Origin of the sequence: Pseudomonas sp. NKUCC02_KPG (genome assembly GCF_019345465.1) — a bacterium.
Lineage (GTDB): Bacteria > Pseudomonadota > Gammaproteobacteria > Pseudomonadales > Pseudomonadaceae > Aquipseudomonas.
The window spans coordinates 518,536-567,393 of the sequence record NZ_JAHKRC010000001.1 but is presented as its reverse complement, the minus strand read 5'-3'; the positions used below and the strand labels follow the sequence as shown (position 1 = coordinate 567,393).

The 48,858-nt window shown below is 57.5% G+C and carries 52 protein-coding genes and 4 tRNA genes (1 of these 56 only partly in view); 35 read left to right on the top strand and 21 right to left on the bottom strand.

All coding sequences use genetic code 11. From position 1 onward, the window contains the following. The first annotated feature begins 228 nt into the window (after nucleotides 1-228). Nucleotides 229-546, top strand: a complete 318-nt coding sequence (locus KO536_RS02680) for a hypothetical protein (RefSeq protein WP_019824029.1) — start codon at nucleotides 229-231, stop codon at nucleotides 544-546. A gap of 10 nt (nucleotides 547-556) precedes the next feature. Here the strand turns inward: KO536_RS02680 and KO536_RS02675 are convergent, their stop codons facing one another. Continuing rightward, nucleotides 557-2,389, bottom strand: a complete 1,833-nt coding sequence (locus KO536_RS02675; protein WP_133078598.1) for a hypothetical protein — start codon at nucleotides 2,387-2,389, stop codon at nucleotides 557-559. 142 nt (nucleotides 2,390-2,531) lie between these two features. On the opposite strand from KO536_RS02675, the gene KO536_RS02670 reads away from it, so the two are divergent. Together KO536_RS02670 and KO536_RS02665 are read left to right on the top strand one after the other, a co-directional pair. After that, the gene (locus KO536_RS02670; RefSeq protein WP_019824027.1) at nucleotides 2,532-3,020 is read left to right on the top strand and encodes a TIGR00645 family protein; all 489 of its coding nucleotides are present in this window, start codon (nucleotides 2,532-2,534) and stop codon (nucleotides 3,018-3,020) included. A 143-nt stretch (nucleotides 3,021-3,163) separates the two neighbouring features. Continuing rightward, the gene (locus KO536_RS02665) at nucleotides 3,164-3,781 is read left to right on the top strand and encodes an FKBP-type peptidyl-prolyl cis-trans isomerase (protein ID WP_019824026.1); all 618 of its coding nucleotides are present in this window, start codon (nucleotides 3,164-3,166) and stop codon (nucleotides 3,779-3,781) included. 62 nt (nucleotides 3,782-3,843) lie between these two features. On the opposite strand, the gene KO536_RS02660 is transcribed toward KO536_RS02665, so the two are convergent. The 3 genes from KO536_RS02660 to KO536_RS02650 all read right to left on the bottom strand — a co-directional run bounded on the left by KO536_RS02660 (nucleotide 3,844) and on the right by KO536_RS02650 (nucleotide 5,743). Then, the gene (locus KO536_RS02660) at nucleotides 3,844-4,116 is read right to left on the bottom strand and encodes a hypothetical protein (protein WP_133078597.1); all 273 of its coding nucleotides are present in this window, start codon (nucleotides 4,114-4,116) and stop codon (nucleotides 3,844-3,846) included. Between the two features lie 195 nt (nucleotides 4,117-4,311). After that, entirely contained in the window at nucleotides 4,312-4,653 is a 342-nt protein-coding gene (locus tag KO536_RS02655) for a zinc ribbon domain-containing protein YjdM (RefSeq protein ID WP_016779415.1), read from the bottom strand. Nucleotides 4,654-4,774: 121 nt separating this feature from the next. Beyond that, nucleotides 4,775-5,743, bottom strand: a complete 969-nt coding sequence (locus KO536_RS02650; protein ID WP_133078596.1) for a polyprenyl synthetase family protein — start codon at nucleotides 5,741-5,743, stop codon at nucleotides 4,775-4,777. Between the two features lie 241 nt (nucleotides 5,744-5,984). Between KO536_RS02650 and rplU the strand changes: the two genes are divergently transcribed. From rplU to KO536_RS02625, 5 genes are all read left to right on the top strand, one after another. After that, nucleotides 5,985-6,299, top strand: a complete 315-nt coding sequence (rplU, locus tag KO536_RS02645; protein ID WP_003443915.1) for a 50S ribosomal protein L21 — start codon at nucleotides 5,985-5,987, stop codon at nucleotides 6,297-6,299. Between the two features lie 34 nt (nucleotides 6,300-6,333). Next, nucleotides 6,334-6,609, top strand: a complete 276-nt coding sequence (gene rpmA / locus KO536_RS02640; RefSeq protein WP_003443913.1) for a 50S ribosomal protein L27 — start codon at nucleotides 6,334-6,336, stop codon at nucleotides 6,607-6,609. Nucleotides 6,610-6,806: 197 nt separating this feature from the next. Next, a complete protein-coding gene (cgtA, locus tag KO536_RS02635; protein WP_219260987.1) occupies nucleotides 6,807-8,033 on the top strand; it encodes an Obg family GTPase CgtA in 1,227 nt (408 codons plus the stop codon). A 123-nt stretch (nucleotides 8,034-8,156) separates the two neighbouring features. Continuing rightward, a complete protein-coding gene (proB, locus tag KO536_RS02630; RefSeq protein WP_219261011.1) occupies nucleotides 8,157-9,275 on the top strand; it encodes a glutamate 5-kinase in 1,119 nt (372 codons plus the stop codon). Between the two features lie 14 nt (nucleotides 9,276-9,289). Beyond that, entirely contained in the window at nucleotides 9,290-9,751 is a 462-nt protein-coding gene (locus tag KO536_RS02625) for a CreA family protein (protein WP_133078595.1), read from the top strand. A 195-nt stretch (nucleotides 9,752-9,946) separates the two neighbouring features. On the opposite strand, the gene rpsT is transcribed toward KO536_RS02625, so the two are convergent. After that, nucleotides 9,947-10,225, bottom strand: coding sequence for a 30S ribosomal protein S20 (rpsT, locus tag KO536_RS02620; protein WP_003443902.1), 279 nt, complete (start codon nucleotides 10,223-10,225; stop codon nucleotides 9,947-9,949). Between the two features lie 250 nt (nucleotides 10,226-10,475). On the opposite strand from rpsT, the gene murJ reads away from it, so the two are divergent. The 6 genes from murJ to ispH all read left to right on the top strand — a co-directional run bounded on the left by murJ (nucleotide 10,476) and on the right by ispH (nucleotide 17,865). Then, nucleotides 10,476-12,014 carry a murein biosynthesis integral membrane protein MurJ gene (murJ, locus tag KO536_RS02615; RefSeq protein WP_219260985.1) on the top strand — a complete coding sequence of 513 codons (1,539 nt, stop codon included), beginning with the start codon at nucleotides 10,476-10,478 and terminating at the stop codon, nucleotides 12,012-12,014. Nucleotides 12,015-12,132: 118 nt separating this feature from the next. Then, complete coding sequence (gene ribF, locus KO536_RS02610) at nucleotides 12,133-13,083, top strand: bifunctional riboflavin kinase/FAD synthetase (protein ID WP_219260983.1); 951 nt, start codon at nucleotides 12,133-12,135, stop codon at nucleotides 13,081-13,083. Then, the gene (gene ileS / locus KO536_RS02605; RefSeq protein ID WP_219260981.1) at nucleotides 13,080-15,911 is read left to right on the top strand and encodes an isoleucine--tRNA ligase; all 2,832 of its coding nucleotides are present in this window, start codon (nucleotides 13,080-13,082) and stop codon (nucleotides 15,909-15,911) included. Before ribF ends, ileS begins: the two co-directional genes overlap by 4 nt. Then, the gene (lspA, locus tag KO536_RS02600; protein WP_133078591.1) at nucleotides 15,904-16,422 is read left to right on the top strand and encodes a signal peptidase II; all 519 of its coding nucleotides are present in this window, start codon (nucleotides 15,904-15,906) and stop codon (nucleotides 16,420-16,422) included. Before ileS ends, lspA begins: the two co-directional genes overlap by 8 nt. After that, complete coding sequence (gene fkpB, locus KO536_RS02595) at nucleotides 16,415-16,852, top strand: FKBP-type peptidyl-prolyl cis-trans isomerase (protein ID WP_133078590.1); 438 nt, start codon at nucleotides 16,415-16,417, stop codon at nucleotides 16,850-16,852. Before lspA ends, fkpB begins: the two co-directional genes overlap by 8 nt. Before the next feature lie 65 nt (nucleotides 16,853-16,917). Then, nucleotides 16,918-17,865 carry a 4-hydroxy-3-methylbut-2-enyl diphosphate reductase gene (ispH, locus tag KO536_RS02590; protein WP_219260979.1) on the top strand — a complete coding sequence of 316 codons (948 nt, stop codon included), beginning with the start codon at nucleotides 16,918-16,920 and terminating at the stop codon, nucleotides 17,863-17,865. Here ispH and KO536_RS02585 read toward each other — a convergent pair. Further along, a complete protein-coding gene (locus KO536_RS02585) occupies nucleotides 17,766-18,383 on the bottom strand; it encodes a GspH/FimT family protein (RefSeq protein ID WP_374105683.1) in 618 nt (205 codons plus the stop codon). The genes ispH and KO536_RS02585 overlap by 100 nt on opposite strands. A 242-nt stretch (nucleotides 18,384-18,625) precedes the next feature. Here KO536_RS02585 and pilV point away from each other — a divergent pair, with 242 nt between their 5' ends. From pilV to thiO, 5 genes are read left to right on the top strand one after another with little or no spacing between them, the layout of a single operon-like run. Further along, the gene (pilV, locus tag KO536_RS02580; RefSeq protein ID WP_219260977.1) at nucleotides 18,626-18,898 is read left to right on the top strand and encodes a type IV pilus modification protein PilV; all 273 of its coding nucleotides are present in this window, start codon (nucleotides 18,626-18,628) and stop codon (nucleotides 18,896-18,898) included. Continuing rightward, nucleotides 18,895-19,593 (top strand): PilW family protein, encoded by a 699-nt coding sequence (locus KO536_RS02575; protein ID WP_219260976.1) that lies wholly within the window; start codon nucleotides 18,895-18,897, stop codon nucleotides 19,591-19,593. The genes pilV and KO536_RS02575 overlap by 4 nt, the downstream gene beginning before the upstream one ends. Next, the gene (locus tag KO536_RS02570) at nucleotides 19,590-20,108 is read left to right on the top strand and encodes a PilX N-terminal domain-containing pilus assembly protein (RefSeq protein ID WP_374105682.1); all 519 of its coding nucleotides are present in this window, start codon (nucleotides 19,590-19,592) and stop codon (nucleotides 20,106-20,108) included. Before KO536_RS02575 ends, KO536_RS02570 begins: the two co-directional genes overlap by 4 nt. Nucleotides 20,109-20,118: 10 nt before the next feature. Continuing rightward, nucleotides 20,119-20,520, top strand: coding sequence for a type IV pilin protein (locus tag KO536_RS02565; RefSeq protein ID WP_133078585.1), 402 nt, complete (start codon nucleotides 20,119-20,121; stop codon nucleotides 20,518-20,520). A 33-nt stretch (nucleotides 20,521-20,553) separates the two neighbouring features. After that, nucleotides 20,554-21,654, top strand: a complete 1,101-nt coding sequence (gene thiO / locus KO536_RS02560) for a glycine oxidase ThiO (protein WP_219260975.1) — start codon at nucleotides 20,554-20,556, stop codon at nucleotides 21,652-21,654. Nucleotides 21,655-21,810: 156 nt separating this feature from the next. Here the strand turns inward: thiO and KO536_RS02555 are convergent, their stop codons facing one another. Together KO536_RS02555 and KO536_RS02550 are read right to left on the bottom strand one after the other, a co-directional pair. Next, complete coding sequence (locus tag KO536_RS02555; RefSeq protein ID WP_219260972.1) at nucleotides 21,811-22,041, bottom strand: PP0621 family protein; 231 nt, start codon at nucleotides 22,039-22,041, stop codon at nucleotides 21,811-21,813. Nucleotides 22,042-22,159: 118 nt separating this feature from the next. After that, complete coding sequence (locus KO536_RS02550; protein WP_133078582.1) at nucleotides 22,160-23,173, bottom strand: outer membrane protein assembly factor BamD; 1,014 nt, start codon at nucleotides 23,171-23,173, stop codon at nucleotides 22,160-22,162. A gap of 148 nt (nucleotides 23,174-23,321) precedes the next feature. Between KO536_RS02550 and rluD the strand changes: the two genes are divergently transcribed. The 7 genes from rluD to KO536_RS02515 all read left to right on the top strand — a co-directional run bounded on the left by rluD (nucleotide 23,322) and on the right by KO536_RS02515 (nucleotide 28,424). Further along, nucleotides 23,322-24,284, top strand: a complete 963-nt coding sequence (gene rluD, locus KO536_RS02545) for a 23S rRNA pseudouridine(1911/1915/1917) synthase RluD (protein WP_019823983.1) — start codon at nucleotides 23,322-23,324, stop codon at nucleotides 24,282-24,284. Further along, a complete protein-coding gene (gene pgeF, locus KO536_RS02540) occupies nucleotides 24,281-25,012 on the top strand; it encodes a peptidoglycan editing factor PgeF (protein ID WP_219260970.1) in 732 nt (243 codons plus the stop codon). Before rluD ends, pgeF begins: the two co-directional genes overlap by 4 nt. A gap of 124 nt (nucleotides 25,013-25,136) precedes the next feature. Further along, nucleotides 25,137-27,704 (top strand): ATP-dependent chaperone ClpB, encoded by a 2,568-nt coding sequence (gene clpB / locus KO536_RS02535; RefSeq protein ID WP_133078580.1) that lies wholly within the window; start codon nucleotides 25,137-25,139, stop codon nucleotides 27,702-27,704. Between the two features lie 307 nt (nucleotides 27,705-28,011). Further along, nucleotides 28,012-28,087: transfer RNA gene (locus KO536_RS02530), tRNA-Asn, on the top strand. Nucleotides 28,088-28,096: 9 nt separating this feature from the next. Next, nucleotides 28,097-28,173 (top strand) — tRNA-Pro (locus KO536_RS02525). 5 nt (nucleotides 28,174-28,178) lie between these two features. Further along, nucleotides 28,179-28,254 (top strand) — tRNA-Lys (locus KO536_RS02520). Nucleotides 28,255-28,347: 93 nt separating this feature from the next. Further along, nucleotides 28,348-28,424: transfer RNA gene (locus KO536_RS02515), tRNA-Pro, on the top strand. Nucleotides 28,425-28,538: 114 nt separating this feature from the next. Here KO536_RS02515 and KO536_RS02510 read toward each other — a convergent pair. Next, nucleotides 28,539-30,119, bottom strand: a complete 1,581-nt coding sequence (locus tag KO536_RS02510; RefSeq protein ID WP_219260969.1) for an amino acid permease — start codon at nucleotides 30,117-30,119, stop codon at nucleotides 28,539-28,541. A 24-nt stretch (nucleotides 30,120-30,143) separates the two neighbouring features. Next, complete coding sequence (glsA, locus tag KO536_RS02505) at nucleotides 30,144-31,088, bottom strand: glutaminase A (protein ID WP_219260967.1); 945 nt, start codon at nucleotides 31,086-31,088, stop codon at nucleotides 30,144-30,146. Between the two features lie 171 nt (nucleotides 31,089-31,259). On the opposite strand from glsA, the gene KO536_RS02500 reads away from it, so the two are divergent. Continuing rightward, nucleotides 31,260-32,657, top strand: coding sequence for a glutamate decarboxylase (locus KO536_RS02500; protein ID WP_133078577.1), 1,398 nt, complete (start codon nucleotides 31,260-31,262; stop codon nucleotides 32,655-32,657). A gap of 22 nt (nucleotides 32,658-32,679) precedes the next feature. On the opposite strand, the gene KO536_RS02495 is transcribed toward KO536_RS02500, so the two are convergent. The 4 genes from KO536_RS02495 to KO536_RS02480 form a co-directional block, all read right to left on the bottom strand. Then, nucleotides 32,680-33,981, bottom strand: a complete 1,302-nt coding sequence (locus KO536_RS02495; protein ID WP_133078576.1) for an NAD(P)/FAD-dependent oxidoreductase — start codon at nucleotides 33,979-33,981, stop codon at nucleotides 32,680-32,682. A 66-nt stretch (nucleotides 33,982-34,047) separates the two neighbouring features. After that, the gene (locus KO536_RS02490; RefSeq protein ID WP_133078575.1) at nucleotides 34,048-34,221 is read right to left on the bottom strand and encodes a DUF3094 family protein; all 174 of its coding nucleotides are present in this window, start codon (nucleotides 34,219-34,221) and stop codon (nucleotides 34,048-34,050) included. 54 nt (nucleotides 34,222-34,275) lie between these two features. Next, the gene (locus KO536_RS02485; RefSeq protein WP_219260965.1) at nucleotides 34,276-34,803 is read right to left on the bottom strand and encodes an MOSC domain-containing protein; all 528 of its coding nucleotides are present in this window, start codon (nucleotides 34,801-34,803) and stop codon (nucleotides 34,276-34,278) included. After that, nucleotides 34,800-35,429 (bottom strand): DUF1780 domain-containing protein, encoded by a 630-nt coding sequence (locus KO536_RS02480; RefSeq protein ID WP_133078573.1) that lies wholly within the window; start codon nucleotides 35,427-35,429, stop codon nucleotides 34,800-34,802. Before KO536_RS02480 ends, KO536_RS02485 begins: the two co-directional genes overlap by 4 nt. 109 nt (nucleotides 35,430-35,538) lie before the next feature. Here KO536_RS02480 and KO536_RS02475 point away from each other — a divergent pair, with 109 nt between their 5' ends. After that, entirely contained in the window at nucleotides 35,539-36,225 is a 687-nt protein-coding gene (locus KO536_RS02475) for an energy-coupling factor ABC transporter permease (protein ID WP_133078572.1), read from the top strand. A 103-nt stretch (nucleotides 36,226-36,328) separates the two neighbouring features. Here KO536_RS02475 and yacG read toward each other — a convergent pair whose 3' ends face one another. Genes yacG through KO536_RS02455 form a run of 4 tightly spaced genes read right to left on the bottom strand, consistent with a single transcriptional unit; the run spans nucleotide 36,329 to nucleotide 39,234 of the window. After that, entirely contained in the window at nucleotides 36,329-36,532 is a 204-nt protein-coding gene (gene yacG, locus KO536_RS02470; RefSeq protein ID WP_016779444.1) for a DNA gyrase inhibitor YacG, read from the bottom strand. Then, a complete protein-coding gene (coaE, locus tag KO536_RS02465) occupies nucleotides 36,529-37,149 on the bottom strand; it encodes a dephospho-CoA kinase (RefSeq protein WP_133078571.1) in 621 nt (206 codons plus the stop codon). Before coaE ends, yacG begins: the two co-directional genes overlap by 4 nt. 4 nt (nucleotides 37,150-37,153) lie before the next feature. Next, nucleotides 37,154-38,020 (bottom strand): A24 family peptidase, encoded by an 867-nt coding sequence (locus KO536_RS02460; RefSeq protein ID WP_219261009.1) that lies wholly within the window; start codon nucleotides 38,018-38,020, stop codon nucleotides 37,154-37,156. Further along, nucleotides 38,017-39,234 carry a type II secretion system F family protein gene (locus KO536_RS02455; RefSeq protein WP_219260963.1) on the bottom strand — a complete coding sequence of 406 codons (1,218 nt, stop codon included), beginning with the start codon at nucleotides 39,232-39,234 and terminating at the stop codon, nucleotides 38,017-38,019. The genes KO536_RS02460 and KO536_RS02455 overlap by 4 nt, the downstream gene beginning before the upstream one ends. A gap of 212 nt (nucleotides 39,235-39,446) precedes the next feature. Between KO536_RS02455 and KO536_RS02450 the strand changes: the two genes are divergently transcribed. From KO536_RS02450 to KO536_RS02440, 3 genes are all read left to right on the top strand, one after another. Then, nucleotides 39,447-39,854 carry a prepilin-type N-terminal cleavage/methylation domain-containing protein gene (locus tag KO536_RS02450; RefSeq protein ID WP_133078568.1) on the top strand — a complete coding sequence of 136 codons (408 nt, stop codon included), beginning with the start codon at nucleotides 39,447-39,449 and terminating at the stop codon, nucleotides 39,852-39,854. Between the two features lie 177 nt (nucleotides 39,855-40,031). After that, a complete protein-coding gene (locus KO536_RS02445; protein ID WP_219260962.1) occupies nucleotides 40,032-41,522 on the top strand; it encodes a DNA-3-methyladenine glycosylase 2 in 1,491 nt (496 codons plus the stop codon). A gap of 2 nt (nucleotides 41,523-41,524) precedes the next feature. Continuing rightward, nucleotides 41,525-42,022, top strand: a complete 498-nt coding sequence (locus KO536_RS02440) for a methylated-DNA--[protein]-cysteine S-methyltransferase (RefSeq protein WP_219260961.1) — start codon at nucleotides 41,525-41,527, stop codon at nucleotides 42,020-42,022. A 33-nt stretch (nucleotides 42,023-42,055) separates the two neighbouring features. Here the strand turns inward: KO536_RS02440 and nadC are convergent, their stop codons facing one another. Further along, nucleotides 42,056-42,904 (bottom strand): carboxylating nicotinate-nucleotide diphosphorylase, encoded by an 849-nt coding sequence (nadC, locus tag KO536_RS02435; RefSeq protein WP_133078565.1) that lies wholly within the window; start codon nucleotides 42,902-42,904, stop codon nucleotides 42,056-42,058. 400 nt (nucleotides 42,905-43,304) lie between these two features. Here nadC and KO536_RS02430 point away from each other — a divergent pair, with 400 nt between their 5' ends. The 3 genes from KO536_RS02430 to ampE all read left to right on the top strand — a co-directional run bounded on the left by KO536_RS02430 (nucleotide 43,305) and on the right by ampE (nucleotide 46,224). Continuing rightward, nucleotides 43,305-44,744, top strand: coding sequence for a DUF1631 family protein (locus tag KO536_RS02430; RefSeq protein WP_374105681.1), 1,440 nt, complete (start codon nucleotides 43,305-43,307; stop codon nucleotides 44,742-44,744). An 83-nt stretch (nucleotides 44,745-44,827) separates the two neighbouring features. Further along, a complete protein-coding gene (ampD, locus tag KO536_RS02425; RefSeq protein WP_133078563.1) occupies nucleotides 44,828-45,391 on the top strand; it encodes a 1,6-anhydro-N-acetylmuramyl-L-alanine amidase AmpD in 564 nt (187 codons plus the stop codon). Next, nucleotides 45,388-46,224 (top strand): regulatory signaling modulator protein AmpE, encoded by an 837-nt coding sequence (ampE, locus tag KO536_RS02420; protein ID WP_133078562.1) that lies wholly within the window; start codon nucleotides 45,388-45,390, stop codon nucleotides 46,222-46,224. Before ampD ends, ampE begins: the two co-directional genes overlap by 4 nt. 162 nt (nucleotides 46,225-46,386) lie before the next feature. Here the strand turns inward: ampE and KO536_RS02415 are convergent, their stop codons facing one another. Together KO536_RS02415 and cra are read right to left on the bottom strand one after the other, a co-directional pair. Beyond that, on the bottom strand, nucleotides 46,387-47,181 hold the full coding sequence (locus KO536_RS02415; RefSeq protein WP_133078561.1) for a TatD family hydrolase: 795 nt from the start codon (nucleotides 47,179-47,181) through the stop codon (nucleotides 46,387-46,389). Between the two features lie 2 nt (nucleotides 47,182-47,183). Further along, nucleotides 47,184-48,179, bottom strand: a complete 996-nt coding sequence (gene cra / locus KO536_RS02410; RefSeq protein WP_219260957.1) for a catabolite repressor/activator — start codon at nucleotides 48,177-48,179, stop codon at nucleotides 47,184-47,186. Between the two features lie 337 nt (nucleotides 48,180-48,516). Here cra and ptsP point away from each other — a divergent pair, with 337 nt between their 5' ends. Continuing rightward, a protein-coding gene (gene ptsP, locus KO536_RS02405; RefSeq protein ID WP_219260956.1) for a phosphoenolpyruvate--protein phosphotransferase crosses the window boundary here: on the top strand, nucleotides 48,517-48,858 show its beginning. It continues 2,520 nt past the right edge of the window; only the first 342 of its 2,862 coding nucleotides appear in the window; it begins with the start codon at nucleotides 48,517-48,519; its stop codon lies beyond the right edge, outside the window.

Genomic DNA, 48,858 nt, shown 5'->3' with positions numbered 1-48,858 from the left:
CCCCCCCCCAGAGGGGCGGGGGGGGGGGGGCGCGCGCCCCCCCCACCCCCCCCCCCCCCCCCCCCCGCTCCCACAAATCACCGATACCAATCGAATAAGCCGTTGGTCATTGGCGACTTTTCTTATGCGCTTTTTCTTCTATTCTCAGGGCATGGACTCCACTGTCGTCACCGGACGATGCAGCCCGTAGTGTGCGGCTGAAGACAGGATCTATCGAGGGTCGCCGCCATGTCGCGCAACCTTTGCCTTACTCGCCAATGCTTGGGCCTGGTGACTCGTATTGAATGCAGCATTCGACCGCTGGCAGGCAATAACGGGATGTGGACGCTTCTCTTTGCTGCAGGTCTGGCAGGTGAGCAGCCCTCTACAATCAAGGCGCAAGGCCCGTTCCCAGGGCCTTTCGTGGCCGAAACCATTCTTGAATCAATCGTTGAAAGCCTGACGCTGCACGGTTATCGGCTCGCGGACGATCCGCAGATCTGGTGCCTGCATGTGCAGGCCCAGTTGCGTCAGATCAATGGCGGGCGCTGCAGCGCGTCCCACTAAAACGGCGGTTTTATTGGGGTGTGCTGGCTGGCGCAGCTTTGTCGAGTTTGACTTCAAACCCATATTCGACAGGGTTCAGGGCTGTGCGTGCATAGCTTTCAAGTTGAGTCGGCTGACCATAAAAGTAATGCACGTCGAACACTGGCGGGCCATCTGGCTCGGCGCTATGGCTGACAGCTAACACTTCCTTCAGGTAGTTACCCGTGCCGTCTTTTGCATAAAAGCGCCAGGCTTCTTCCGGGAACAATTTTTGATCAACGATCAGGGTATTGCCTTTGAGCTCAAGGCCTTTGGGCAGGTGGGCGACATCCAGTACCTGCTTGTCTATGTCCGCGATAAACAGCGGGATTGAGCCAACCGCATAGGCCGGTGTTTCGGGGAACAGGTTCAGGTCGTAGGTGATGACACCCGCGTTGGGGTCCACATCAAAGGCTTCGATGGGCAGTTCGAGCGGCTCGCTGCGGTTGCCATTTTCATCTTCGGCAAAGAAGGTCACGGGTGCGTCGGATTTTTGCGGGAGCGCCCCGAGCATTTCGTCGTTGAAGGTGGCCGGGTGGCTGAACTCAAGGGTTGCCGCGCTGGCATCGTCCACTGACTGGCTGATCACCACGCTCTTTTCCAGTTGCTCCGGGTCAAGGGTGGCGTTCTTGAGGTAGTTGGCGGCCTGGTCGTCATACACCACAACGTTGATCGGGAGCGCCTGAATCTCTTTGCCCACCACGTTTTTGTCGAGCTTGAGCACTGGCAGGTCGAGGGATTTGCGGGTGACATTGGCCGTGGAGAAATCGAGCACGTTGATATCGACACTCTCTACCGTGCCGTTGAAGTACACCTTGCTGTAGTGGTGAGGGTGCTTTTGCTCAAAGGCTTGTTGCTCGTTATCCAGTTGCTGCTCAAAAGCCTCGCTCCAGGCGGTTTGCTTGAGCATTTCGGCCAGTTGCTGCTGATAAAAGGCCAGTTGTTCGGCGTTTTCGTTAATCGAACCCGAGCGCGACAGAAACTGTCCGGAGTGGTCGCGGGCCTGGATGATCAGCGGGTTGAGCGGGGTATCTCGTACCTGTTCTGCCAGCGGGGCGCTGTTGACGATATCCACTTCGGCATAGTTTTGACCCAGCGTCAGCAGGGTCACGCTGATTGTGCCGTCGGTACGGGTTTTGCCCACATCCTTGGCATTCAGGTTGAAGTTGACCACCTTGCCTGGCGCGATCACTTCCACTTTGCCATGCAGGATCAGGGGTTGAGGCTGTCGAGTGTTCTCGACCTCAAGCCCGTCAATGTAGGGGTAAGTGACGGTCAGGTCGTCCGGGTTGCTCAGGTTGGCGCTGGAGGGGCTTAGCTGGATGCCTGGATCGGTTTCAGACCACTCGGGAGCAAAGGGCACCACCTGCTTGTTGCTCAGGGTCACGGACTGCCATTCCAGCGCGTGGGGGAACGGGAATTCGGACGCGCTATTGAGCGGGAACGGGAAGACGGGTTCCAGGTCCGTCAAGTAATCGGAGCTGGAGTTTTTACGCAGCACAAACAGACCGTTGATATAGGTATCGCTTAACGCCTGGCTGCTGGGGTAGTGCTTGAGCAGTGCAAGGTCGTCCGTGGCGTATTCGGTCTCGATGGGTTTGTCTTGAAGCTTGAGGCGCGCACGCTCCAGCAACAGCAAAGAACCGCCCAGGTCGGCGATTGCATCTTTGAGCTGTTGATCCTTGATGGTGTCCAGGCTCTGTTCAAACGCAGCACTGCGTTCTTCCAGAGTGGCCTGCTGGTGTTCGTCGTCAGGCGAGCAGCCGGCAATGGCGAGCACAGCCATCGAAAACCCAAAACAGGCCAAGGGAAATCGCAGATCCATGGTTCGGTTTTCCTGTCCGTAAACAATGCTTGAGAGGAGGACACTAGCAGAAAATGTTTTTACAGGCTGTTTCGAAGCCTTTAACTATGCGGTTTTCTCACTGATATACTCGCGCCCATTTTTTTAATTCCTGTGAGATTCAATGGAACGCTTTATCGAAAACGCAATGTACGCCTCGCGCTGGATTCTGGCGCCTATTTACTTCGGGCTCTCGCTGGGTCTGTTGGCTTTGGCGTTGAAGTTCTTTCAGGAAGTGTTTCACGTAATCCCCAACGTGTTCGCGTTAAGTGAGTCGGATTTGATCCTGGTCATTTTGTCGCTGATCGACATGGCGCTGGTGGGCGGCCTGTTGGTGATGGTGATGATTTCCGGCTACGAGAACTTCGTCTCGCAACTGGATATCGACGACCACAAGGAGAAACTCAGCTGGCTGGGCACCATGGACTCAACCTCGCTGAAGATGAAAGTGGCAGCGTCGATCGTGGCGATCTCCTCGATTCACCTGCTGCGAGTGTTCATGGATGCGCGCAATATCGAGACCGAGTACCTGATGTGGTACGTGATCATTCATATGACCTTTGTGGTATCGGCCTTTGCGATGGGCTATCTGGATAAATTGACCAAACACTGACCCCAAGCCTGTGTGCGCACACGAACCCGGGCTGCGAAGGCTTTGGGGGCTGTGGTAGTCTGCTGGCCCTTTTTTGGTTCCGGGTGTTCGGGGGCTGCGGTTAACGTGGCATTTTCCGGGCACCCCCACAGCGGAGCAGTGTTATGTCCGAAGTAAATCTGTCGACCGACGAAACTCGTGTTAGCTATGGCATTGGCCGTCAGCTGGGCGACCAACTGCGCGACAACCCGCCACCGGGCATCAGCCTGGATGCAATCCTGGCTGGCCTGACTGACGCTTTCGCGGGCAAGGAAAGCCGTGTAGGTCAGGAAGAAATGTCGGCCAGCTTCAAAGTGATCCGCGAGATCATGCAAGCTGAAGCGGCTGCCAAGGCAGAAGCTGCTGCAGGCGAAGGCAAGGCATTTCTGGCTGAAAACGCCAAGAAAGACGGCATCACCACCCTGGCTTCCGGCTTGCAATTTGAAGTTGTGACTGCAGGTGAAGGCGCCAAGCCATCCCGTGAAGACACTGTACGTGTTCACTACCACGGCACCCTGATCGACGGCACTGTGTTTGACAGCTCCTACGATCGTGGTCAGCCAGCTGAGTTTCCGGTTGGCGGCGTGATTGCCGGTTGGACTGAAGCCCTGCAACTGATGAACGCCGGCAGCAAATGGCGCATCTACGTGCCGAGCGAACTGGCTTACGGCGCCCAAGGCGTTGGCAGCATTGCTCCGCACAGCGTGCTGGTATTCGACGTTGAGCTGCTGGACGTTCTGTAAGAACCCGGTGCTTTAACGTTGGCTGCGGGTTTGCTGGCAAACCCGCAGCTGCACCGGCCACGTCATATGTGTATTTTGGCGTGGTGCTGATGAGTGTCAGTCGTGCCGCAAGGGCGCAATGCCCGGGCGTAGCAAAATAGAAACAAATTGCGCACCAGCTCCTTGAGCACTACCGGTTCGCTTGAGTTGAGCCCGCTGAAATCCAGGTCGCCCTGGTCCTGCAGTTCGTTCAGCGCTTCTTCTTCCAGTACCGCACAGACTTCCCCGGTTTCCCGATGCAGGATTCGCAGATAGGGGTGTGGACGGTCCAGCCAGGCATCAATTAAATAAGTCATGGTCGTCATCTCCTTGATGAATACCAATGAGAATAATTCTTATTCAATTAATAGCAAGTGCCTATTGGCGGATTTATCGTCTTTGTGCGTTAGAGCTGCTGCGGATCAAGGTTGCTGGCTTTTTGATATTGCGCGGGAGTGTTGCGAGGGAAGTTGCACCTTCCTGCGCTAAACGCAGGAAGGAAAGCAACTGGATCAGACTTTACGCACGAACTCGGATTTGAGTTTCATGGGGCCGATACCGTCGATCTTGCAATCGATATCGTGGTCGCCATCGCACAGGCGAATGTTTTTGACCTTGGTGCCCACTTTGACCACCAGGGACGTGCCCTTGATTTTCAGGTCCTTGATGACGGTGATGGTGTCGCCGTCGGTCAGTACAGTGCCTGCGGAGTCCTTGTAGACTTTTTCATCGCTGGCTTCTTCCGCTACGCCATTGGCAGACCACTCATGGGCGCATTCCGGGCAGATCAGCTGGGCGCCGTCTTCGTAGGTGTATTCGGAATTGCATTTTGGGCAGGGCGGCAACGTGCTCACTAAAGCTCCTTAAGAGTCAGGATGGCTAAAAGGCGCGCATTATATAGGGTTTTAGTGCGGGGCGGGGAATGGCGGGGCAGATTGACCGTGTGGGAGCGAGCAAGCCCGCTCCCACAGGCAGTCAGTGCGTGCGCGCTACTGCAAATTCGCTCAGCTCAACCAGTGCGTCGCGGTATTCGCTAGGCGGCAGGGCTTGAAGGCAAACAATTGCGCGGGCTACGTAGTCACGAGCCAGTTGAGCGGTGTACTCCAGCGAGCCGGAGGCCTCAACGGCGGCACGAATGCTCTCCAGATCTTCAATGCCACCTTTCTGGATGGCCTTGCGCACCAGGGCTGCCTGTTCAGGTGTGCCTTCGCGCATGGTGTAGATCAGTGGCAGTGTCGGCTTGCCTTCGGCCAGATCGTCACCGACGTTCTTGCCCAGGGTTTCGGCGTCGCCGCGGTAGTCGAGCAGGTCATCCACCAACTGGAACGCTACGCCCAGGTGATCGCCAAAGGTTCGCAACGCTTCGCTTTGTTCTGGCGTGGCACCGGCCAGTGCTGCGGCACTGTGGGTCGAAGCCTCGAAGAGCATCGCGGTTTTGCCGCGAATGACTTCCATATAGGTTTCTTCAGTGGTGCTGGCATCGCGCACTTTGGACAACTGCAACACTTCGCCTTCGGCAATGATGCGGGTGGCTTGCGACAGGATTTTCATCACTGGCATCGAGCCCAGCTCAACCATCATTTCGAAGGAGCGCGAATAGAGGAAGTCGCCAACCAGAACGCTGGGCGCGTTGCCCCACGTTGCATTGGCTGTTTTGCGTCCACGGCGCATGCCCGACATGTCCACCACGTCGTCGTGCAGCAGGGTGGCGGTGTGCAGGAACTCGATGGTCGCGGCCAGCAGGCGCATATCGTCGCCTTCGCGGCCAAGGGCCTTGCCGCACAGCAGCACTAATAAAGGACGCAGGCGTTTGCCGCCGGCTGAAGTAATGTAGTCGCCGATTTTTGAGACCAGCGGTACGCGTGAAGTCAGCTGCTTCTTGATGATGCCATCGACGGCGCTAAAATCGTCCGCCACCGCGCGGTAGAAAGCTTGGGGTTGCATCAGCGACAGGTGCTCCAGAAGGGTTGCGCGGCATGCTAGGTCGGGGGGCTGGGCCTGTCAAGGCGCGATAGACGGCCCCTTGCAACCCCGGCATGGCTTGCGTACAATCGCGCACCCTGAACTTCCTGGGCAGCACCTGCCTTACGCAATTGCACTTGGGCCGTTCCAGCCCCATGCAGCCATGCCAGCCAATACCTTTACCTATAAAGCGCTGGGTGAGCAGGATTATCGGAGAAATACCATGTCGTACGCAGTAATCGTTACTGGTGGCAAGCAATACAAAGTAGCTCCAGGTGAATACCTGAAGATCGAAAAACTGGAAATCGCTACCGGCGAATCCGTAACTTTTGATCGCGTTCTGTTGGTCGCCAATGGCGATGACGTGAACATCGGCGCTCCAGTTGTTCCTGGCGCCACTGTTGTTGCTGAAGTGATCTCCCAAGGTCGTCACGATAAAATCCGCATCATCAAGTTCCGTCGTCGTAAGCACCACATGAAGCGTATGGGCCACCGCCAGTGGTACACCGAGATCAAAATCACCGGTATTCAGGCTTAATTTCAGCCTAATTCCTCACTAGGAGAATTGACTCATGGCACACAAAAAAGCTGGTGGTAGTACCCGTAACGGTCGCGACTCAGAAGCCAAACGCCTTGGCGTGAAGATGTATGGCGGCCAGGCTATCATTCCGGGCAACATCATCGTGCGTCAGCGCGGCACCCAATTCCACGCTGGCTACGGCGTTGGTATGGGCAAAGATCACACCCTGTTCGCGAAAGTGGAAGGCGTGATCAAGTTCCAGGTTAAAGGCGCCTTCGGTCGTCGCTATGTAAGCATCGTTCCGAAGACTGCAGTCGTCGCGGCGTAATAGCTTGGTAGCTGGAAGAGCCCTGTCTTGCGACGGGGCTTTTTCGTTTGTGGGGTGAGTCTCTTGCAAAGCTGTTTGTATGGGCTGCTGGCGCTGGATTTTACGGTCGTTGATTGAGGTCGCTGCGCTCATTTTTGCAAGAGTCTTATGTCTTGGTTTTTATCGGCTCGTCCTGATGACGAGAGGCGTGTTTTGTTATGAAGTTTGTTGATGAAGTATCGATCAAAGTAAAAGCAGGCGACGGTGGTAACGGTTGCATGAGTTTCCGTCGTGAGAAATTCATCGAAAACGGTGGTCCGAACGGTGGTGATGGTGGTGACGGCGGCTCGATCTACATGATCGCCGACGAAAACCTCAACACCCTGGTTGATTACCGCTACACCCGTCACTTCGATGCCCAGCGCGGCTCGAACGGCGGCAGTGCAGATTGCACAGGTCGTAAGGGTGAAGATCTGGAGTTGCGTGTTCCGGTCGGCACCACGGTGATCGATGCGGGCACTCAGGAAATCATCGGCGACCTGACCAAGGCCGGCCAGCGTTTGCTGGTGGTTCATGGTGGTTGGCACGGTCTGGGCAACACCCGTTTCAAATCCAGTACCAATCGGGCTCCACGCCAGACCACTCCGGGTAAGCCGGGTGAGCAGCGTGACCTGAAACTGGAGCTGAAAGTGCTGGCTGACGTTGGCCTGCTGGGCTTGCCGAATGCCGGTAAAAGTACATTTATCCGTTCGGTGTCTGCGGCCAAGCCAAAGGTAGCGGATTATCCGTTTACCACGTTGGTGCCAAACCTGGGTGTAGTCAGCGTGGATCGCTGGAAGAGCTTTGTGATTGCCGATATTCCCGGCTTGATCGAAGGTGCTTCTGATGGTGCGGGCCTGGGGATTCGCTTCCTCAAGCACTTGGCGCGTACCCGTCTGTTGCTGCACCTCGTCGACATGGCGCCGGTTGAAGGCAGTGAAAGCGCTGCTGATACCGCAGAAGTCATCGTCAACGAGCTGACCAAGTTCAGCCCGTCTCTGGCTGAGCGTGATCGTTGGTTGGTCTTGAACAAGTGCGATTCGTTGCCGCAAGACGAGCATGATGCGCGTGTTAAAGAAGTGGTCGATCGTCTGGAATGGATGGGTCCGGTTTACGTGATTTCGGCCATCGCCAAAATCGGTACCGACAAGCTGTGCCACGACATCATGCGTTATTTGGAAGATCGTGCTGACCGTCTGGCCAATGACCCGGCCTACAAGGAAGAGTTGGCTGAGCTTGATCGGCGCATCGAAGATGAGGCGCGTGCGCAGTTGCAAGCGTTGGATGACAAGCGTGCCCTGCGCCGCAGCGGCGTGAAGAGCGTCCACGACATCGGCGACGATGACTGGGATGAAGAAGACGTTGAAGACGATGATGGTCCTGAAATCATTTACGTCCGCGACTGATTCGTTGCAGTAAACTACAGCGCCGCTCAATGAGCGGCGTTTTAGCATCTACGAGTTGGTAATCAAAAATAATTCCATGGGTAGCGCTCGGTCGCGCTGCTCTCAGGCATAGGTTGGATGATGATGCGGAGCAAGGTGACGGGTGCGCAGCGCTGGGTGGTCAAGATCGGCAGCGCGTTGCTGACAGCGGATGGCAAAGGCCTGGATCGCGTAGCGATGGGGGTTTGGGTCGAGCAGATGGTGGCGTTGCACGAGGCTGGCGTTGAGCTGGTGCTGGTGTCTTCGGGTGCGGTTGCGGCCGGTATGAGTCGATTGGGCTGGACGGTGCGACCGAGTGCCATGCACGAACTGCAGGCGGCTGCGGCCATTGGTCAGATGGGTCTGGTGCAGGCCTGGGAGTCGAGCTTTGCCGAGCACTCCCGGCATACCGCACAAATCTTGCTGACCCATGACGATCTGTCTGATCGCAAGCGTTACCTCAACGCCCGCAGTACCTTGCGTGCGCTGGTGGAGTTGGGCGTGATCCCGGTCATCAATGAAAATGACACGGTGGTCACGGACGAAATCCGCTTTGGCGACAACGATACGCTGGCGGCGCTGGTGGCCAATCTGGTCGAGGCGGACCTGTTGGTGATTCTGACCGATCGCGACGGCATGTTTGATGCCGATCCGCGCAATAACCCTGATGCAAAAATGATTTACGAGGCCCGTGCCGATGACCCTGCGCTGGATGCAGTGGCGGGCGGTACGGGTGGTGCGCTGGGTCGTGGCGGCATGCAGACAAAGTTGCGTGCAGCGCGTCTGGCGGCCCGTTCGGGTGCGCATACCATCATCGTGGGTGGGCGTCTGGAGCGTGTGCTGGATCGTCTGAAGGCTGGCGAACGCCTGGGTACGTTGCTGTCTCCTGAGCGTGGCCTGCTGGCAGCGCGCAAGCAGTGGCTGGCCGGGCACTTGCAGACCCGCGGCACGCTGGTGCTGGATGAGGGGGCTGTCGCGGCCTTGTCCAAGGGCAATAAAAGCTTGTTGCCGGTAGGGGTCAAGGCGGTTCAGGGCGGTTTCCGTCGTGGAGAAATGGTGGTGTGTGTGGCGCCGGACGGGCGAGAAATTGCCCGTGGCCTGGCTAACTACAGCGCTGCGGAAGCGCAAAAAATTATTGGGCAGTCATCGGATGCGATTGTCGGCTTGCTGGGTTATATGGCGGAGCCAGAGCTGGTTCATCGCGATAACCTGATCCTGGTTTGAATGTGAGGTGTGGCATGCGCTTGATTGGCGGTTTGTTGGGGTTGATGTTGGCGATGCCATTGCTGGCGTCGGCTGAAGAAATTGGCACGGTGTCGACGGTATTCAAATTTGTCGGGCCGAACGATCGCATTGTGGTCGAGGCGTTCGATGATCCGAAGGTCGATGGCGTGACCTGCTACTTGTCTCGTGCCAAGACGGGTGGCATGAAAGGCGGGCTGGGGTTGGCTGAGGATCGCGCCGAAGCTTCGATTGCGTGCCGTCAGACCGGTCCGATCAGCTTCAAGGGTGAGCTCAAGGATGGTGAAGAGGTGTTCAAGGAGCGCACTTCGCTGGTGTTCAAGACCATGCAGGTGGTGCGTTTCCTCGACAAGAAGCGCAATACGCTGGTGTATCTGGTGTACAGCGATCGCCTGATCGAAGGCAGCCCGCAGAACGCGGTGACGGCGATTCCTATCTTGCCGTGGGCGCACGAGTAACGGGTCTCAATTAAAAAAGCTGCGGTTATCGCAGCTTTTTTTTGCCCATTTTTTACTGTGTTGGTGCTTTGACGCTTTGACGCTTTGACGCTTTGACGTTTTTGTAGTTGCTGACGAGCGTTGTGTTCAGAAGGGGGGCAAATCACAGGCAATAAAAAACCGACCCTGAGGTCGGTTTTTTAAAAAGCTTATCGCTTAAGCGGCGGTCGCAAGGTTCAAAGCCTTGACGTGGCCATTCAGGCGGCTCTTATGGCGAGCAGCTTTGTTCTTGTGGATGATACCTTTATCGGCCATACGGTCGATAACAGGAACAGCCAGAACATAAGCAGCTTGCGCTTTAGCAGCGTCTTTTGCGTCGATGGCCTTAACTACATTCTTGATGTAGGTACGAACCATGGAACGCAGGCTGGCGTTGTGGCTGCGACGCTTCTCAGCCTGTTTTGCACGTTTTTTGGCGGAAGGTGTGTTGGCCACCGTCGAGCTCCTCGAAAGACTTTTGGGAAATAACAAACAAAATAGGCCGCGAATCATGCCGATGACGAGAACTCTTGTCAAGGGCGTTTGATGCGATCCGCTGAGTGGTGGATCGAGGCAGACGGGATATTTATTTCCGGCGCTTGACCTGTAAACTCGCGAGCTTGGCTCTGTGCTGTTGCGGCGCGCAGTATCGCATAAGTGGGCGCTTTGTTCGCCTGCTCTTTCTCTATAGGCAAAAACTCTTTCAATGAACCTGCTCAAGTCGTTGGCTGCCGTCAGCTCAATCACCATGATTTCCAGGGTTCTGGGCTTCATTCGCGACACGATCATTGCGCGTGCCTTTGGTGCCGGGATGGCCACGGATGCGTTCTTTATTGCCTTCAAACTGCCTAATTTGCTGCGCAGGATTTTCGCTGAGGGTGCTTTTTCCCAGGCTTTTGTGCCGATTCTGGCGGAATACAAGAGCCAGAAAGGCGAGGAGGCGGCCCGTACATTTGTCGCGTATGTCGCCGGGCTTTTAACCCTGGCACTGGCCATTGTTACCGTACTGGGCATGGTCGCTGCTCCCTGGGTCATCTGGGCAACCGCCCCGGGCTTTGCCACGACCCCGGAAAAATTCGAGCTGACCAGTGACATGCTGCGGGTCACGTTCCCTTATATATTGCTGATCTCGCTGTCATCGCTGGCGGGGGCGATCCTCAATACCTGGAACCGATTTGCAGTGCCGGCCTTCGTGCCGACCCTGCTCAACGTCAGCATGATCATTTTTGCGCTGTTCCTGACGCCGTATTTCGATCCGCCGATTATGGCGCTGGGTTGGGCGGTGCTGGTCGGCGGCCTGGCCCAGCTGCTGTTCCAGCTGCCCCATCTGAAGAAAATCGGCATGCTGGTGCTGCCGCGCCTCAACCTGCGTGACACCGGCGTCTGGCGGGTGATGAAGCACATGGTGCCGGCCATTATCGGTGTCTCGGTCAGCCAGATTTCGCTGATCATCAATACGATATTCGCGTCTTTCCTTGTTGCGGGCTCCGTGTCCTGGATGTACTACGCAGACCGCCTGATGGAGTTGCCGTCAGGAGTGCTGGGCGTGGCGCTCGGGACGATCCTGTTGCCGACCCTGTCCAAAACCTACGCCAATAAAGATCGCCAGGAATATTCGCGGATTCTCGACTGGGGATTGCGCCTGTGCTTTGTATTGGTGCTGCCGTGCTCGTTGGCGCTGGCCATTTTGTCCGAGCCGCTCACCGTTTCGCTGTTCCAGTACGGTCAGTTCACCGCCTTTGATGCGGCCATGACCCAGCGTGCATTGATCGCGTATTCGCTTGGGTTGCTCGGGATTATCATGATCAAGGTCCTGGCACCGGGTTTTTATGCGCAACAAAACATTCGAACGCCGGTGAAAATTGCGATTTTTACCCTGGTGGTGACGCAGTTGCTCAACCTGGTATTTATTGGGCCTTTGCAGCACGCCGGTTTGGCGTTGGCCATTAGCGTGGGTGCCTGTATCAATGCCGGTTTGCTGTTCTGGCAGTTGCGTCGCCAAAAGTTGTTTGTCGCGCAACCGGGCTGGACCAAATACCTGTTCAAGCTGGTGTTGGCGGTGCTGGTGATGTCCGGGGTATTACTGGGCTTGATGCATCTGATGCCAGCCTGGGATCACGGCAATATGCTGGAACGGTTTATCCGTCTGGGCGGGTTGGTCATCGCGGGCGTGCTGGCTTATTTCGGCATGCTGCTGCTGTTGGGCCTGCGTTTGAAAGATTTCGCACGCAAGTCTCTTATGTAAGGTAATTGCAGGTCAGACGTCGATTTTGTCGAATTGACCTGATTTGCCGTGCGCTGTTGCCTGTCGTACCGGGCTGGGTGTGGTTATAATCGACCACTTTATGAGCAAGAAGCGCGTTATGCAGCTGGTTCTAGGCCTTCACAATCTGCGGCCCCAGCATCGGGGCTGCGTCGCCACTATTGGCAACTTTGACGGTGTACACCGTGGTCACCAGGCTATCCTGGGTCGGCTGCGTGAGCGTGCGCTGGAGTTGGGCGTGCCCAGCTGCGTGGTGATTTTTGAACCGCAGCCGCGCGAGTTCTTCAATCCAGATACGGCTCCGGCACGTCTGGCCCGGTTGCGCGACAAGCTGCAACTGCTGGCCGACGCCGGGGTTGACCGGGTGCTGTGCCTGGCGTTTAACCAGCGTCTGTGCAAGCTCAGTGCTGCCGAGTTCGTCGATACCATTCTGGTCGATGGCCTGGGTGTGCAGCACCTGGAGGTCGGTGACGACTTCCGTTTTGGCTGCGACCGGGTTGGCGACTTCGACTTTTTGCAGCAGGCCGGCCAGATGCAGGGCTTTACCGTCGAGGCGGCGCAAACGGTCGAGCTCGATGGTGTGCGAATCAGCAGCACCAAGGTACGTGATGCCTTGGCTGATGCAGACTTCTCCCTCGCAGAGCGTTTGCTGGGGCGCCCTTTTCAAATTACTGGCAGGGTATTGCACGGGCAAAAACTGGCGCGCCAATTGGGTACGCCGACCGCCAATATTCAGCTCAAACGTCGCCGTGTTCCGTTGACCGGGGTTTACCTGGCCAGCGTCGACATCGATGGCAAGACCTGGCCCGGCGTCGCCAACATTGGCGTCAGGCCAACCGTAGCAGGGGATGGCAGCGCCCATCTTGAAGTACATCTATTGGATTATGCCGGTGACTTGTATGGCCGGCGCCTGACCGTGGCATTCCACCACAAGCTGCGTGATGAGCAGCGTTTCGCCTCCCTGGAGGCGCTCAAGACGGCAATCAATGCGGACGTCGCCGCCGCCCGAGCCTATTGGCTGGGTCAACCGCTTAAAAAGAGCCTGAAATGACCGACTACAAAGCCACGCTAAACCTCCCGGACACCGCCTTCCCAATGAAGGCCGGCCTGCCACAGCGCGAACCGCAAATTTTGCAGCGCTGGGACAGCATTGGCCTGTACGGGAAGTTGCGCGAGATTGGCAAGGATCGTCCGAAGTTCGTACTTCACGACGGTCCTCCATACGCCAACGGCACGATTCACATCGGTCATGCGCTGAACAAGATCCTGAAAGACATGATCATCCGCTCCAAGACCCTGTCGGGTTTTGACGCGCCGTACGTGCCGGGCTGGGACTGTCACGGTTTGCCGATTGAGCACAAGGTTGAAGTGACCCACGGTAAAAACCTGCCTGCGGATAAAACCCGCGAGCTGTGCCGTGCCTACGCGACCGAGCAGATCGAGGGTCAGAAAGCCGAGTTCATCCGCTTGGGTGTTCTGGGTGACTTCGCCAACCCTTACAAAACCATGGACTTCAAAAACGAAGCCGGTGAAATCCGTGCCCTGGCCGAAATCGTCAAGGGCGGATTCGTGTTCAAAGGCCTCAAGCCTGTGAACTGGTGTTTTGATTGCGGTTCGGCCCTGGCTGAAGCGGAAGTCGAGTACCAGGACAAAAAGTCCGCGGCCATCGACGTTGCCTTCCCGGTTGCCGATGAAGCCAAGCTGGCCGAGGCCTTTGGCCTGGCAGCCCTGAGCAAGCCGACAGCGATCGTGATCTGGACCACCACCCCGTGGACCATTCCGGCCAACCAGGCGCTCAACGTACACCCGGAATTCACCTACGCGCTGGTCGACGTGGGCGACAAGCTGCTGGTACTGGCTGAAGAGCTGGTCGAGTCCTGCCTGGCGCGCTACAACCTGCAAGGTTCGGTCATCGCGACCACAACCGGTGCAGCGCTGGAGCTGATCAACTTCCGTCACCCGTTCTATGATCGCCTGTCGCCAGTTTACCTGGCCGAGTACGTTGAGCTGGGCGCTGGCACGGGCGTGGTTCACTCCGCCCCGGCTTACGGCGTAGACGACTTCGTGACCTGCAAAGCCTATGGCATGGTCAACGATGACATCATCAACCCAGTTCAAAGCAACGGCGTGTATGTGCCATCGCTGGAGTTCTTCGGTGGCCAGTTCATCTGGAAGGCCAACCAGAACATCATCGACAAGCTGATCGAAGCCGGTGCGCTGATGTTCACCGAAACCATCAGCCACAGCTACATGCACTGCTGGCGCCACAAGACTCCGCTGATCTACCGCGCGACTGCGCAGTGGTTTATCGGTATGGACAAGCAGCCGACGACCGGCGACACCTTGCGTACCCGTGCGATCAAGGCCATCGAAGACACCCAGTTCGTTCCGGCATGGGGTCAGGCTCGTCTGCACTCGATGATTGCCAATCGTCCTGACTGGTGCATCTCGCGTCAGCGCAACTGGGGCGTGCCGATCCCGTTCTTCCTGAACAAGGAAAGCGGTGAGCTGCACCCACGTACCGTCGAAATGATGGAAGAAGTGGCCAAGCGCGTTGAGCTCGAAGGCATCGAAGCCTGGTTCAAGATGGACGCTGCCGAGTTGCTGGGCGACGAAGCGCCGTTGTACGACAAAATCACCGATACGCTGGACGTGTGGTTCGACTCGGGCACTACGCATTGGCACGTTCTGCGCGGTTCGCACCCGATGGGTCACGAGACCGGCCCGCGTGCCGACTTGTACCTCGAAGGTTCCGACCAGCACCGTGGCTGGTTCCACTCCTCGTTGCTGACCGGTTGCGCCATCGACAACCACGCGCCGTACCGTGAACTGCTGACCCACGGCTTCACCGTGGACGAGGCTGGTCGCAAGATGTCCAAGTCCTTGGGCAACGTGATTGCACCGCAAAAGGTCAACGACACCCTGGGCGCCGACATCATGCGCCTGTGGGTTGCCTCGACAGATTACTCGGGTGAAATCGCGGTTTCCGACCAGATCCTGCAGCGCAGTGCTGACGCCTACCGCCGTATCCGCAACACCGCACGCTTCCTGCTGTCGAACCTGACCGGCTTCAATCCGGCTACCGACATCCTGCCTGCCGAAGAAATGCTGGCACTGGACCGTTGGGCCGTGGACCGCGCGTTGCTGCTGCAGCGTGAGCTTGAGCTGCATTACGGCGAGTACCGCTTCTGGAACGTCTACTCCAAAGTGCACAACTTCTGTGTGCAGGAGCTGGGCGGTTTCTACCTCGACATCATCAAGGACCGCCAGTACACCACGGGTGCCGACAGCAAGGCCCGTCGTTCGTGCCAGACCGCGCTGTTCCACATCTCCGAAGCGCTGGTGCGCTGGATCGCGCCGATCCTGTCGTTCACCGCAGACGAGCTGTGGCAATACCTGCCGGGCGAGCGTAACGAGTCCGTCATGCTCAACACCTGGTACGAAGGCCTGACTGAATTGCCGGAAGGCGCCGAGCTGGGTCGCGCCTACTGGGAACGGATCATGGCGGTCAAGGTTGCGGTCAACAAGGAAATGGAAAACCTGCGTGCAGCCAAGGCCATTGGCGGCAACTTGCAGGCTGAAGTGACCTTGTTTGCCGAAGATGAGCTGGCAGCTGACTTGTCCAGACTGAGCAACGAACTGCGCTTTGTACTGATCACTTCCACCGCCAGCGTTGCACCTTTTGTGCAAGCTCCAGCGGATGCCGTGGTGACCGAAGTCGCCGGTCTCAAACTCAAAGTGGTCAAGTCCGCCCACGCCAAGTGCGCCCGTTGCTGGCACTGCCGTGAAGACGTCGGCGTGAACCCGGAGCATCCGGAAATCTGCGGTCGTTGCGTCGACAACATCAGCGGCGCCGGCGAGGTACGTCACTATGCCTAACACCAGCACTACCGGGCGCTTCGGGCGCCTGGGCTGGCTCTGGTTGACCTTGTTGGTCCTGGTCATTGACCTGACCACCAAGGTCTACTTCGACAACTCGCTGCAGATGTATCAGCAGATTGTAGTGATCCCTGATCTCTTTAGCTGGACCCTGGCCTACAACACCGGCGCGGCTTTCAGCTTTCTGGCTGACAGTGCCGGCTGGCAGCGTTGGCTGTTTGCGCTGATTGCAGTCGTGGTCAGTGGCGTGCTGGTTGTCTGGCTCAAGCGTCTGGGGCGCAATGACACCTGGTTGGCCATTGCCCTTGCCCTGATTCTGGGTGGCGCATTGGGTAACCTCTATGACCGGATTGTTTATGGTCATGTGGTCGATTTCATTCTGGTGCATTGGCAAAATCGCTGGTACTTCCCTGCGTTCAACTTCGCCGACAGTGCGATTTGCGTAGGTGCCGTGATGCTGGCGCTGGATATGTTCAAAAGTAAAAAGTCCGGAGAACCCGCTCATGACTGAACAGCGTATTGGTCAGAACACGCAGGTCACTCTGCATTTCGCATTGCGCCTGGAAACAGGCGACACCGTTGACAGCACCTTCGACAAAGCCCCGGCTACTTTCAAGGTGGGAGATGGCAGCCTGCTGCCTGGTTTTGAGGCCGCGTTGTTCGGTTTCAAGGCGGGTGACAAGCGCACGCTGGAAATCCTTCCGGAAAACGCTTTCGGCCAGCCCAACCCGCAAAATGTGCAGGTTATTCCACGTTCGCAGTTCAAGGACATGGAGCTGTCGGAAGGCTTGCTGGTGATTTTCAACGACGCGGCCAACACCGAGCTTCCGGGTGTGGTCAAAACCTTTGATGACGAGCAAGTCACCATCGATTTCAATCACCCGCTGGCAGGCAAGACCCTGACCTTCGACGTGGAAATCAAAGACGTTAAAGCGCTGTAATTCAGTGCCCGGCTGCGGCCGGGCCTGATTGGCATTATTTTTCTGCGCGTCTCACGAGGCCTAGCATGCATATCAAACTCGCCAACCCCCGTGGCTTCTGCGCTGGGGTGGACCGTGCGATTGAAATCGTCAATCGCGCACTGGAAGTATTCGGTCCGCCTATCTATGTTCGCCACGAAGTGGTGCACAACAAATTTGTCGTCGAAGACCTGCGCTCCCGTGGCGCGATTTTCGTCGAAGAGCTGGACCAGGTGCCGGATAACGTCATCGTGATCTTCAGTGCCCACGGGGTTTCCCAGGCCGTGCGTGCTGAGGCTGCGGGCCGTGGTCTGAAAGTATTTGATGCAACTTGCCCGCTGGTCACCAAGGTGCATATCGAGGTCGCGCGCTATAGCCGTGACGGTCGCGAATGCATCCTGATCGGCCACGCGGGTCACCCGGAAGTCGAAGGCACCATGGGTCAGTACGATGCCATTAATGGCGGCGCGATCTATCTGGTCGAAGACGAAAAAGACGTCGCCAATCTGCAGGTCAGGAACCCGGAAAAGTTGGCGTTTGTGACCCAGACCACCTTGTCGATGGACGACACCAGTCGTGTGATCGATGCCCTTCGTGCGCGCTTCCCGGCCATTGGCGGGCCGCGCAAGGATGATATCTGCTACGCCACGCAAAACCGTCAGGATGCGGTCAAGCAACTGGCCGAAGAGTGTGATGTCGTATTGGTAGTGGGCAGCCCGAACAGCTCCAACTCCAACCGCTTGCGCGAACTGGCTGAACGCATGCAGACCCCGGCCTACCTGATCGACGGTGCCGAAGATCTGCAAAAAAGCTGGTTCGACGGCGTGCAAAGCATTGGTATTACCGCTGGTGCTTCTGCACCTGAAGTGCTGGTGCGTGGCGTGATCCAGCAGCTTCACGCCTGGGGCGCTACCGGTGCCGATGAGTTGGCTGGCCGCGAAGAGAATGTCACGTTCTCCATGCCCAAAGAGCTGCGGGTTCGCGCCATTACTTGATCCATCGCGCATAACGCCTGTGCAGCCTGATCGCTGCGCAGGCTGATGCGCCCGCTTTTTGCCAGCACCACCTGATAGTGGCTCTGCGCAGTCCTTGCCTGACAAACATGCAGCGTTCCTGCCTGAAAAGCACCTTTGCTCAGCAGTGGCTCCCCCAGCGGACTAAATCGCACATAGTGTTTGACCGGCGTATTGCCCGCAATCGGTATGCGTCCACTGCCTTGTGTCTCGACCAGGACCGGGTTGCTCCTGTCGAGATGTCCCTGGCCACTCACGTCCAGAATGGTCCTCCAGCCTTGGCTCCAGTCCTCATTCACTGCATGAACCACCACATATTGATGGCGTAGCAATGCTTCAGTGCGAGCGTTGCGCAGGCTGCTGGCTAGCTGTTCGGCAGTGACCTGGCGACGCTGGCCCTCTGTGAGCGCGCTATAGGCCGGGCTGGCAAATCGGGCGGTGATCGCCACGATCATCAGCGACAGCAGTAACGAGGTCAGGCTCATACCGCGTTGATACACAGTGGCCTCCTTGGGTGGTTGTGGTGTGCTTTCTCGGTATAGCTGATCCGGTATCTGCTGATGCCCGGCAATGGTTTCATCATGTTTGTGTTTCTTGTATGAGTTATGGCTTACGAAGTCAGGCGAAAAAATCTGTCTGCCTTTCCAGATTGCGTCTTACCTGTAAGGCCCGAGAGTGAGGCTAGGCTTTTGTCTGGGCGACACAGGGCGTGTCGTCGACCCCAACGACACGGAAGACACAGATGCCTCGGTTACATAAGAAACGCCAAGCCGGAATGACTTTGATCGAAGTGCTGATCGCATTGCTGATTCTGTTTATCAGCCTGCTAGGCAGCGCCGGTATGCAGCTCAATGCCCTGAAGCACACTGCCAGTGCGTTAGTGAGTACCCAGGACAGTTTTATTGCTTACAGCAGGCTGGACCAGATCCGCGCTGAATCAGGCGCTGATTACCCGATTTCGCGGCTGAATCAAATCAACCTGATTGTTGGCGATACGATCGCCGCAGCATCGTGAGCAGTACACGCTCGGGTTTTGGCCTGATCGAACTGATGGTGGCGCTGGCGCTGGGCTTGCTGGTGGTGTTGGGGCTGACGCAGGTGTTCTTGGGTGCTCGTGAAACTTACCTGACTCAGCGCTCATCGGCGCAGATGCAAGAAGATGCCCGTTATGTACTGAGCAAGCTGGCCCAGGAAATCCGTATGGCAGGCATGTTCGGTTGCCTTTCGACTGATCGCATTGTTGATGCTCCCTCGCAGTTTCAAACGCCTGTCACCTGGCAGGATGCGTCGCTTTCCATGATCAGCGCAGACATAGGGCTGCAGGCGGCCCGGCCGGACTGGACGGTGGTGTCTGACTGCACAACCTCTGCCAAAGCCTACCCCGGTGCGCGATTATCTTTAGCTCCTGGCGAAACTGGATTCCCTGTACGTGAGTTGTTTTACCGCTTTGAAAATGGGCAGTTGAAGGTTGGCCCCAATAAAGCAGTGCTGCTCGACAATGTTGCTGCGTTTAACGTGAGTTTTGGCGTGGCCGGTTCGACGGGCACGCAGTCGGTGCTGCGCTATGAAGATCGTCCGAGTAAAACTTCCAGCATCCGCAGTGTGCGTATCGGGCTGACATTGCGTGACCCAGGGGGACGAGTCAGGGATCAGGCCTATCAGCTGGTTGTCGCTTTGCGCAATCGGCTGGCTTGGGGCGGTTTCCCTTGAGCGCCCAGCGCGGCATGGCGCTTTTGGCCAGTCTGGTATTCATGTTGTTGCTTGGCGTAATCGGTATGGCCTCTATGGCCAGTGCGGCACGGCAGGAAAAAATGGCTGCAGGCGTCCAGCACCTCAATCACTCATTCCAGGCAGCGGAGGCGGCACTACGTAGCGGTGAATCCTGGCTTGAAAGTGAATGGAGTGCAGTGTCGGGATGTGCTTCGCCAGTAACGTGCAGCCCGCCAATCGAGGCGCGGACTCAGGCTTTGCCTGCCACCGATCCGATGTCAGGGGTGCGCTGGGTCAGCGTTGCTGACGGGTTGTATGGCGTTCAGAGCCTCGGGCAGAGCGTTGCACCAGCCCACCTTCCAGCCGCTACCGTCACTCATTTGTACCGAGTGACCGGAATTGGTTTGCGCGGACAGTCGCGCACTGTACTGGAAAGTATTTATGCGCGTTATCAAGGTGCAGAAGAGGCGGCGCCCCATCGTTTTCGCAGGGTCGTGTGGCGACAGCTGCAATAGGGAATTCGCAATGCATGGACATGGAGCAGGTTTTACCCTGATCGAATTGATGATCGTAGTAGTGATCATCGGTATCCTTGGAGGGTTCGCTTATCCGTTGTACAGCGACTATGTGAAGCGAGCGTATCGCTCCCAAATCATCGTCCTGCTGTCGGAGCAGGCCCAGCGTCTTGAACGTATTTATACAAAAAACGCGGTATACAGCGGCGGGCATGAACTCAGCTCAGGTAATCAGTACTACGACATTACGTCCGAACTCACAGATCACTCTTTCTTGCTGACGGCGACACCAAAAAAAGGCTCGGCAATGGCAGGCGATCAATGTGGGCACTTTACGCTGGCCCACACCGGTCTTGCAGGGATTGCCCAGGCAGCCCCTGAGGTGACTGCGCAGCAGTGTTGGGGGCGTTAACGATTAATTATGAATGACGGGCTGGATCTATAAATGGCTAGGCAGCAACGGGTGGTGATTGTCGGGGGCGGAGTGATCGGCCTGCTGACTGCGTTTAATCTGGCCGCCGATGTAGAGCAGGTCATTGTGCTGGAGCGTGGCGGTGTAGGGCAGGAATCATCATGGGCGGGCGGGGGTATTGTTTCGCCGCTTTATCCGTGGCGCTACAACTGTGCCGTTACGGCGCTGGCTCACTGGTCACAAGATTTTTACCCGCAACTGGCCAAGCGTCTGTTTGCCTCGACGGGCATCGATCCCGAAGTGCACACCACCGGCCTGTATTGGCTGGATCTTGAGGATCAAGCCCAGGCGCTGGAATGGGCCCGGCGTGAGGGGCGGCCACTTTCAGCTGTGGATATGTCGGCGGTTGACGACGCTGTACCGGTGCTTGGTGGCGGTTTTTCTCGCGCAATTTACATGTCAGATGTGGCCAATGTGCGTAACCCGCGGCTGGTGAAGTCGCTCAAGGCGGCCCTGCAGGCAATGCCCAATGTCACGATCCACGAGCAATGCGAAGTGCTGGGGTTTATCCGCGAAGGCGATAAAGTTGCGGGTGTGAACACGGCTCAGGGTGAAATTCGCGGTGATCAGCTGGTGTTGTCGGCGGGTGCATGGAGCGGTGAATTGTTGAGCGGGCTGGGGCTTGAACTGCCTGTAGAGCCGGTCAAGGGCCAGATGATCCTGTACAAGTGCGCGCCCGACTTTTTGTCGTGCATGGTGTTGGCAAAAGGGCGCTATGCCATTCCGCGTCGCGACGGCCATATATTGATCGGTAGTACGCTGGAGCATGAGGGGTTTGATAAAACTCCTACGCAGACTGCTCTTGATAGCTTGAAAGCCTCGGCGGTCGAGCTTATTCCTGCACTGGCTGATGCCGAAGTAGTAGGGCATTGGGCGGGCTTGCGCCCGGGTTCGCCGGAAGGCATTCCCTATATTGGGCGTGTTTCGGGTTTTGACGGGTTGTGGCTCAACTGCGGGCATTATCGCAACGGGTTGGTTCTGGCTCCGGCTTCCTGCCAGTTATTTGCAGATTTGTTGCTGGGGCGTGAGCCGATCATCGATCCGGCACCCTATGCGCCAGAGGGGCGGATTTAAACATCCCTGCCTGCAATCATATTTGTGGGAGCGGGCTTGCTCGCGATGGCGTCAGCGCGATACACATGACAATCCGGGCAATCAGTATCGCAGGCAAGCCAGTTCCCACAAGAGCCAGCTAGTTGCTGGCACAGGTGCAGGGCGGCTTCTTGAAAATCAATCGCGTGTTTTTGGCCCTTGCTCCAGATGGTTCTGGGTGCAATACCATTCCTGCTGCTGGCTCAGTGCGCGATCCCGTGGCAGATGCACGCCACAGTGGGCGCATCGCACCATAGGCAGGACGCCTGGATCGACCGGCTTTTTAGTCTCGGCCAGATTGGCTTTGTATTTGCGCCAGAGCCACACACCAGCAGCAATCAGAGCAGCCCAGATCAGTAAACGAAGCATGGTTATTCGCTATTCGAGAAAAGAGGCCTCAGTTTAGCCAAGGACTTGGCAGGCGCACAGCGCCAAATCGAACATAAAAAAAGAGCCCCGAAGGGCTCTTTTTTTTGGCACCGAACAATCAGTCGAACAGGCCAAGGGTCATGTAGCTGAACCACGAGCGGCTTTTACCTTCCGCTTCAGGCTCTGGTATTACCTCACCATCGGCATCTTTAGGCTTCAGTTCGGCCGGAATTGCATCCTTGGCGTCCTGATATTGCTTCTGGATGTCCATGTTTGCACGGGTTTCACCCGGTGGCAGCGGTGTGCTGGACTCGATCAGGCCCAGGGTTGCCTTGCTCAGCCAGGAGCGGCTGTCCGACTCGGAAGTCTGCGGCACAAACTGACCGTCAACCAGGCTTGGGTGATCAGGGTAGTTGGCTTTGAGCACTTCAAGGCTGGTGCTGGCCAGTTGGTCAAGGTGCATGCGCTGGTAGGACTCGACCATCACCGCCAGGCCGTCACCGACCGAAGGGGTTTCCTGGAAGTTTTCGACCACGTAGCGACCACGGTTGGCTGAAGCTACATAAGCCTGACGAGTCAGGTAGTAATCAGCTACGTGGATTTCATACGCTGCCAGAAGGTTGCGCAGGTAAATCATGCGCTGCTTGGCATCAGGTGCGTAACGGCTGTTCGGGAAGCGGCTGGTGAGCTGTGCGAACTCATTGTAGGAGTCGCGCGCAGCGCCAGGATCGCGTTTGGTCATGTCCAGCGGCAGGAAGCGCGCCAGCAGGCCCACATCCTGGTCAAACGAGGTCAGGCCTTTAAGGTAATAGGCATAATCAACGTTGGGGTGCTGTGGATGCAGGCGGATAAAGCGTTCGGCAGCAGACTTGGCAGCTTCGGGCTCAGAGTTCTTGTAGTAGGCATAAATCAGTTCAAGCTGGGCCTGATCGGCGTAGCGCCCGAACGGGTAGCGTGACTCCAGGGCCTTGAGTTTGGCGGTAGCACTGGTATAGCTGTGGTTGTCCAGGTCGGCCTGTGCCTGCTGGTACAGCTCGACTTCGCTGAGGTTTTCGTCAACTACTTCTTTAGTCGACGAGCAAGCGGCAGTCAGTGCGAGGATGGCGATCAGCAGCAGGTGTCTCACTTGCATGGCGGCTTGCGTCCCTATGACGGCCGCTGTCTTGGGCGGGTCCGTCCTGTTATGATGAGCGCCCCGTGAAAAGCCTCGGGGCAAAAGACGCCGTATTTAACCACAAGCGCGCAGCCGAAACCAAAGGCTTGGCGCGGTCCTGATGAGCATGTCCGAGAAAATTCAACTTCGCGAAGAGGTGCCGTCCGAACTGGGTGGCCAACGCCTCGATCAAGTCGCCGCACAATTATTCGCTGAGCACTCGCGCTCGCGCCTTTCCGCCTGGATCAAAGACGGCCGCCTTACTGTGGACGGAGCCGTCATACGCCCCCGTGACATTGTTCACGGCGGTTGCATCCTGGAGCTGACTGCAGAGCAGGAAGCACAGGGTGAGTGGATCGCTGAAGACATCCCCCTGGATATCGTCTACGAAGACGATGACATCCTGGTCATCAACAAGCCTGCGGGCCTGGTGGTGCACCCGGCTGCAGGGCATGCCAGTGGTACTTTGCTCAATGCCTTGCTGCATCACGTACCGGACATTATCAATGTGCCGCGTGCGGGGATCGTGCATCGCCTGGACAAGGACACCACGGGTCTGATGGTGGTCGCCAAGACCATTCAGGCGCAGACGCAGCTGGTTACTCAGTTGCAGAGCCGCAGTGTCAGCCGGATCTATGAGTGCATTGTTATTGGTGTCGTTACTGCCGGGGGCAAGATCGATGCACCCATCGGCCGTCACGGCCAGCAGCGCCAGCGCATGGCGGTAATGGAAGGTGGCAAGCAGGCGGTCAGTCATTACCGTGTGCTTGAGCGTTTCCGTTCCCACACCCATGTACGGGTCAAGCTGGAAACCGGGCGTACGCACCAGATTCGGGTGCATATGTCCCACATCAACTTCCCGTTGGTCGGAGATCCTGCCTACGGCGGTCGTTTCCGCATTCCGCCGTCGGCCAGTGTGACGATGGTTGAATCGCTCAAAACCTTCCCGCGTCAGGCGCTCCATGCCCGTTTCCTGGAGCTGGATCATCCGACGACCGGTAAGCGCATGAGTTGGGAATCGCCACTGCCGGACGACTTTGTCTGGTTGTTGACGTTGCTCAAGCAAGACCGTGAGGCATTCGTCGGGTGAACACCTTCCTGATTCCTGACTGGCCAGCGCCGGCGGGCATCAGGGCCTGTGTGACTACCCGCGCGGGCGGCGCCAGTCTGGCGCCGTTCGACAGCTTCAACCTGGGCGATCATGTGGGCGACGACCCTGTCGCCGTTGCGCATAACCGCCAGCGCCTTACCCATATTTTTGACGTACAGCCCGCTTGGCTTAGCCAGGTTCACGGGGTTGTGGTCGCACCTGCAAACCCCGATCTGATTGTCGAGGCCGACGCGAGCTGGACGGCAACGCCCGGTATTGCCTGTACGGCGATGACGGCGGACTGCCTGCCTGCGCTGTTTTGCGATCGTGCCGGTACTCGCGTTGCGGCCGCCCATGCCGGTTGGCGCGGATTGGCGGCAGGCGTGCTTGAAGCAGCGGCACAAAGCCTCAATGTTGAGCCGCAGGAGATTCTTGTGTGGCTCGGGCCGGCCATTGGCCCCAAAGCATTTGAGGTGGGAGCAGAGGTGCGGGAAGTCTTTGTGAAAGACATGCCCCATGCCGATGCCGCCTTTGTGCCCAGCGTCAATGACGGTCGCTACATGGCCGACATCTACGAGCTGGCCCGTTTGCGTTTGGCTCGCTTCGGCATCTCTGCTGTATACGGTGGCGGTTTTTGTACCGTGACTGACCCGCGCTTTTTCTCCTATCGGCGCAGTCCCAAAACTGGCCGCTTCGCCTCACTGGTCTGGATCGAAAAGACCGTCTAGCTGACTTGCGTCATTTCTCTACGGCTTGAAACTTCCGTAATCGCCCGCATCTACTATGGTATCTGGCAGGTTTCTTCATTCAGGAGTTTCCATCCCTCCGGCCTGCTCATAAGGAAGGTGACGAATGCGTATAGATAGATTAACTAGCAAGTTGCAGTTGGCCTTGTCCGATGCTCAATCCTTGGCCGTTGGCCTTGATCATCCGGCCATAGAGCCTGCGCACTTGATGCAGGCATTGCTGGAACAGCAGGGCGGCTCGATCAAGCCATTGCTGATGCAAGTCGGTTTTGATGTAAACAGCCTGCGCAAAGAACTGACTAAAGAGCTCGATCAGCTGCCAAAAATCCAGAACCCTACTGGCGACGTGAATATGTCGCAGGATCTGGCGCGTCTGTTGAATCAGGCTGACCGTCTGGCGCAACAAAAAGGCGATCAGTACATCACCAGTGAAATGGTGTTGCTGGCTGCGATGGACGACAACAGCAAGCTGGGCAAATTGTTGCTGGGGCAGGGCGTGACCAAAAAGGCCCTGGAAAACGCCATCAACAACCTGCGTGGCGGCGAAGCGGTCAATGACCCGAACGTTGAAGAGTCGCGTCAGGCACTGGACAAGTACACCGTCGACCTGACCAAGCGTGCCGAAGACGGCAAGCTCGACCCGGTCATCGGTCGTGACGATGAAATTCGTCGCACCATTCAGGTCCTGCAGCGCCGTACCAAAAATAACCCGGTACTGATCGGTGAGCCTGGTGTAGGTAAAACCGCGATTGCCGAGGGGCTGGCACAACGCATCATTAACGGCGAAGTGCCTGATGGCCTCAAAGGCAAACGCCTGCTGTCCCTGGATATCGGTGCGCTGATTGCCGGTGCCAAGTTCCGCGGTGAGTTCGAAGAGCGCCTCAAAGCGGTGCTGAACGAGCTGTCCAAACAGGAAGGCCAGGTTATTCTGTTTATTGACGAGCTGCACGTGATGGTCGGTGCCGGCAAGGGCGAGGGTGCAATGGACGCGGGCAACATGCTCAAGCCTGCGTTGGCCCGTGGTGAGTTGCACTGTGTAGGTGCCACCACGCTCAACGAGTACCGTCAATACATCGAGAAGGACGCAGCGCTTGAGCGTCGCTTCCAGAAAGTACTGGTGGACGAACCGAGCGAAGAAGACACCATTGCGATCCTGCGTGGCCTGAAAGAGCGTTATGAGGTTCACCACAAAGTGGCGATTACCGACGGCGCAATCATTGCCGCGGTCAAGCTCAGCCATCGCTACATCACGGATCGTCAGTTGCCTGACAAGGCCATTGACCTGATGGATGAGGCGGCCAGCCGTATCCGCATGGAGATCGACTCCAAGCCTGAGGTACTGGACCGTCTGGAGCGTCGCTTGATTCAGCTCAAGGTTGAAGCTCAGGCGCTGAAGAAAGAAGAAGACGAGGCGGCCAAAAAACGCCTCGAGAAATTGCAGGAAGAAATCGAGCGTCACGAGCGCGAGTATTCGGACCTGGAAGAAATCTGGACCTCGGAAAAAGCCGAAGTGCAGGGCTCTGCCCAGATCCAGCAGAAGATCGAGCAAGCGCGCCAGGAGCTTGAAGTGGCACGGCGCAGCGGCAACCTCAACCGCATGGCTGAGTTGCAGTACGGGATCATTCCCGATCTGGAGCGCAGTCTGCAGATGGTCGACGAGCACAGCAGCAAAACTGAAAACCAGTTGCTGCGCAGCAAAGTGACCGAAGAGGAAATCGCTGAAGTGGTCTCGAAGTGGACGGGTATCCCTGTCTCCAAGATGCTCGAAGGCGAACGCGACAAGCTGATGAAGATGGAAAGCTTGCTGCATGAACGTGTGATTGGTCAGGACGAAGCCGTTGTAGCGGTGTCCAACGCGGTACGCCGTTCCCGTGCAGGCTTGAGTGACCCGAACCGCCCAAGCGGCTCGTTCATGTTCCTTGGCCCGACCGGTGTGGGTAAAACCGAGTTGTGCAAGGCGCTGGCCGAGTTCCTCTTTGATACAGAAGAGGCAATGGTGCGGATCGACATGTCGGAGTTCATGGAGAAACATTCCGTGGCTCGACTGATTGGTGCACCACCAGGCTATGTAGGTTACGAAGAAGGCGGTTACTTGACCGAAGCCGTACGGCGCAAGCCTTACTCGGTGATCCTGCTGGACGAAGTCGAGAAGGCTCATCCGGACGTGTTCAACGTGTTGCTGCAAGTGCTTGAAGACGGTCGTCTGACTGACAGTCATGGTCGCACCGTAGACTTCCGCAATACGGTGATCGTGATGACTTCCAACCTGGGCTCTGCACAGATCCAGGAACTGGTAGGCGATCGCGAAGCACAACGTGCTGCGGTGATGGATGCGGTAAGTACCCACTTCCGTCCTGAGTTTGTAAACCGGATCGACGAAGTGGTGATCTTCGAGCCTCTGGCTCGTGATCAGATTGCCGGCATCGCTGATATCCAGTTGGGTCGTCTGCGTGGTCGTCTGGCCGAGCGCGACCTGAGCCTTGAGTTGAATCAGGAGGCTCTGGATAAACTGATTGCGGTAGGTTACGACCCTGTGTATGGCGCACGCCCTCTGAAACGTGCAATCCAGCGCTGGATCGAGAACCCTCTGGCACAGCTGATTCTTTCGGGTCAGTTCTTGCCGGGCACTACTGTGACAGCCAGCGTGAAGGACGACGAAATCGTCTTTGTATAAGGCTTGAAAGCAGTACTTTAAGGGAGGCCTCGCATTGCGAGGCCTTTTTTTACTTAGGGTGTTGATCTGTAAGGAAAACGCTTGTAAGATGCGCCCCGCAGTAAGTCACCCGCAACGGCAACTTGGCCCAAACCAGGAAGCCCGCTAGAAGAGCTAAGTAATTGTCTTCTAACGAAAAATAAGGGTTGACAAGGGTTTTAAAGCTTGTAGAATAGCCGACCTCAGAGACGCCAACGCAGAGATGCGAAGAACTCGAAGAGTGTTGCAAAGCAGTAAGGCAACAACGTTGTAGATTGAAATATGTAGTTCCGCGATAGCTCAGTTGGTAGAGCAAATGACTGTTAATCATTGGGTCCCTGGTTCGAGTCCAGGTCGTGGAGCCATTTTCAAGCCGGGGTATAGCGCAGTCCGGTAGCGCGCCTGCTTTGGGAGCAGGATGTCAGGAGTTCGAATCCCCTTACCCCGACCATTTTTGGGTCGTTAGCTCAGTTGGTAGAGCAGTTGGCTTTTAACCAATTGGTCGTAGGTTCGAATCCCACACGACCCACCATTTTTGGCTCCAGTTCACTGGGGCTAGATCTTAAGATCAGAGGCCAAAAGCACTGATCGCAGAAGGCGCCTCTAGAAGGTGCCTTTTTTTTACCGGGGTATAGCGCAGTCCGGTAGCGCGCCTGCTTTGGGAGCAGGATGTCAGGAGTTCGAATCCCCTTACCCCGACCATTTTCTGCCCAGCAGTAATGGGTGTAGAAAATAAGGTACTGATGCCAATCGCATCAGCGACCATAAAAAAAGCGTCCTTCGGGACGCTTTTTTTATGCCTGTAGAAAACCTTCCTCAGGTTGCAGGTGCTGCGGATGCAGGAGGCGTGCTTGCACTTGCACTTGCGCTTGCGGTAGCAGCCTTGTTGTCCGCGTCCTGAAGATCCTGCAAGGCTGCAGAATATTGATCAGATTCGGCCTTGGGCACCATCTGCCATGACGGTTTGCGCAACGCATAGAAGATAAACGGCGGCACCCCGGCCACGACCAGTCCGAGCAACAGAATCCCCGCATACTCGAAAAACGGCATGCTGCTGAAATTATTGGGCGGAATAAAGCCGAAAATTAGCGCCACGCAGGTCGAGAACAGCCCCAGGAAACACCAGCCATGCAGCCCCTTGAGCACATAGCCACGTTTTACGTTGGGCTGTGTCTTGCGCAGTTTCATGGCCGCCATAAACATAAATACGTAAATGATCAGGTACATCAGCGCGGCCATCGCACTGATCATCCAGAACGCATCCGATACGTTGTCGAGAAAGATATAGATAGTCGAGAGCAGCGTGACGATAACGGCCTGCAGGTACAGGATGTTTTTCTGCACGCCCTTGCTGTTCACTTTCTGCATCACGGGTGGAAGCATCCCGGCCTTGCCCACGAACAGCAGGCCGGTGGACGGTCCGGCAGTCCAGGCCAGGACCCCGCCCAGTGCTCCGATAATCAGCAAGATAGCCATGATCGGTGTTGCCCACGGCATGTTGAAGCCCGCAAAGAAGGCGGCATAAGCCTGGATAACACCTGCCGTGAGGCTGGTCGAGTCAGCAGGAACCACCAGTGAAATTGCCACGGTCGGTGGGATAAACACCAGCAAGATCATAAAGAAGGCCAAAAGAATCGCCCGAGGCATTTCTTTTTGCGGGTTACGCAACTCGCGGGCGTGAATGGCGTTCATTTCGATACCCGCAAACGCCAGGAAGTTACTCACAATCAGAACCAGGCCAGTGATGGCGCCGGTAAATTCTCGCCATAAATCCGGGTGCAGATTGTGTGAGCCGGTTCTGACCGTGGAATGTGTATCGAAAATGGCCGGAATCAACGCATCCCAGGTGAGCGGCGTTGCGGATTTATGCCCCAGTACCAGCCAGGCTACGCCGAGCAGAACCAGCAATGCGGCAGGCAATGCGGTGCCCAGCAGCATGAACCATGACGTCAGTTTCGACAGTGTCGTCAGGCCATTGAGGGCGACAAATGTCGATAACCAATACAGGACAATAATGACGGAGGCCGTGAATACCCCGCTTTTGGCCAGTTCCGGGTTGATCAGATACGCCATGGTACTGGCGCCAAATCCGAGCACAATCGGGTACCAGACAACCACTTGGACCCACATGAACCACATGATGAAAAAGCCTGGCCGATCGCCGTAGGCTTGTCTGACCCAGCCATAAATCCCGCCGTTCCAGCCGGTTCCCAGTTCAGAAGCAACCAGCGATACGGGGATGAAAAACAGCAGTGCCGGAATGATGTAGAGAAAAACCGAGCCCAGGCCATACACGGCCATGCTGGGCAGTGAACGAATACTGGCAACCGCGGCAACCATCATGAAGCAGATGGTGAGCCATGACATGTAAGTTTTGGTTTTGCTGGCGGTAGTCATGAACGCCTTCCTCATTTTGCGTGATTAGTGCAGCAAGCTCAGGTTGAGCGTGCGGCTGAGGTATTCGGCGGCCAGCTGGCCGCGAACGCTATTGCCTGCCACATCCAGTGGCGGAGCAAAGGCTGCGATGGCGCATACGCCAGGAACCACCGCGAGAATCCCGCCACCGACCCCGCTTTTACCCGGTAGACCGACCTTGTAATACCAGTCGCCAGTGGTGTCATACAGACCATTCAAGGTCATCTCGGAGAGGATGGGTGCCACGTGTTTGGCTGCCACTACCTGTTTGCCCGTTATGGGGTTGACGCCGCCGTTGGCCAGGCTCGCGCCCATGGTCACCAGGTCATGACAGGTAATCGCTACCGAGCATTGGCGGGTGTATACGTCGCACACTTGCATGGGGTCGGCGTACATATACCCGTAACTTTGCAGCAGCCAGGCAATGCCGCGATTGTGCTGGTTGCTGCTGGCTTCGGATTGGTAAACCTCGTCGTTTACCGTCAGTTCGCGTCCGGCAAAAGCGTTGTAGGTCGCCTGTATCTGAGTCCAGCGAGTTTGCGCAGAATCGGCCTCAATCAGGCTGACTGTGGCCATCGCGCCTGCGTTCACAAAGGGGTTGAGCGGTCGGCCCTTGTGCAGTTCCAGGGCAACCACCGAGTTGAATGGCTCGCCGGTCGGGTCGCAGCCGATCTTGCTGCGCAAGGCCTGAGGCCCGACCTGATCGAGCACATGGGCGAGGGTAAATACTTTGGAAATCGACTCGATGGCGAAGGCGTAATCCGTGTCGCCTACCTCGGCATGGGTGCCATCACAGAACATGATGCTGATGCCGAACAGGTGGGAGGGCACTGAGGCCAAGTAAGGAATGTAGCTGGCATTCTTGCCGTGTTGATTACCTGAGTACCGTTGCAATGCCTGCTCCAGCGCCTGTTTTACCGTGCTGTCTGCGGTCGTGGGTCTTTGCTTCATCGTGCTCGCTCCGTGAGAACTTTCAAGAAACGAAACTATAGATCGGAAAATTCACGGTGGTCGGAAATCGGACAGCAGACTCAAAATGCTTGTCTATGCTGCCTTGGCGAAGGCTGAGTCAGAGTGAATATGACTGGCCCGGTTAACGTTCATTACTCAAGGAGAGTTCTCATGGCGCTGCACCGCATCAAGCACAACTCGGGCACCGATCCCGTTTTTGGTTCTTCAGAACTGGCTCACGCCGCTGCGACCAAGGGCTTCCCGGAGGCGGAGCAGTCGCCACGAGAGGTTTATCAGTTAGTCCACGATGAGCTGTACCTGGATGGCAACGCCCGCCAGAACCTCGCCACCTTCTGCCAGACATGGGAAGAGGATGAAGTCCACAAGCTGATGGATCTGTCGATCGACAAGAACATGATCGACAAGGACGAGTACCCGCAATCGGCGGAGCTGGAAAATCGTTGCATCCATATGCTGGCGGATCTATGGCATTCCCCGGCGGCGGCCACCACCCTCGGTACTTCCACCGTGGGTTCCAGTGAGGCCTGCATGCTCAGTGGCCTGGCTGCGTTGTGGCGCTGGCGTGCGGTGCGCAAAGCGGCTGGCAAGCCTGCGTCCACTCCGAATATGGTGTGCGGTCCGGTGCAAGTCTGTTGGCACAAATTTGCCCGTTACTGGGACATAGAAATTCGTGAAGTGCCGATGTCGGAAGGGCATTGGTTCATGACGCCAGAGGACATGCTGGAGCGGGTCGATGAAAACACCATCGTGGTGGTGCCGACCTTCGGGCAGACATTTACCGGTCTGTATGAAACCGTAAAACCGCTGTCCGATGCCCTGGACGATCTGGAAAAAAGCACCGGCCTGAGTGTCGATCTTCACGTCGATGGTGCAAGTGGCGCCATGCTGGCGCCGTTCTGCGCGCCGGATATTCTGTGGGACTTCCGTGTGCCCCGGGTCAAATCCATCAGCACCTCCGGCCACAAGTTCGGCCTGGCACCGATAGGCGCGGGCTGGGTAGTTTGGCGCGATGCCAAGGAGTTGCCTGAAGGCCTGATCTTCCACGTGAACTACCTGGGCGGCGACATGCCGACTTTCGCCCTGAACTTTTCGCGTCCAGCCGGGCAGATCATTGCCCAGTACTACAACTTCTTGCGCCTGGGGCGTGAGGGGTATGAGCGTATTCATTCGGCGTGCTACGAAACGGCGCAGTTTCTGGCGCGAGAGCTGGTCAAGATCGGGCCGTTCGAGATGCTTTTCAACGGTGATCCGCAACTGGGGATTCCGGCGCTGACCTGGCGTTTAAAGCCGGGGGCGAAAACCACCTACTCCCTGTATGACCTGGCGGATCGCCTGCGCATACGTGGCTGGCTGGTGCCCGCGTACAGCTTGCCTGCCAATGTAGAAAACGTGGTTGTGCAGCGGATTCTGGTGAAGCAGGGGATGTCGATCGACATGGCCAAGCTGTTGCTGGCCGACTTTGTACGGGATATTAAATTCTTCGAAGAGCATCAGCCCCACGGCTTTAAAGGCCGTGAAGCCGAGGCAGGAAACCACGCAGGGCGCTGATTACGCGGCTCTGTAGTCGTACTTAGTGCAGTTTCAGGCGCGGCTCGGTGCCGCGTCCGATCCTGCTGCCCAGCATCAGCATCAAGGTCCGGAAGGTGCCGTAAAGCGCCATTTGGTGCATGCGATACAGCGAGATATAAAACATCCGCGCCAACCAGCCTTCCAGCATGACAGTACCCATCAGGCTGCCCATCAAGTTACCCACAGCCGAAAAACTCGACAGTGAAATCAACGAGCCATAATCGCGGTACTTGTAGTCCGGCAGTTGCGAGGTGCCTTCAATCCGCAGTTTCAGCGACTTGGCCAGCAGCGAGGCTTGCTGGTGGGCCGCCTGGGCGCGAGGCGGAACCATTTTGTCGGTGCCCGGCTGCGGGCAGGCCGCGCAATCACCAAAGGCAAAAATATTGTCATCGCGGGTGGTTTGCAGGGTAGGGCGCACCACCAATTGATTGATGCGGTTGGTTTCCAGGCCTGCGATTTCCTGCAAAAAGCCCGGTGCACGAATCCCGGCAGCCCATACCTTGAGGCTTGCAGGAATCACCTGGCCGTCCTTGGTAATCAGGCTTTCGGCGGTGACTTCGCTCACCGCAGAGTTGGTCAGGACGGTCACGCCGAGTTTTTCCAGGGTTTTATGCACAGGCCCGCCAATACGATCCGGCAGTGCGGGCAATACCCGTGGGCCGGCTTCGATCAGGGTGATATGCATGTTTTCAGGCTTGATGCGATCCAGGCCATAAGCCGCCAGTTCGTGTGCGGCGTTGTGCAATTCGGCAGCCAGTTCAACCCCGGTTGCGCCCGCCCCGACAATGGCGACGCTGATCTGCTCGAGTACATCACCTTGCCCGGCGTGAGCGCGCAGGTAGTGATTGAGCAATTGCTGATGAAAGCGCTCGGCCTGCTTGCGGGTGTCCAGGAACAGGCAATGTTCGGCTGCGCCCTTGGTGCCGAAATCATTGGTAGTGCTGCCAACGGCAATCACCAGCGTGTCGTAACTCAGGTCGCGAGCAGGCACCAGCTCCTGACCGTTTTCGTCGAGGGTTGCCGACAATGAGATCTTTTTCAACTCACGATCCAGCCCGCTCATACGGCCCAGCTGAAATTGGAAGTGATTCCATTTGGCTTGAGCGACGTAGTTGAGTTCGTCTTCAGATGAGTTCAGTGAACCGGCAGCGACTTCATGCAACAGCGGTTTCCAGATGTGGGTCAGGTTGGCATCGACCAGCGTGACGCTGGCCTTGCCGCGCTTGCCCAGAGTCTTGCCCAGGCGGGTCGCCAACTCCAGGCCGCCGGCGCCGCCGCCGACGATAACAATACGATGGGTCATGGGTATCACTCACAAGGCTTGAAAAGAATTCTGTGCCTGAACCGACCCGGGCGAGCGCAACGCAGCTCATAGCGCCAGGTAACTCAGGAGGCGGCTCAAAAGGCCCATGCCGATCACCACCATCACCACGATTGCAAGGAGCAGCCAGGGCCTGAAAGGCCGGCGCTCAACCTGATGTTGTGGCAGTTGCAGGTACTCTTCGACATGCTTCAGATCATCTGGGTTCAGGCGGCTGGGCATTTTTTTGGCCTCGTCAAATAGACGTTGCAGGAAGTGTAAAAGCTACAGCATTGATCAACCGGGATGAAAAGAAGCATAGCCGTCAGGTCCCAATGGCTCGACCCGCAGTTCGTCCTCAAGACGAATGATCCCGCTTTCGATCACCCGGGCCGTGATTCCTCCGTGGCCACGTACTGCCTGGAAGGTGCCCCGACCCAGGCGTTGCTCCAGTCGCGCACACGGCTGGCACCAGCCAGTGGTTTCAAAAATGGCCTGACCAATCTTGAAACGTCGGCCTTTGAGGCTGAACAGGTTGATCCCGCTGATCACCAGATTGCGTCGTAAATCCTGCGCCAGGACCAGATGCTCCCCGGATCGCCCCAGCAGGGAGTTGATGACGGCGATGTGCTCCCACTGAATCAGCGTCACTTGTCGGGCATTGCGGGCGCCGGGCCGGGCATGATCGCCAGTCAGTCCGGCTTCGCGCCGGGCTTCTACGGCGTCCAGCTCAAGCATGTCGGCGCGTGACTCGGGGCGCACCCCGATCCAGCGCACTCGACCGGTTTGCGGGACGTCAGCAATCAGCTCCTGCAGGGGACTCACAAGCTGATACCGACATCGAAAATAATGCTGCGCCCCAGGTTGTTGCGTAGAAAGTCCGGCGCATCCGGTTGTGCAAACAGTACGCGGGCAAAGGTTGGCCCTACCAGTGACAGCGACCGCCAGCCCTGGCGCAAATATTCAGTCGGAGGCGGGAAGTGGCTGTTGAGGTCCAGGACTTCGCGCTTGAGGCTGGAAAACGCAATGATGTCCAGCTGTCCCAGGTCGATATCGCGCTCTTGGTAGTTGTTGGCTTTTTTGTGCAGGGTAGGGCCCAGGCGCTGCAACAGTTTGCTCGCCGGAATCCGCTTGGGTCGCGCTTCGCGACGTACCAGCTGGCTCAGGGAGTAGGCGCTGCGGCGACGCTGGAGCTCTTCGCGCCATTCATCGTTCAGGCGCCGGCCTTCATCGAGTACAAAAAACACTTCAAAGCGCGCATCACCAAACAGCACGTCCGGGGGCTCCTGGCTCGCCTGGATGAAGTCTTCGTTGTGATAGGGAATGTTCAACCCTTGCAGCAGGCGCTGGCAGACCCAACGCTCACGCTCCCATTTGCGGGCATTGGATAAAAAGGCATTGGCTTGCTCGGCCTGGATGGTGAGCAAGCGGAGATAGTCTGAGTCGTCCATGAACGCAGCTTAGCCTTGAAACAGGTGTTACTGAAAGTCCGGGTGTAGACTCAGGCGCATTCAACAGGGAGGGTTGAGCGGTGTGTTTTGAACAGGCAGGGCAAGGCAGATGATAAGTACCCAGGTGTTATCCACGCCAACGATGGTGATCGGCTGGCTGATCTATGTTCCCGTTGTACTGTGGGCCATCTGGCGCGCGCCCTGGGTTGAGCTGTTTAGCGACACGCGTCGCCAGCACCTGTTGTTTGGCACGGTATTCGGGCTGTTTTTACTGTGGCTGGTACGGCGCGACTTCGAAGTCGGGGTGTCGTATCACTTTATTGGCTTGACGGTGGTCACATTGCTGCTCGACTGGCCGCTGGCGGTGGTCGGTGCGCTTCTGGCGCAAGCCGGGCTGGTGTTGTTGGGTCGTCAGGATCTGGCCGCCATGGGCGTCAATGGCGTGTTGCTGATTCTGTTGCCAATCGCCGTGACCGAAGGTTGTGCTCGCATTGTCGAGCGGGCGCAGCCGCGTAATCCCTTTGTCTATATCTTCTGCTCGGGTTTTTTTGCCGCAGCATTGGCGGCGTTGCTGTGCGTAGGGGCGGTACTGGGGGTGTTGTGGCTGGACGGGTTGTTCGTCATGCCGTTCTGGCTGGAGGACTTTGTCGGCTATCTGTGGCTGATCATCTTTCCCGAGGCGTTTATCAACGGGATGCTGGTCACGGCGCTGGTGGTGTTCTGCCCTGAATGGCTTGAGACCTTCAACCGCACCCGCTACCTGGCGGCGCCGGGCAAGGATGATGGCCCCGAATAAATGGCCTTGCCCTGTGGGAGCCGGTTTTGCCCGCGATGGTATCGCTGAGGTTTACCTGACAGGCCGAGTTGCCTGAATCGCGAGCAAGCCCGCTCCCACGTTTTTAGTGCAGGCGTTCGCTCAGGTCCTCTGAAAACAGATCATCTTCAGCATCCGGGCTCACCGGAATCTTGTGTTCTTCGGATGCCCAGGCACCCAGGTCAATCAGCTTGCAGCGGTCCGAGCAAAAGGGGCGGAAAGCGTTGGTGGTATCCCATTGCACGGCTGTGCCACACGTCGGGCAGTCTATGGTCATAGGTTTGGTCATGGTTGGCCTCCACGCAAAGTTAGATAAAAGTTATGCAGGCGTTCGACCTCAGTCTGCAACGCCTTCAGATCGTTGTCATTGACCAGCACATCGTCAGCGTGGCGAAGGCGATCTTCGCGACTGGCCTGAGCCTTGAGAATGGCCTGCACCTGCTGCTCGGTGGTGTTGTCGCGCAATAATGTGCGTTGTATCTGCACGGCTTGGGGTGCATCGATCACCAGCACGCGCTGGGTTGTCGTGTATTGCCCTGACTCGATGAGCAGCGGCGAGACCAAAATGGCGTAGGGCGATTGTGCCTGCGCCAGGTTGTTCGCGATCTCTTCACGAATCAGCGGATGTAGCAGCGCCTCAAGCCAGCGACGTTGCACAGGGTCGGAAAAGATGAGGTTGCGTAGCGCGCCTCGATTGAGCTGCCCATCGGCTTGCAGCACCTCATCGCCAAAATGCTCTGCGATTGTGGCCAGCGCCGGGCGCCCCGGCTCGACAACCCAGCGTGCAGCATGATCGGCGTCCACCACGTGTACGCCCAGCGCGGCAAAATGTTCGGCGGCGGCACTTTTGCCGCTACCGATACCGCCGGTCAGCCCGAGAATCCAGGGTTTGGAAGGTGGAGTCATCGTGTCAAACCGAAATCTGCCAATAGAAGCCGGTTATTTGACCACCCCAGAGCAATGCAATCCAGCCGGCAATTGCCAGATACGGCGCAAAGGGGATGGGGGTCGAGGTATTGGCCCGGCGCATGGCCAAAAGACTCAACCCCACCAGCGCCCCCAGTAGCGAGGACAACAGGATGGTCAAGGGCAGAACCGTAAACCCGCCCCAGGCGCCAAGCATGGCCAGCAACTTGAAGTCGCCATAGCCCATGCCTTCCTTGCCTGTGATCAGCTTGAATACCCAGAACACCGACCACAGGCTTGCGTAGCCCAATGCCGCGCCCCATACGGCCTGCTCCAGAGTCGTGAACGTGGAAAAACTGTTCAGCAACAACCCCAGCCACAGCAGGGGAAGCACCAGAGAGTCGGGTACGATCTGATGGTCGAGATCAATCAGGCAAATGGCGAGCAGCCCCCACGTCAACAGGAGCATGCAACCCGCTTGCACGCCAAAACCGTAATGCCAGGCAACAAACGCCGACAGGATCGCGCAACACAGCTCAGTCAATGGATAGCGCAGGCTGATAGCCGTTTTGCAGCTCGAGCACTTACCCCGCAACACCAGGTAGCTCAGCAGCGGAATGTTCTCCCAGGCCCGCAGTGAATGCTGGCATGCAGGGCAATGGGAGCGGGGCTGCATCAAGTTATACACAGGGCCCTCGGCGGGCGCTGGCAGATCCAGCAGTTCGCGGGCCTGGGACTGCCAGTCCTGTGCAAGCATCTTTGGCAAACGCCACACCAGCACATTGATAAAACTGCCCACCAGCAACCCCAGGATCAGGGTGCAGGCGATGAAAGCATCGGGTTCAGTGGTCAAAAAATCCATCATGCTCAGATCACTCGACCCAGGTTGAAAATGGGCAGGTACATGGCGATGACCAGCCCGCCAACCATGACTCCAAGTACCACCATGATTACCGGCTCCATCAACGTTGTCAGGTTATCGACCAGGGTGTCGACCTCGCCTTCATAATAGGCGGCTACGTGGTCAAGCATGTTGTCCAGTGTGCCGGATTCTTCGCCAATGGCGGTCATCTGAACAGCCATGCCCGGAAAGACCCCGGCTGCGCCCATGGCCACATGGATCTGGCTGCCTGTCGCCACCTGTTGCCTGAGGCGCAGTACGGCCTCTTTGTACTGGCTGTTGCCAGTGGCGCTGGCCACCGAATTCAGCGCTTCAAGCAGCGGCACACCGGCAGTCAGGGTGGTCGACAGCGTGCGGGAAAACCGGGCCATTGCCGTCAAGTGCAGCAGGTTGCCCATGACGGGCAGTTTTAACAGCCACCCATCAACGCGCTGGCGCAATGCAATAGAGTTTTTGTAGCGATGCCGCAAGCCCGCAAGGGTAACGCCTAGAATGCCCAGCAACCACAGACCGTAGACTTGTAGCGTTTGCGAGAGGGCGATCACCCACAAGGTGAACGCGGGAAGTTGTGCGTCGAATGAGTGGAACACCCCCTGAAATTGCGGGACCACTTCAATCAACAAAATGCTGCACACCGCCAACGCCACCAGCAGTACGGCGACAGGATAGGTCATGGCTTTCTTGAGTTTCTTTTTCAGCGCTTCTGTTTTTTCCTTGTGGGTGGCGACGCGACGCAGTAGCACGTCGAGGGCCCCGGCTTGCTCGCCTGCTTCAACCAGGCTGCAGAACAGAGGGTCAAAACAGGCCGGCTTTTTGCGCAGCGCAGCCGTCAGGCTGGTCCCTGCGCCGATGTCCTGCTTAAGCTCGATGACCTGCTGGCGCATTGCCCGTTGTTCAAGTCCCTTGGCAATGACGTCCAATGCCTGAAGCAGCGGGATGCCAGCACTGATCAGGGTGGCCAGTTGGCGCGTGAACAGAGTGATCTCCAGTGCTGTAATGGATTTTCCTGAAGGGGACTCACTGTTTGCATGGCGCCGGATTTTACTAACGGTAATACCTTGGCGACTGAGACGGGCCCGTATCATGGCGTGGCTGTCGGCCGTGATTTGACCGCTGATCACAGACCCCTTCAGGTCAGAGCCCTCCCATTGGTAGCGCTTGTTCTTTATGGCCTGTGTTGCCATGCATCCATCCCTGGAACGCTGAGCGTCCTGCTGTGTTGTGAGTCCAAAGACTAGATGCGCTGAGCCTGGGCCCGCCTCCTTGAGCGTGTCCAAAGGTGTCAGTGATGCAGTTGTGGAGCATCGGCCCACTAACCTTGATAGCCTGTGCGCACTTTTCTGGCTGCACAGCATTGCTACGGCGCTGATTGGCGCCACTTCTTCGGAGACTCCGCGTGAAACAACAAAAAGGCTTCACCCTGATCGAACTGATGATCGTCGTTGCGATTATTGGTCTGATCGCTTCGTTTGCATTTCCGGCTTACAACGACCACGTCATGAAGACCCGTTTTGCCGAGGTGAACGCAATCGGCAACACCTACAAGACAGCTGTTGCCCTGTGCTTCAGCCAGAGCAATGACCTGGCGGTCTGCGATGCAGGCACCAACGGCATTCCTGCCCCGGCCGAAGCCACTGACAACCTGGCGGCGGGCATGACGGTGATAGATGGCGTGATTACCATGGCCGGCACTCAGGCCGCCGGTGGTTGGGTCAGCGTGCTGGTCCCCACGTTGAGCGGTTCGGGCGCAACTCTGACCTGGACACAAAACGGCACCTGCCTGGCCAGCGGTGCCTGTCAGTAAAATGCGTTGTGTGAGCTTTCCTGCGGTGCCCATTTAACGGGCACCGCAGGTGTAGCCCGGTCAGTTTGGCGGGCATTGTGCTGTGCAATCGCGGACCAAGACCGGTTTGACCAACGGCCCACATTGACGTCCGAAAATGGCGAGAACCGGTAAAGTTGCGGTGCTATTGTGCGGCTTATGAACTCAGATGACTGCCTGTCCACGCCCAGTATCGCCGCCTGCGAAATCGCTCGCTTGAGCCGCGATGCGCGTTTTGACGGGGTGTTTTTTACGGCGGTGCTCAGTACCCGGATCTACTGCCGCCCCGTGTGCCCGGCACGAGCTCCCAAAGCGCAAAATGTGGTGTATTACCCCAGCGCCGCAGCGGCTCAAGCTCAGGGCTTTCGCCCTTGCCTGCGCTGTCGGCCGGAGCTGGCGCCGGGCAATCAGCTTTGGTTGCAGGGAGAGCATCTGGTGGCGCGAGCGCTCAAGCTAATTAATGAAGGTTATCTGGCGGATCATTCGCTGGAGGCGCTGGCGGAACGCATGAACGTGGGGAGCAGGCAATTGCGTCGCTTGTTTGTTCAGCACTTGGGGGCGCCACCGATGGCGGTGCATTCCACTCAGCGCCTGTTATTTACCAAGCAATTGTTGACCGAAACCGACCTGTCGATCACCGAAGTGGCCATGGCTTCCGGCTTTGGCAGTCTGCGCCGTTTCAATGCGGCCTTTGCCGAGGCCAATCATGCCGAGCCCAGGGCCTTCAGGCGCAGCCCAAAGGCTCGTGCGGACAAGGCTCTGGTACTGCGACTGGGGTATCGCCCGCCTTATGACTTCACAGCCCTGCTGGGTTTTTTACAGAGTCGGGCCTTGCCCGGTATTGAGCGAGTCGACGGGCGCAGTTACCAGCGGGTTTTTGGCACGGCGGATGCGCCAGGCTGGCTGCGGATCAGCCAATGGCCGGGGGAGCAGCATGCGCTGCAACTGGAACTGCGCAACGTGGAGCCAAGCCAGATGCTGGGCGTGGTCACGCGGATTCGACGGATGTTCGACCTGGATGCCGACCCTCTCGCCATCGCCCGCACGTTAAGCTTCAGCCCGCTGCTGGCGCCGGTTATCGAACGGTATCCGGGCCTGCGATTGCCCGGTGGCTGGGACGGATTTGAAGTAGCCGTACGGGCCGTGCTGGGGCAGCAAGTCAGTGTGGCCGCTGCGCGAACCCTTGCCAGTCGTATCGTGCAGCGCTACGGAATTGCCATTGAGGCGGGTGCCGGTTCTGGCCTGGATCGACTGTTTCCGGGACCGCAGCAATTGGTAGATGCCGACCTTGGGCAACTGGGCATTACCCAGGCACGTATCAATACGATCAAGGGGATTGCGGGTGCGCTTATCGATGGCCGCGTCGATTTTGCGGTGGAGCAATCGTTAGAGCGCTTTATCAGCCGCTGGGTGCAACTGCCCGGCATTGGTGAATGGACCGCCCACTACATCGCCATGCGCGTGCTCAAACACCCCGATGCGTTTCCCGCTGCAGACTTGATTCTGCGACGCGAAGCCAACCCCGGCGGCAGTGCGTTAAGTACCAGGGCGCTGCAGGCACTGGCCGAAAGCTGGCGCCCATGGCGGGCCTATTCAGTGATGTATTTATGGCGCGCAGCCACCGACTCGGCGTCTGCACGAAAGGTATGAACATGAAAACTGTGTACTACGAACAAATGCCATCACCCATTGGCCCGCTGTTTTTGGTCGCCGATGATGAAGGGCTGCGAGAAGTGCGTTTCGAACTGGAGCGCCGGCCGCATACGCCGTTGGACGGTTGGGTGCATTCGCCCGGCAAACTCGCTGAAGTCCGACGTCAATTGGAAGAGTACTTTGCGGGTGAGCGCCTGACATTCGACTTGTTGCTCAAGCCCCTGGGCACTGAGTTCCAGCAGTCGGTATGGCAAGCGCTGACCACCATTCCCTACGCCGTGACCACCAGTTACGGACAGCTATCGCAGCAAATCGATCGGCCCAAGGCGTCTCGGGCGGTGGGGGCCGCGAATGGGCGTAATCCGATTCCGATCATCATCCCGTGCCATCGCGTGATTGGCAGCAACGGAGCACTGACCGGTTTCGCCGGCGGGCTGGCGGCCAAGCAATGGCTACTGGCGCATGAACTGAAGTGCCAGGGCTTTGCGCTGTCTTGATCAACCAGCAACAACCTGTGGGAGCAGGGCTGTTCAGAGGCTCAAGCGCATCGACAAATCCACTGCTTTGACATCCTTGGTCATGGCACCAATCGAGATGTAGTCCACGCCAGTTTCGGCAATCGGGCGCAAGGTTGTCTCGTTGATGCCGCCGCTGGCTTCCAGTTTGGCTTTGCCCGCGTTCAGGCGCACCGCTTCACGCATATCGTCCATGCTCAATTCGTCGAGCATGATGATGTCAGCGCCTGCTGCCAGAGCCTCCTTGAGTTCCTCCAGGCTTTCGACTTCTATCTCTACCGGCTTGCCTGGTGCGATTTTGTGCGCAGCGCTGATGGCCTGGGCAATGCCGCCGCAAGCAGCGATATGGTTTTCCTTGATCAAAAATGCGTCGTACAGACCGATACGGTGATTGTGGCAACCGCCGCAGGTCACTGCGTATTTTTGCGCCAGACGCAGGCCCGGCAGGGTTTTTCGGGTGTCCAGCAACTTGACCTGGGTGTCGGCCACTTGATCGGCCAGGTATTGCGCGTGGGTAGCCACGCCCGACAGCAATTGCAGAAAGTTCAGTGCACTGCGTTCACCGCTGAGCAGTGAGCGGGCAGGGCCTTCAAGGTGGAACAGCACTTGGTTGGGGCTCACACGCTCGCCATCGGCGACTTGCCAATGCACGGCAACTCGGGGGTCAAGCTGGCGAAAGACAGTGTCGACCCAGGCGGTACCGCTGATGACCGCTGTTTCACGGGTGATAATCGTGGCTTTGGCCAAGCGTTCGGCCGGGATCAGCCGTGCAGTGATATCGCCGCTGCCAATGTCTTCGGCTAACGCACGACGCACGTTGGCTTCGATTTCGGCAGTGAGGTCGGCCAGGCGTAAATTCGGCATAACGAGCTCCACAAACAAAGTGCGCCGATTATAGGGCCATGCCGCTGGCGAACCCAAGGTGTGCGCAGAGTCACAAGCAAATGCCTGCAATGTGCTTCTTTCGGCACTTTGAACATTAATACTCACCCTTGGTCATTCAAATGCAGAGTCCACTGGTACAAGCGCCTTCTTTTGCAAGATAATCCGCCTTTGGATTGGCGCCATAGGTTTGACGTATAGCCATTGCCTTAATTTCGATACACCGGCCAGTGCATGCGCCACTGCCGGCTTCTGTTTGTGAGCGTTAAAAATGGCTCTGACCACGAGCGTTCACTGGCAAGCGAAGAGACCCTTCAGGGAGGCCAGGATGCAAAATGACGGGAAAGTGGGGCCTGTGCACAGGACCGCCACTGAGTTGGCGATGCATTCGCCACTTGCCCGCCTGCCTGTGATCCTGCTGCAGGTTCATGACAAAGCCGCTCAGCAGCTCAGGATCGAATTGCAGGCGCTGTTCGACAATGCCGATGAAACCTTGTTTGAAATGGCCGACAAGGCTCAAAGCGATACCGAGCAGAGCCTGTTTTTTGAAGCCATGCGCGATGTGCGGCTCAAGCGCAAACACATTGAACGCGGCTTTCTTGAGCACCTGTTTGATGCCTTTGTCAGTCTGACCCGGCCCGATGTCAGTGAGCCCACGCTACAGGCTGGCGCCCCGGCACAGGCTGCGTTCTCACTGATGGCCAATGACCTTGAGCGGGCTCAAGTGACCAGTGCAATGGTGACGCGGGTGCTGAACCGCAACCAGTTGGCCCTGTGCCAGTTGAGCACTCGTCTCAATACCCTAAGTTGCATCCCCCTGGATGAGCAGAACAACCCCCTGGGCCCGGCCCGGCTGTGCGAGTACTTTTTGCAGGCCGAGCGGGATCAGGGCGTGGACATCAAGGTCAAGCTCATCATGCTGCGCCTGTTCGAGAAGTACCTGCTCAGCAGGACCGAGCATCTGTACGCCGATGCAAACCAGTTGTTGATCGCCACGGGTGTGTTACCCGACCTATCGGAAAAGACCTCGTGCTGCGCAGTGAAAGCCGGTGCCCTTGCGCAGGAATTACCCGATACCGGTGAAAATGCGAGCTACCTGGTAGGGCTGTTATTCGATTACATCCGCGATGACCGGAACCTGTCACCTGCGTTGAGAAAGCTGCTGGGACTGTTGCGCGAACCGGTGCTGCAGATCGCCCAGAGCGATCAGAACTTTTTCAGTTGTGACAGCCACCCGGCCCGTCGCTTGCTCAATGTGATCGCTGGCGCCGCCATTGGCTGTGGCGAGAGTGCCGATCACTGCAACGACCTGCTGTATCGCAAAATCGAGCACGTGGTACTGCAACTGGTGCGGTATGCGGGCAATAACCCGGCGCTGCTTGAATCGTTGCTGCATGACTTTTTGATGTTTACCCGCGGCGAATACAGCCGCAGTGAGTTGCTTGAGCAGCGCACCCGTGATGCGGCGCAGGCTCGCAGTTGCCCCACGTTTGAACCCGAGCCGCAGACATTGCCCTTGCCCGTTCTTGATGAGCAGGGCCACCTTGGGTTGTTGCTGGTCAGCCAGTTGCGTATCGGCACCTGGATCGAACTCCAGGAAGACGACAACACATCCCTGCGTTGCAAGCTGATTACGATCCTGGAGCCCGGCGGCACGCATGTTTTTGTCAATCGCATCGGGGCCAAGGTGATGGAAAGAAACCGCACCGATCTGATCGTCCAGCTGCGCAACGGGACTGTTTTGCCGCTCGACGACCGCTTATTGATTGACCGGGCGCTGGAGTCGGTAATAGACAGTCTGCGTCAGTCCAGCCCGGAGTAGACGGGTAGTACGCAGATTGCTCCCCATCGGCGCGCTCATCGCGGCATACTGGGCCTTTCGTTTTGCCTGTTGAAGGAGCCTGTATGCAATTGGACCCCGCGAGCGGCTGGTTTCAAGGAGTGCGCCATTGTCCGTCCCCCAACTTCAATGCGCGCCCTAGTGACGAAATCTCCCTGCTGGTTATCCACAACATCAGCTTGCCCCCCGGGCAGTTCGCCACCGGCAAGGTTCAGGAATTCTTCCAGAACCGACTGGACGTCACAGAACACCCTTACTTTGAAGGCATTGCGGACTTGAAAGTGAGTGCGCACTTCCTGATCGAGCGAGATGGGACTGTGACACAGTTTGTCTCCTGCCTTGATCGTGCATGGCATGCGGGGGTTTCGAGCTTTGAAGGGCGAGAGACCTGCAATGACTTTTCCCTGGGCATTGAACTTGAGGGCACCGATGAGCTGCCCTTCACGGATGCGCAGTATCAGGCGTTGACAGCCTTGAGCCGGCAATTGCAGGCGGCTTTTCCCGATATCACCCCCCACAGGATATGTGGTCATAGCGACGTTGCACCGGGGCGCAAGACGGATCCGGGGCCGGCTTTTGATTGGATGCGCTTTCGCAGCGCGTTGCAGCACACAGGAGAGAAGCAATGAGTTTTGTGGTGTTACTGCTGGCGATTCTGGTCGAGAAGTTCTCGGGTTTGCGTCAGCGCCTGCAATGTGACGGTGGCTGGCTGCGCGAGTTGCACAAGCTCGAAGCCAGTCCCGGCCTTGGCAATAAACCCTGGTGGGTGTTGTTCATCCTGATTGCATTGCCTGCAGCCGTGTTGGGCCTGCTCCTGGTGGTGCTGCACCCTGTGGCTTATGGCCTGTTGGCGCTGCCGATCCACCTGCTGGTGGTGATTTACAGCCTGGGGCGCGGCGACTTGCTGGGCGGGCTCGGGCCGTTTCGCGACGCCTGGCGGCGTGGCGACTTGCAGGCGGCTGCCCATGTTGCCGAGCGTGATCTGGGCGTCAGTGCCGACAGCGGCGAGCAATTGCTGGAGAAGGTGCAGGGGCATTTGTTGTGGCAGGCCTACCAGAGCTTTTTTGCGGTGATTTTCTGGTATTTCCTGCTGGGGCCTGTGGTGGTCTTGAGCTATCGCTTGCTGGCCCTGGCGGCAGAGCACAGCCAGAATCCGGCACTGGTCGAACGTGCCGGGCAGTTGCGTCATGCCTTTGACTGGTTGCCGGTACGGCTGCTGGCCGCGAGTTTTGCGCTGGTAGGCAACTTCGCAGCGGTCAGTCGAGTGATGCTGCATGAGCTGCTGAGTTGGGACATCAGCGCCGCGCAACTGATCAACAAGGCTGGCTGTGCCGCTGCCGAAATCCCCGCGCCACAGGCCGGGCCTGAAGGTGTGGGCAGTCTCGACACCCTCTGGGCCTTGTTGCTGCGCGCGGCGGTGCTTTGGTATGCGTGTTTTGCGGTGTGGGCGTTGCTGCTCTGACATCACACGGTCCCTGTTGATGCTCTGTAGTCGCTGACGAGCCGTGCGAGGCTGCGTTCGAGCGCGAAGCGGTCGCAAGCCCTGTAAGGGCGGTATGCCTGAATCACCGGGGCGCATGGTTTTGCGACTGCTGCGCAGCCGATCGCAGCCTCGCACGGCTCGTCAGTGACTACAGGTTTGGGACCAGCCAAAGACTTCACAGGCATTAGCCGTAGTGGCCTCGGCTAAACGCTCCGGGCTGATGCCCATCACCTCGGCCAGTGCCTGGCAAATATCGGGCAGGTACTCCGGGCTGTTGCGCTGGTTGGGGTGCATGGCAGGCGCCATGTCGGGGGCGTCGGTTTCCAGCACCAGGGCGTCCAGCGGCAAATCGGCGATCACTTTGCGCAGGCGCAAGGCCTGCGGCCAGGTGGCCGCGCCACCCAGACCCAGTTTGAATCCCAGCTTGATATATTCGCGGGCTTCTTCGCGACTGCCTGCAAATGCATGAACAATCCCGCCGCGCTTTAGCCGCAAGCGCTTCAGTGTCGCAATCACCTGAGCATGGCTGCGCCTGACGTGGAGCAGGGCGGGCTGTTGAAAGTCGGCGGCCAATTGCAGCTGCGCTTCAAACAGCGTTTGCTGGCCGTCACGGTCGAGCTCGGGAAGAAAGTAGTCCAGGCCGATTTCACCCACAGCACATAACTGCGGATGCCCCGCCAGGCGGCTCAGCCATTGCTCGAGCTCAATCACCTGCTCAGGACGATGATCGTTGAGGTACACCGGGTGCAAGCCAAAGGCGGCATACAGCTGGCTGTCGGTTTGCACCAGATCCCACAATCGCTGCCAATTGCTCTGATAGACCCCCAGCACCACCATTTTTTCAACACCCAACGCTCGACTGCGCGCCAGTAACTGCGGGCGGTCAGCGTCAAAGTCCGGGAAGTCGAGGTGGGTGTGGGTGTCGATCAACTGCATGCTCAGGCCTGATGGATGCGCTGTTTGAAATTACGTGCGATCGCATGAATGCCGGGCACGTAGTTCTGCTCTTCAATGGCTGCCAGCGCCAGGTTCAGGGCTGTTTCGGCGATCAGTTTGTGTTGCTGGCCCATGGCATTGACGGGCAGCGGCAGGAAGTCCAGCAACTGTGTGTCACCAAAGGTGGCCAGGCGCAAGGGCGGCCGCTGGGTCGGGTGCTCCAGCAATGCGTCGAACATCCCCTGCAATAGCACGTATGAGGTCGTGATCAGCGCATCCGGGAAGTGCCCCTGACGCGCCAGCAATTCATCGATGATCCGGCGTCCACATTCGCGGCTGAAGGCCGCGCCGTGTTCAATCAGGACTTCGCCTTCAAACCCTTCGACAGCCTGTTTGAACCCGGCTTCACGGGCCTGACTGACGCTCAGTTCAGGACGGGCGCCGATCAATACAATCTGCCGGGGCAATGGCTGTAACAGGCTGCGGGTCAATTGCAGGCTGGCTTCGCAGTCATCACTGATAACCGAACAAAAACGCTCCGGCTCCATCGTCCGGTCAATGGCAATGATCGGCATGCCCAGGTCTTGCAACTGGCGGTAGCTGTTATCTTCTTCGGGCAAGCAACTGGCCACGAACAGGGCGTCGCAACGGCGGGCACGAAACAGCTTGAGCAACTGGCGCTCACTTTCCGGGGCATCGTCGGAGCTGGCGATCAGCAACTGATAGCCCCGGGCACGGGCGCCTTGTTCGAGTTGCTTGGCCAGGCGGGCATAACTCGGGTTTTCAAGGTCCGGGAGGATAAACCCCAAGGTGCGCGTGTGCCGGCTGCGCAGTCCGGCCGCTTGCGGGTTGGGGGTAAAGCCGTGTTCCTCGACCACAGCGCGTACGCGCTCGACCGTGCTGCTGCTGATGCGCTGCTGCTCGGCTTTTCCATTGATGACATAGCTGGCCGTGGTTACGGAAACACCTGCCAAATGAGCGATATCACTGAGCTTCACGCCGAAAATTCCTTATTTTTTGTAGTACATGTCGACATTTTGGCCAATCCTAACCGATAAAGGCAGCCGACCATCGTCTGCCCTTCGCGTCCTGCCTTTTTTGCAACATCCGCAGCGAGCACCCATCAATACGACAAGTTGGACTTCAAGCGCGAGCAATTATGCAGTAACGTGCCGGGTATTCTTGATTAAACGTTTCAGCAGACGTATTTAAAGGTGCTTATCCCGGTAGCGATGTGCTTGCCACACATCCGCAGACACAGCCCGTGATCAGCGACCTAAGCTGACTTAATTCAAAACAATACCGGGTGCCATAGAGCGCCGGAAAGGAGAACGCATGCTCGAGCTCACCATAGAGCAGATTTCCATGGGCCAGACGGCTGTGGACAAGTCTGCGGCGTTGCAATTACTCGCCGATAAACTGGTTGCCGATGGCTTGGTGGCTGAAGGTTATCTGAGCGGCTTGCAAGCGCGTGAGGCTCAAGGTTCGACCTTTTTGGGCCAGGGTATCGCCATCCCCCATGGCACGCCTGAAACCCGCGACCTGGTGTTCACCACGGGGGTGCGTTTACTGCAGTTCCCCGAGGGGGTGGATTGGGGCGATGGGCAAATGGTGTATCTGGCGATTGGTATTGCGGCCAAGTCCGACGAGCACCTGCGCTTGCTGCAACTGTTGACC

Excerpts from the sequence above, each read along its gene's own strand:
- KO536_RS02680 (WP_019824029.1), top strand. The coding sequence starts at position 229 with ATGTCGCGCAACCTTTGCCTTACTCGCCAATGCTTGGGCCTGGTGACT.
- KO536_RS02675 (WP_133078598.1), bottom strand. The coding sequence starts at position 2,389 with ATGGATCTGCGATTTCCCTTGGCCTGTTTTGGGTTTTCGATGGCTGTG.
- KO536_RS02670 (WP_019824027.1), top strand. The coding sequence starts at position 2,532 with ATGGAACGCTTTATCGAAAACGCAATGTACGCCTCGCGCTGGATTCTG.
- KO536_RS02665 (WP_019824026.1), top strand. The coding sequence starts at position 3,164 with ATGTCCGAAGTAAATCTGTCGACCGACGAAACTCGTGTTAGCTATGGC.
- KO536_RS02660 (WP_133078597.1), bottom strand. The coding sequence starts at position 4,116 with ATGACTTATTTAATTGATGCCTGGCTGGACCGTCCACACCCCTATCTG.
- KO536_RS02650 (WP_133078596.1), bottom strand. The coding sequence starts at position 5,743 with ATGCAACCCCAAGCTTTCTACCGCGCGGTGGCGGACGATTTTAGCGCC.
- rplU (WP_003443915.1), top strand. The coding sequence starts at position 5,985 with ATGTCGTACGCAGTAATCGTTACTGGTGGCAAGCAATACAAAGTAGCT.
- rpmA (WP_003443913.1), top strand. The coding sequence starts at position 6,334 with ATGGCACACAAAAAAGCTGGTGGTAGTACCCGTAACGGTCGCGACTCA.
- cgtA (WP_219260987.1), top strand. The coding sequence starts at position 6,807 with ATGAAGTTTGTTGATGAAGTATCGATCAAAGTAAAAGCAGGCGACGGT.
- proB (WP_219261011.1), top strand. The coding sequence starts at position 8,157 with ATGCGGAGCAAGGTGACGGGTGCGCAGCGCTGGGTGGTCAAGATCGGC.
- KO536_RS02625 (WP_133078595.1), top strand. The coding sequence starts at position 9,290 with ATGCGCTTGATTGGCGGTTTGTTGGGGTTGATGTTGGCGATGCCATTG.
- murJ (WP_219260985.1), top strand. The coding sequence starts at position 10,476 with ATGAACCTGCTCAAGTCGTTGGCTGCCGTCAGCTCAATCACCATGATT.
- ribF (WP_219260983.1), top strand. The coding sequence starts at position 12,133 with ATGCAGCTGGTTCTAGGCCTTCACAATCTGCGGCCCCAGCATCGGGGC.
- ileS (WP_219260981.1), top strand. The coding sequence starts at position 13,080 with ATGACCGACTACAAAGCCACGCTAAACCTCCCGGACACCGCCTTCCCA.
- lspA (WP_133078591.1), top strand. The coding sequence starts at position 15,904 with ATGCCTAACACCAGCACTACCGGGCGCTTCGGGCGCCTGGGCTGGCTC.
- fkpB (WP_133078590.1), top strand. The coding sequence starts at position 16,415 with ATGACTGAACAGCGTATTGGTCAGAACACGCAGGTCACTCTGCATTTC.
- ispH (WP_219260979.1), top strand. The coding sequence starts at position 16,918 with ATGCATATCAAACTCGCCAACCCCCGTGGCTTCTGCGCTGGGGTGGAC.
- pilV (WP_219260977.1), top strand. The coding sequence starts at position 18,626 with ATGCCTCGGTTACATAAGAAACGCCAAGCCGGAATGACTTTGATCGAA.
- KO536_RS02565 (WP_133078585.1), top strand. The coding sequence starts at position 20,119 with ATGCATGGACATGGAGCAGGTTTTACCCTGATCGAATTGATGATCGTA.
- thiO (WP_219260975.1), top strand. The coding sequence starts at position 20,554 with ATGGCTAGGCAGCAACGGGTGGTGATTGTCGGGGGCGGAGTGATCGGC.
- KO536_RS02555 (WP_219260972.1), bottom strand. The coding sequence starts at position 22,041 with ATGCTTCGTTTACTGATCTGGGCTGCTCTGATTGCTGCTGGTGTGTGG.
- KO536_RS02550 (WP_133078582.1), bottom strand. The coding sequence starts at position 23,173 with ATGCAAGTGAGACACCTGCTGCTGATCGCCATCCTCGCACTGACTGCC.
- rluD (WP_019823983.1), top strand. The coding sequence starts at position 23,322 with ATGTCCGAGAAAATTCAACTTCGCGAAGAGGTGCCGTCCGAACTGGGT.
- clpB (WP_133078580.1), top strand. The coding sequence starts at position 25,137 with ATGCGTATAGATAGATTAACTAGCAAGTTGCAGTTGGCCTTGTCCGAT.
- KO536_RS02510 (WP_219260969.1), bottom strand. The coding sequence starts at position 30,119 with ATGACTACCGCCAGCAAAACCAAAACTTACATGTCATGGCTCACCATC.
- glsA (WP_219260967.1), bottom strand. The coding sequence starts at position 31,088 with ATGAAGCAAAGACCCACGACCGCAGACAGCACGGTAAAACAGGCGCTG.
- KO536_RS02500 (WP_133078577.1), top strand. The coding sequence starts at position 31,260 with ATGGCGCTGCACCGCATCAAGCACAACTCGGGCACCGATCCCGTTTTT.
- KO536_RS02495 (WP_133078576.1), bottom strand. The coding sequence starts at position 33,981 with ATGACCCATCGTATTGTTATCGTCGGCGGCGGCGCCGGCGGCCTGGAG.
- KO536_RS02490 (WP_133078575.1), bottom strand. The coding sequence starts at position 34,221 with ATGCCCAGCCGCCTGAACCCAGATGATCTGAAGCATGTCGAAGAGTAC.
- KO536_RS02480 (WP_133078573.1), bottom strand. The coding sequence starts at position 35,429 with ATGGACGACTCAGACTATCTCCGCTTGCTCACCATCCAGGCCGAGCAA.
- KO536_RS02475 (WP_133078572.1), top strand. The coding sequence starts at position 35,539 with ATGATAAGTACCCAGGTGTTATCCACGCCAACGATGGTGATCGGCTGG.
- yacG (WP_016779444.1), bottom strand. The coding sequence starts at position 36,532 with ATGACCAAACCTATGACCATAGACTGCCCGACGTGTGGCACAGCCGTG.
- coaE (WP_133078571.1), bottom strand. The coding sequence starts at position 37,149 with ATGACTCCACCTTCCAAACCCTGGATTCTCGGGCTGACCGGCGGTATC.
- KO536_RS02455 (WP_219260963.1), bottom strand. The coding sequence starts at position 39,234 with ATGGCAACACAGGCCATAAAGAACAAGCGCTACCAATGGGAGGGCTCT.
- KO536_RS02445 (WP_219260962.1), top strand. The coding sequence starts at position 40,032 with ATGAACTCAGATGACTGCCTGTCCACGCCCAGTATCGCCGCCTGCGAA.
- KO536_RS02440 (WP_219260961.1), top strand. The coding sequence starts at position 41,525 with ATGAAAACTGTGTACTACGAACAAATGCCATCACCCATTGGCCCGCTG.
- nadC (WP_133078565.1), bottom strand. The coding sequence starts at position 42,904 with ATGCCGAATTTACGCCTGGCCGACCTCACTGCCGAAATCGAAGCCAAC.
- KO536_RS02430 (WP_374105681.1), top strand. The coding sequence starts at position 43,305 with ATGCATTCGCCACTTGCCCGCCTGCCTGTGATCCTGCTGCAGGTTCAT.
- ampD (WP_133078563.1), top strand. The coding sequence starts at position 44,828 with ATGCAATTGGACCCCGCGAGCGGCTGGTTTCAAGGAGTGCGCCATTGT.
- ampE (WP_133078562.1), top strand. The coding sequence starts at position 45,388 with ATGAGTTTTGTGGTGTTACTGCTGGCGATTCTGGTCGAGAAGTTCTCG.
- KO536_RS02415 (WP_133078561.1), bottom strand. The coding sequence starts at position 47,181 with ATGCAGTTGATCGACACCCACACCCACCTCGACTTCCCGGACTTTGAC.